The organism is Nocardioides sp. (assembly GCF_044226305.1).
GTDB lineage: Bacteria > Actinomycetota > Actinomycetes > Propionibacteriales > Nocardioidaceae > Nocardioides.
This window is the reverse complement of record NZ_JBGAHF010000005.1, coordinates 166,418-221,577: the sequence shown is the minus strand read 5'-3', so window position 1 is coordinate 221,577 and position 55,160 is coordinate 166,418. Positions and strand designations below refer to the sequence as shown.

The following is a 55,160-nucleotide window of genomic DNA, read 5'->3' as shown; positions in this document are numbered from 1 at the left end:
CCGTGGTGCAGACGCTGGGCGACACGGGCTACGAGCTCCTCTCCCGCGACGTGTTCGACGCCGTGGACCGCATCGTCGCCGGCGTCGCCGACATCGACGGCGTCTCGGTCCTGGTCGCCCCCGACTCGACGCTGGTCGCGCTCGTCACCGACGCCCGGTGCGACGCGTTCACCGTCTGCGACGAGATGGCGACCCGCGGCTGGTACGTCCAGCCGCAGATGTCGTACGGCGGCGCGCCGCCCACGATCCACCTGTCGGTGAGCGCCGCGACGCTGGCGCACGTCGACGGCTTCCTCGCCGCGCTGGCCGCGTCGGTCACCGCGGCGGCCGAGGCCGGCCCGGTGCAGGTCGACCCGGGCGTCGCCGCGTTCATCGCGGCCCTCGACCCGACGGCGCTCACCCCCGAGGACTTCGACGGGCTGCTGCTCGCGGCCGGCCTGGTCGGCGGCTCGGACGGCGGCCCGGACGGCGGCCCGGACGGCGGCGCGGACGGGCTCGCCCTCCCCGACCGGATGGCGGAGGTCAACGCGATGCTCGACCTGGCCGCGCCCGCGATGCGCGAGGCCCTCCTGCTCGCCTTCCTGGACCGGCTCTCGCGGCCGAACCGCTAGCTCAACCGCGGCCCGGGCCGCCGGTGCGGAGGCCGCCGAAGACCACGTCGCCGCCGGCCGGGACGTGGCCGACGTACCAGCCCGGGCGCCCGGCGTGCCCGAAGGACCGCGGCAGGCGCGCGTGGCGGACGTAGGCGTGGTCCGACCAGGACGGCCGGGCGACCCGGCCGAGCGGCCAGACGAGGAACGACACCTGCCGCCCCTGCACGCGCAGGCAGGCGCGCCACGGCAGCGGCGCCAGGCGCCGGTGCCCGGTCAGCAGGACACGGGCGAGGTCGAACTGCCCGACCGAGCGCCACGCCGGGCCTCGTCGGTCGGTGTCCCAGGTCAGCACGTTCATCACCGTCTGCACGCCCCACACGACGTTCTTGGTGACCGTCACCGCCCGCACCCGCTGGCCGTCGTCGCGCACCCGGACGGCGAGGCCGGGCTGGACCCGCCACGCGCTCTGACGGACCCAGGTGGCGCAGGAGGTCTGGTCGCGGGTCGGCCGCGACCCGGCCGGCACGACCACCTCCCGGCGGTTGGGCTCGCCCCGACCCGTCGACCGCTCGGCCCGTACGGCGAGCCGGTGCCCGTCGTACCGGTAGTGGAACGCCGGGCCGTCGGGCGTCAGCACCGAGCGGCTCACCGCGTCGTCCGGCACCCGGGCGGGCGCGACCAGCGCCAGCACGAGGGCCACGAGGACGCCGATGTTCACGCCCGCACTGTAGGTCCTCCCGCGGTGTCGCAGAAGGAGGTGACGGCGTCCAGGTCGTAGCTCCCGGCGTCGGTGCCCAGCCCCTGCGCGACCTGGGCCGCGGTGGCGCACCCGAGCTCGGCCGCTCCGCGCAGGTCGCGCCCGAGCGAGAGCCCGCGGAGGAACCCGGCCGAGAACGCGTCCCCGCAGCCGGTCGTGTCCACGACGTCGACGGCGTACGCCGGCACCTCGACCACCTCGTCCGCGGTGACGACCAGCGCTCCCTTGCTGCCCTGGGTCACCGCCACGCATCCGACACCCGCGCCGACCAGCGCTCGGGCGCCGTCCACGAGGGAGGTCGCGCCCGTGAAGCCGAGCACCTGCTCGTCGTTCGGCAGCAGGTAGTCGGTGTGCGGCAGCGCGTCGGCGATCCACGCCAGCAGGTCGGGGTCGCCGGGGGCGAGCACGTCGAGCGAGGTCACTGCTCCGATCGACCGGCCGTGGGCCAGCAGCTCGGCGGCTGCCGGGCCGCCGAGGAACTCGGGGCCGCCGAGGTGCAGGTGGGTGGTCCCGGCGAGCTCCTGCAGGTCGAGGTCGTCGAGGGTGAACGCGCCGTTGGCTCCGATGCAGTGCCAGGCCGGCCGCTCGCCGTTCGGCCGCACCGGGATCACCGACGCCGACGTCTGCTGCGCGGGCGAGCGCACCAGCCCCGTGACGTCGACGCCCTCCCGGGCGAGCAGGGCCAGCAGCGTGTCGCCGACCGGGTCCGCGCCGACCGCACCGAAGGAGCGGACCGCGGCGCCGAGCCGGCTCAGCACGACTGCCGTCCCGCCCGCCGTCCCGGCCGGGGAGAGGCGGATGGTCTCGACGAGCTGTCCCTCGGAGCCCTCGGGGACGGACTCGACCCCGATCACGTGGGTGTCGAGCACGTGCACGCCGACGGCGGCGACCTTCATCTGGCTCATGCGGGGTTCTCCTGGGTGGTGCCGTAGCCGCGCCGCAGCGCCTGGGCGATGACGTCGTGCTGCTGCTCCTCGGTGAGCACCCGCGGGGTGCCGAGGGTGCTGGCGCGCAGGTGGAGCGCGGCCAGCCACTCGAGGAGCAGCGCGTGCTCGACGGCCTGGTCGAGGGACCCGCCGACGGCCACCGAGCCGTGGTTGGCCATCAGCGCGGCCTGCCGGCCCTCGAGCGCGGCCAGCACCCCGGCCGCGAGCGCGGGCGTCCCGAAGGTGGCGTAGGGGGCGACCCGGACCTCGCCGCCGAGCGCGAGCTGCTGGTAGTGCAGCACCGGCAGCTCGACCAGGACGCACGCGACGGCGGTGGAGCAGGGTGGGTGCGCGTGCACGACGGCGGCGGCGTCGGACCCGGCGTACACGCCGAGGTGCAGGCCGAGCTCCGAGGTCGGCACCAGCGCGCCCTCGAGCACCTCGCCGGTCGGCGACACCACGGTGACGTCGTCCGCGGTGCACGCGCCGAGCACGACGCCGGTCCCGGTGACCGCGACCCGGTCGCCCTCGCGCGCCGAGACGTTGCCGGCGGTCCCGACGACCAGACCCTCGGCAGCGAGCCGGCAGGCGGCGGCCGCGACGTCCTCGCGCAGGCTCACCGCGGCACCCCCGCGAGCCCGGCCGGGGTGGCGTAGCGCTCGAGGTAGGCGGTCACCATCGCCACGCCCTCCTCGACGAGCCGCTGGTCGCCGCCGTCGTCGTGCTCGTAGGCGAGCTGGAAGACCCGGTCGCCGACCTCCACCGCCAGCACCGCGACGTCCAGGGGCAGGTCCGGCCGGGCCAGCCCGGCCTCGATCGCGAGGTCGCGGAGCAGGGCCGCGGTGCGGGCGTTGTGCTCGCGCCCGAAGCGGTGGACGGCGACGTTCGTGCGGCCGCGCAGGTAGATCTCGACGAACGCCGGGCGCCGCCGGTAGACCGCGACGTACGCCGCCATCGTGGTCCGCACCAGCGTCGCGACCGACAGCACCTCGACGGCGGCCAGGTCCGCGGCGACCTGCGTGTCCATCTCGTCCATGTCTCGTTGAGCCAGCGCGAGGAGGACGTCCTCCTTGTCGGCGAAGTACTGGTAGAGCGAGGCGACCGGGGCGCCGGCGGCCTCGGCGATGTCGCGGGTCGTCAGGGCCGCGACGCCGCGCTCGACCACCAGCCGCGCCGCTGCGTCGAGGAGCCCCTCGACGCGCCGGCGGCTGCGCTCCTGGCGCGGGACCCGGCGCCCGGACCCCAGCGGAGCCGGAGGAGCCGGTGTGGTCGACGTCGCAGCGGCAGCCATGGGCGGCAGTGTACGGTACGAAACCGAATATAACACAGGTTCACGTTCGACGACTCGAGGAGCCGACATGACCCTCTCCCGCCGCTCCCTGCTCGGCGGTGCCGCGGCGACCGGGCTGGCGCTCGGCGCCTCGGTCGGCACCATGCACGACGCGGTGGCCGCGGGCGCGCGCCAGGGCGGGTTGCCGCGGCAGGTCGACGTCGTCGTGGTCGGCGGCGGCATCTCGGGGCTCGTCACCGCCCGCCGGCTGGCGCACCGCGGCCACGACGTGCTGGTGCTGGAGGCCCGCGACCGGGTCGGCGGACGCGTCCTCAACCACCACCTGCGCGGGCCCGGCACGCACGGCGCCACGATCGAGTCCGGCGGCGCGTTCATCGGGCCGACCCAGACCCACATCGCGCGGCTCGCCCGCGAGCTGGGGGTGCCGACGTTCCTGGAGTACAACCAGGGCAACAGCGTCTACGTCTCCTCGACGACCGGCCGCACGGAGTACTCCGGCACCGTCCCGCCGGACCCGCTGATCCTCCCCGACGCCGCCGTCCTGCTCCAGCGCATCGACTCGATGGCCGCCGAGATCGACGTCGCCGCGCCGTGGTCGCACCCGCGCGCCGCCGAGTGGGACGCGCAGACGCTCGGCGAGTGGATCCGGGCGAACGCCGTGAACGGCGACGGCGTCGAGAACCTCATCGAGTGCTGGACCCAGCCCGGGTTCGGCGCCGACCCCGACGAGCTCTCCCTGCTCTACGTCCTCTGGTACGTCGCCTGCTCGGGCGACGAGCAGCACGTGGGGACGTTCTCGCGCAACTCCGACACCGCGAACGGCGCGCAGGAGCGTCGCTTCGTCGGCGGCTCCCAGCTGGTGCCGCTCGGGCTGGCGCGCCGGCTCGGCGACGTCGTCGCCCTCCACGCACCGGTGCGGCGCATCGAGCAGCGGGACGGGCACGTCGTCGTGCACAGCGGCCGCGGCGTGGTCCGGGCCAAGCGCGTGGTCGTCGCCGCTCCCCCGCCGCTGGTCCTCGGCATCGACTGGTTCCCGCGGCTGCCCGTGCGGCGGCTCCAGCTGCTGCGCCACCTCGACATGGGGCAGCTGATGAAGTGCGACGCCGTCTACCGCACGCCGTTCTGGCGCGAGGCCGGCCTCAACGGGTTCGGCATCAACGACTCCGGAGCGGCCCGGGCGGTCTTCGACAACTCTCCGAAGGAGGGCGAGCCGGGCGTGCTGCTCGCCTTCGTCGGCGGCGACACCTGGCGGCAGTACGGCGTGCTGCCCCTGGCCCAGCGACGGCAGGCCGTGCTCGAGGGGTTCGCCGCGATGTTCGGCGACCAGGCCCTGCACCCGATCGACTACGTCGAGCACGACTGGACCCACGAGCGCTGGACCACCGGCGGCCCGGTCGCCAACTACGCGCCGGGGACGATGGTGCGGTTCGGCTCCGCGATCCGGAAGCCGTTCGGCCGGGTGCACTGGGCCGGCACCGAGACCTCGACCTACTGGACCGGCTACATGGACGGCGCCGTGCGCGCCGGTGAGCGGGCCGCCCTCGAGGTGGGTGAGCGGCTGTGAGGCGGTGGTCGGCCGTGCTCGCGGCGCTCGTGCTCGCGGCCGCCGCACCGACGGCCTCCGCCGCGCCGTCGGGCTCCGCTGCGCCGCGTCCGACGTGGGACACGCGGGTCTTCTCGCTGGTCCCCTCGCCCGGCCACCCGGCGTACGTCCACGTCCACACCAACGGGCGTGTGTACGCCGGCACCTACGAGTCGACGGGCAGCACGGTCGCCTCGCGGGTCTTCGAGTGGACCGCGGACGGCACCCTGCTCCGGTCGTGGCGCGTGCCGGGCCAGCACCTCGACGAGGAGCACGGCGTCCAGGTGGCGAACCAGACGAGGAGAGGGCGGCTGGTCCTCCTGGAGACGTCGACCGCGTCGGTCCTGACCCTCGACGTGCGGACCGGCCACGTCCGCCGGGTCGCCCGGTTCCCGGACGGCACGGTGCCCAACTACGCGACCTGGGGACCGGACGGCGCCCTCTACGTCACCGACTACGCCGACGGGGTGGTCTGGCGGCTGCCGCACGGGTCGCGCACGCCGCAGCGGTGGTTCGAGTCGCCGGCACTGGTGGGCGCGGCCGGCTTCGGCACCGCGGGGATCCGCTACCGCCCGGGGCGCCACGACCTGCTGATCACCCAGCAGACGGTCGGCGACGGCAGCGACCTGCCGACCGACGGCGCGCTCTACCGGCTGCCGGTCGGCCGCGACGGCGCGCCCGGCGAGCTCCACGCGCTGTGGACCTCGCAGCCCGGCGACCTGCCCGACGGCTTCGGGATCGGCCGGTCCGGTCACGTCTACGTCGCCCTGGCGGGGCTCGCCAACCAGCTCGTCGAGCTCACCGCGGCGGGCGAGGAGGTGGCCCGGTTCCCGGACGTGCCGGTCACCGGCGACAACGGCTCCCCGGTCCCGTTCGACACCCCGTGCAGCGCGACGTTCCTGGGCCGGCGGGTGCTGGTGGCGAACCAGTCCGCGGTCCAGGGCGACCCCGCCCACCAGGCGGTCCTCGACGTGTACGTCGGCGAGCGGGGCCGGGCGCCGTACCTCCCGCGGGACGCGGGCTTCTGACGGTGGCTAGGGTCGCGCCATGGGCGCGCTGGCGGGACTCGTCGACCAGGGCCTGATGGCGCCCGACTGGGCCGAGCAGCTGGCGCCGGTGGACGAGCAGATCGCCGCCATGGGGCGGTTCCTGCGCGAGGAGATCGCCGCCGGCCGGGGCTACCAGCCGGCCGGGGAGCGCGTCTTCCGGGCGTTCCGGCGACCGCTGGCGGACGTCCGCGTCCTCGTCGTCGGGCAGGACCCCTACCCGAACCCGGGCCACCCGATCGGGCTGTCCTTCGCGGTCGGCGCGCACGTGCGCCCGCTGCCGCCGAGCCTGGTCAACATCTACACCGAGCTGCAGTCCGACCTCGGCATCGAGCCGCCCCCGCACGGCGACCTGACCGCATGGGCCGACCAGGGCGTGATGCTGCTCAACCGGGCCCTCACCGTCCAGCCGCACCGGTCCGCCGCCCACCGCGGCAAGGGCTGGGAGCCGATCACGCAGTGCGCGATCGAGGCGCTGGTGCGGCGCGGCGGCCCGTGCGTGGCGATCCTCTGGGGCAGCGACGCGCGCAACCTCAAGCCGGTGCTCGGCGCGATCCCGGTCGTCGAGTCGCCGCACCCGTCGCCGCTGTCGGCGTACCGGGGCTTCTTCGGCTCGCGTCCGTTCAGCCGGGTCAACGACCTGCTCGTGCAGCAGGGGGGCGAGCCGGTGGACTGGCGACTGCCGGCGGTGCCTGAGGGCGCCTGACTCCCGTCGGCGCCGCGCAGCGTTCCCGACGGGAGTCAGGCGTCCTGGGGACCTTCGTCCATGTCCCGTCGCGACCCTTCGCCCTAGCGTCGATGTGTGGGACCCCTGCATCGCATCCGCGTGGCGCTGTTCGCGCTGCTGGCCGTCACGGTCTTCGGAACCGTGGGCTACATGCTGCTCGGGTTCACCCTGCTCGAGGCGAGCTACCAGACGGTGACCACGGTGGCGACCGTCGGCTTCCGCGAGGTGCGTCCGCTCTCGCCCGTCGGGCAGGTGTTCACGATGGTGCTGATCGTCGTGGGGGTCGGCACCGTGCTCTACAACCTCGGCGTGGTGATGGAGGCCGTCACCGAGGGCCACCTGCGCCAGAACCTGGAGGAGCGCCGGATGAGCAAGGACATCGCCGCCCTGCGCGGCCACGTGATCGTCTGCGGCTACGGCCGCGTCGGCCGGTCGGCGTCCGACTTCCTGCGGTCCAGCGGGGAGGAGGTCGTCGTGGTCGACAGCGACGCCGCCCGGTTCACCGACCTCGACCCGACCGTCCCGCGGGTGGTCGGCGACGTCACCCGCGACGAGGTGCTGCTGGCGGCCGGGCTGGCGCACGCCCGCGCGGTCGTCGTGTGCCTCGAGTCCGACGCCGACACCGTCTACTGCACGCTGTCGGCCCGCGCGCTGCGTCCCGACGTCGCGATCGTCGCCCGGGCGCGCACGACCGGCTCCAAGACCAAGCTCGAGCTCGCGGGCGCGAACCGCGCCGTGAACCCGCAGCGGATCGGCGGGCGCCGGCTCGCGGCGTTCGCCCTCCAGCCGGACGTCGCCGAGTTCCTCGACGTCGTCATGCACGAGGACTCGCTCGACTGGCGGGTCCAGCAGGTGCCGGTGGTCGCCGGGTCCGACCTGGCCGACAGCACCGTGGGGTCGTGCCGCGAGCGCACCGGCGTGCTGCCCCTCGCCGTACGACCCGCGCGGGACGCGGCACTGGAGGCCAACCCGGCGCCGGACGTGGTGCTCCCCGCCGGCGCGGTGCTGATCGTGCTCGGCACCCAGGAGGAGCTCACCGCCCTGGCGCTGCTCGCCCGGGGGGCCGAGCACCCGGCAGGTGCGGAATAAAGTTGAATGTGCAATCATTACGCCTGACATGACCGACACGACCTCGCGGATGCCCGCGCTCTACATCGGGCACGGCGCCCCGCCGCTGCTCGACGACCCGGTGTGGTCGGGCCAGCTGGCGGCCTGGGCACGCGACCTGCCGCGCCCGCGGGCGATCCTCGTCGTGAGCGCGCACTGGGAGTCGGCGCCGGTGATGCTCAGCGCGAGCCAGGCACCGCTGGTCTACGACTTCGGCGGGTTCGACCCGAAGTACTACCGGATGACCTACGAGACCCCGGACGCCTCGGCGCTCGCCCGCCAGGTGGCGGCGATGATGCCGGCGTCCGCGCCGGTGCACCAGCACACCAGCCGCGGCCTCGACCACGGCGCCTGGGTGCCGCTGCGGATCATGTACCCCGAGGCCGACATCCCGGTGCTGCAGATGTCGCTGCCGACCGACGACCCCGTCGCGCTGATGCAGCTCGGCGAGCGGCTCCGGCCGCTGCGCGACGAGGGCGTGCTCGTCATCGGCTCCGGGTTCCTCACCCACGGGCTCCCGTTCCTGACCGAGTGGCGCATCGACGCGGCCGCCCCGGGCTGGTCGACGGAGTTCGACCGCTGGGCCGGCGAGGCGCTCGCCCGCGGCGACGTCGACGCGCTCGCGAACTACCGCGCCGAGGCCCCCGGCCTCCCCTACGCGCACCCCACCGTCGAGCACTACACCCCGCTCTTCGTCACCCTCGGCGCCGCCACCGACCCCGAGGAGCCCGGTCTCCAGGTCATCGACGGCTTCTGGATGGGCCTCTCGAAGCGCTCGCTCCAGGTTGCCTGAGCAGCGGCGCGAGGTCGAGTCGGGACTTCCGGACAGTTGAGTCGGGAGTTCCGGACACGGCCGTGTCCAGGACTCCCGACTCGACCGTCACAAGTCTCGACTCGACCGTCACAAGTCTCGACTCGACCGACCGCGGGGTCAGACCCAGAACGTGTCGTGGCGGAGCATGAACTCCGCGCGCTGCTCCTCGGTCATCTGCTCACCCCGGGCGAGCGTCTCGAAGTAGTCCTCGCGCGGGCCGCCGGGGGCGAACATCAGCAGCATCGACGCGCCCCCGCCGCCCCGGAAGCCGTGCAGCCCGCCCTCGGGCACGTAGAGGAAGTCGCCGCTGCGCGCGGTGACCCACGCGCGCCCGTCGTACAGGCGGACCTCGCCGGAGAGCACGTAGAACTGCTCGGAGATCGAGCGGTGGAAGTGCGGGTCGGGGCCGGTCTCGGTCTCGCCGAAGGTCCACCGGTAGAGCCCGAACCGGCCGGCGGTCTGGTCGCCGGTCGCGATGTACTCGCACGTCCCCCCGGTGCGGTAGGTGATCTCCGGCGGCTCGTCCCCGCGACGCACCCACGCGGAGACCTCACCGCCCTCGCCGTGGTAGGTGTCGGGCGGGTAGGGCCGGGGCAGCGACATGGTCCGACCGTACGACGGCCGCAGGCTCGTCTGCTGCGGGTTTCTCGGCCCGTCCGCGGTTGCCGGCCCACCTCAGGTTCACCATGGGATGCAGGCGAACCGTCACTTCCCACGGCGAGCACACCGTGGGAAGTGAGGGTTCACCTCCTGACCATGGTGAAACAACGCCGGGCCACCTCGGCCCGTCAGCGGATCCCGGTCCTCCGCATCATCCGCAGCCCGCCGAGCATCCCCTTGACGTACTTGTCGTAGTCCTGGCCGGGCCGCGCGCCCATCACCTGCTTCTTGAGCACCGCGAGGTTCTGCACGTCGGTGTACTTGAGCATCCCCTGGTCGCCGTGCCGCGCGCCGACGCCGGACTGCTTCACGCCGCCGGACGGGGTGCCCTTCGACGCGAACGCGGTCGCGAGGATGTCGTTGACGTTGACGTTGCCGGACTCGATGCGCCGCCCGACCTGGCACGCGGTGGCGAGGTCACCGCCCCAGACCGACGCGTTGAGGCCGTACTCGGTGTCGTTGGCGAGGGCGACCGCCTCGTCGACGGTGCGGTACCGGTGCAGGGCGACGACGGGGCCGAAGGTCTCGGTCACGCCGGCGACCATGTCCTTCGTGACGCCCTCGAGGATCGTCGGCTCGAAGAACGCCGGACCGAGGTCGGGTCGCGCCTTCCCGCCGGTCAGCACCGTGGCGCCCTTGGCGACCGCGTCCTCGACGTGGGACCGCACCCGCTCGAGGTGGTCCGGGGAGACCAGCGACCCCATGTCCGGCCCGAAGTCGTACGACGCGCCGACCGTCAGCGCCTCGGTCGCGGCGACGAACCGGTCGCGGAACTCGTCGTACCGCGACTCGGGCAGGTACATCCGCTCGATGTGCATGCAGATCTGGCCGGTGTTGCCGAACGCGCCGAAGATCGCGCCCTGCACGACCTCCTCCAGGTCGGCGTCCTCGAGCACGATCATCGGGTTCTTGCCGCCGAGCTCGAGGCAGCAGCCGATCAGGTTGCGCCCGGCGCGCTCGCCGATCACCCGGCCGGTCGCGGTCGAACCGGTGAACATCACGTAGTTGGCGTTGTCGATCAGGGTCGGGCCGACGTCGGGACCCTCGCCGCACACGACCTGGAACAGCCCCTGCGGGAGGCCCGCCTCCTCCAGCATCTGCACGCCGTAGAGCGGCGACAGCGCGGTCTTGTTGTCGGGCTTGAGCACGATGGCGTTGCCGGCCATCAGCGCCGAGATCGAGTCCGAGATCCCGGTCGCGAACGGGAAGTTCCAGGGCGCGATGATGCCGACCACGCCCTTGGGCTGGCGGATCTCGGTCGAGGTCGACAAGAACGGCACCGGCCCGCCGCGCTTGACCGGCTTCAGCAGGTGCGGGGCGCGCTTGAGGTAGTGGCTCATCACCATCACCGGGTCGCAGGTCTCCTCGATCGCCATCCGGCGGTTCTTGCCGCTCTCCGCCTGGATCAGGTCGGTGGTCGTCTGGGCGTTGTCGAGGAAGAGCGAGTGCGCCCGCTTGAAGACCGCGAGCCGCTCGCGCAGCGGCCGCCCCGCCCACTCCCGCTGCGCCTCCCGGGCCGTGGCGAACGCCGCCTCGACGTCCGCCGGCGTCGACTGCGGCAGCTCGACGAGCAGGTCACCGGTGTAGACCTCGGTCAGCTTCCACGAGCCGCCGCTGGTCGACGGCACCCGGGCGACGAGGCCCTGGAGGAAGGAGTCGGTCAGGGTGGCGGGCCGCTGCAGGGCTGTCATACCGAGAGAATGTAACTCGTTCTAGTTTGCTCGTACAGGTCCCGCTGGGGAGGATCCGGGGGTGAAGATCCTGTCCATCCAGTCCTCGGTCGCCTACGGCCACGTCGGCAACTCCGCCGCCGTGTTCCCGCTCCAGCGGCTCGGGCACGAGGTCTGGCCGGTGCTCACGGTGCACTTCTCCAACCACACCGGGTACGGCGCCTGGCGCGGGCCGCTGCTCGACCCCGAGGACGTCCGCGAGGTGATCGCCGGCATCGAGGACCGGGGCGTCCTCGGCGAGGCGGACGCGGTGCTGTCCGGCTACCAGGGCGACCCGGCCGTCGGGGCGGTCGTGCTCGACACGGTCGCCCGCGTCAAGGAGCTCAACCCCGGCGCGGTCTACTGCTGCGACCCAGTCATGGGCGACGTCGGGCGCGGGATGTTCGTCCGGCCGGGCATCCCGGAGATGATGCGGGACCGGGTGGTCCCGGCGGCGGACATCATCACGCCCAACCACTTCGAGCTCGACTTCCTGGCCGGCCGCGCGACGTCCACCCTGGCAGGGATCGTCGACGCGGTCGACGAGGTCCGCGAGCGCGGCCCGCGCGACGTGCTGGTCACCAGCGTCCTGCACGGCGAGGTGCCGGAGGGGCGCCTGGACGTCATCGCCGTGTCCGACGAGGGCGCCTGGGCCGTCGAGACGCCCCTGCTGCCGATCACCCCGAACGGCTGCGGCGACGTCACCGCCGCCCTCTACCTCGCGCACCTGCGCACCACCGGGTCCGCCGCGACCGCGCTCGCGCGGACCACCGCGTCGGTCTTCGCCGTGCTCGAGGCGACGATCGCGGCGGGGACCCGCGAGATCGCGCTGGTCGCCGCGCAGGACGCGATCGCCGACCCCCCGGACACCTTCGAGGTGCGCCGGCTGAGGTGACGGCCGTCCCGACGACGACGGGACCTTGGCCACCGGCGCCGTGACCGGCGGCCACCTACCGTGGCGGCATGAGTCGTCGCCGCCGTACCGCCCTGCCCGCGCTCGTCGCCGTGGTCACCGCCGCGTTGCTCGCGCTGGGCGGCTGCGGGTCGTCGGACGGCGGCAGCGACGCCGGGGACTCGACGGCCAGCTCGGCGGACGCCTCCTCGGACGGCTCCTACAACGACGCCGACGTCGCGTTCGCGACCGGGATGATCCCCCACCACGAGCAGGCGCTGCAGATGGTGGCGATGGCGCAGGGTCGCGACCTGTCCCCCGACTTCGAGACGCTCATCGGCAACATCTACGACGCGCAGCAGCCCGAGATCGACGAGATGCAGGGCTGGCTCGCGAAGTGGAGCGAGCCCAGCTCCTCCGCGACCGGCCACGACATGTCCGGGATGTCGGACATGCCCGGGATGTCCGGCTCCGCGCCGGGGATGATGAGCGACGACGACCTGGCGGAACTGACCAACACCTCGGACCGGTCGGCGTTCGAGGAGATGTGGCTGACCATGATGATCGCCCACCACGAGGGGGCCGTCGAGATGGCGCAGACCGAGCTCGACGAGGGCTCCTACCCGCCCGCGCTCGACCTCGCGCAGTCGATCGTCGACTCGCAGAGCGCCGAGATCGACCAGATGAAGCAGATGCTCCAGGGCTGACCGCCTCCCGGTGGTGCCGGCTCAGACGGCGAGCCGCTCGACCGCGGCCCACAGCCGCCGGTCGGCGAGCTCGTCCACGAACGCCCGCAGCTCGGGTGACAGCGTGCGGTCGCGGCCGACCACCTTCTCGACGTACTCGCGGTGGACCCGGTCGAACTCGGCGGCCACGCCCGGCTCCCACGGAAGGCCGAGCGCGTCGAGGACCGCGCGGAGCGACGTCGCGCCGGGGTCGCCGAAGAAGCGGCCGTACTCCACCACCGTGGCCAGGTCCGGGTGGTCACGCACGGCGCGGCGGATCCGCTTGAGCGACTGGTTCCAGCGCTCCACCGACGCCTTGGCGTCCGAGCGCTCGGGCCAGTGCTGGTCGGCGGCGTCCTGGGCGCGGCGGTCCCACGACGACGCCACCTGGTCGATGTCGCGCACGATGAAGACGAACCGGGCCTCCGGCAGCCGCTCGTGCACCCGGTCGAAGCGGACGGTGGTCATCTTGTCGCCGACGTACGTCGCCTGGTCCCACTTGGCCTCGAGCGCCACGTAGTCGACGCCCCAGCGCGCGGCCTCCTCCGGGTCCTGGTTGGTCAGCCCGTCGGAGAAGTCGAAGAACCGCTCCTTCTCGAACAGCTCGGGGCCGAGCCGGTCGATGCCGCCGCTGACGACCCGCTTGTAGCGCTCCATCCCGATGACGACCTCGGGGTGCGCGTTCATCACGTGCAGCAGCGCGGTGGTCCCCGAGCGCGCCAGGCCGGCGAGGAAGAGCAGTCGCTGCGGGGACGTCATGAGCCCGGAGCCTAGTGGGGCTGCACGAGCGACACAGAGCCGGTGACAGGAGTCGAACCCGCGACATCCTCTTTACAAGAGAGGCGCTCTACCAACTGAGCTACACCGGCAGCGCGCACATGCTACGGCGCGACGGTGCGCACCTCCCACATGGCCGACAATGGCCGCATGACCCGGTCCCGGCGCGCGCTGGCTGCTCGCCGCCGGGCTGGTGCTCGTCGTCGCGGGGGTCGCGGCACTGGGCTGGATCGGGTGGCAGTACGTCGGCACCAACTGGGTCTCGGCGCGCAAGCACGCCGCGATCGTGGACCGGCTCGAGCGCGGGTGGTCCGACGGTGAGGCCGAGGTGCACGTCGACGAGGGCACCGCGGGGGCGATCGTCCGGATCCCGCGGTTCGGCGACGACTACGCCGTGCCGGTGCTCGAGGGGACCTCCGACGACGCCCTCGCCGCCGGGTTCGGCCACCTCGAGGGCACCGCAGGGCCGGGCGAGGTCGGCAACTACGCGCTGGCCGGCCACCGCGTCACGCACGGCGAGCCGCTGCGCGACATGCCCGACCTCGAGGTCGGCGACCGGGTCGTCGTCGAGACCGCCACGACGACGTACACCTACGAGCTGGTGACCGCCGGCGACGCGCTGACCGTGCCGGCGTCGTCCGGCTGGGTGCTCGACCCGCTGCCGACCAACCCCGACGCCGGCGGGGTCGAGCCGCCGCAGGGGGCGGGTCAGCGGCTGCTGACGCTGACGACCTGCTCCGAGCTGTTCCACACCGACGACCGGCTGGTCGCCTTCGCGGAGCTGGTCAGCTCATCCCCCCGTCGTGGGCGATGACGGCGCCGGTCACCATCCGCGCCGCCGGCGAGGCCAGCCACACGATCGTCTCGCCGATCTCGGCCGGCTTGATGGCGCCGCCCGGCAGCATCATCATCAGCCGGTCCGCGACCCGGCTGTCGAGGTCGTCGGTGAGCTTGTGGAAGACCTGCTCCACGATCGGGGTGTCCACGGTGCCCGGGCAGACCGCGTTCACCCGGATGCCCTCCGGCGACAGCTCGAGGGCCAGCGCCTTGGTCAGCTGGGTGAGGCCGCCCTTCGCGGCGGCGTACGCCGTGGCGTAGGGCTGCGCGACGTTCCCGGCGACGGACGAGACGTTGATGATCGCGCCCTTCGCCGCGCGGACGTGCGGGAGCGCGGCCTGGATGAGGAAGAACGGGCCCTTGAGGTCGACCGCGTGCACGCGGTCCCACTCCTCCTCGGTGACTGTCTCGATCCGGCCGAACTGCACGATGCCGGCCACGTTGGCGAGCACGTCGATGCGGCCGTGGACTGCACACGCGTCGACTGCCTGCTGCACCGCGGCGAGGTCGCCGACGTTGCAGGGCACGTAGGTCACGCCGTCGGGGACGGTCGGGTTGATGTCGAGCCCGAAGACCGTGTCGCCGAGGTCGCGGAACAGCGCCGCGGTCGCGTGCCCGATGCCGGACGCGGCTCCCGTGACGACGATGACGCGGCTGCCTGGCTCGTTCATGGACTGCCTCTCAGAGGGTGATCGTGAGGTGGTGGTCGAGGAGGCCGGGGCGGCCGATCCCGAAGCGGCGCTCGAGGAACCGCCAGCCGCCCGAGGGGCCTCCGTAGCCGCCGGCGACGAAGGTGTCGACGTACGTCCCGGTGACGATCGGCTGGAGCGGGACCTCGGGGAGCGCCTGGAAGACGAGGTACGTCGACGTCACCTCGACCGAGCCGTCGGTGCGCGCCTCGCCGAAGGACGTGTTGGCGACGACGTGCTGGGTGCCCGGCGTGCCGTCCTCGTGCAGCTTCACCAGCCGGCGGTAGAGCACCTCGACCTCGGCGGCGCCGGTCGCGAGCACGGTCCCGTCCTCGGTCTTCAGCACCGCGTCGCTCATCAGCGCTCCGACGCCCGCGAAGTCGCCGGCGTCGATGAGCCGGCAGTAGGTCGCGAGGAGCCCGCGGATCCGGTCGCCATCGGTGAGCTGCACGTCGGGGACGGTACTGGAACGCGTTCTATTCGGGATAGTCCCTGACCTTTTCGCCCCCGGCACGGTCTGTCGAGGGCCAGAACGTCAGGGACTATCCCAGTACTTGAACCACGCTTGAGGTTCCGCCAGGCTGACCCCATGGAGGACGGCCCAAAGAGGAGTGACCCGTGACGGCGCTGACCATCGGGCACCTGGCCGAGCGCGCCGGGGTGGCGACGTCCGCGATCCGGTTCTACGAGGCGCGGGGACTCGTCAGCTCGGTCCGCACCACGGGCAACCAGCGCCGCTACGACCCCTCGACCCTGCGCCGGCTCGCCTTCATCCGCACGGCGCAGCGGGTGGGGCTGAGCCTCGACGAGATCGCCGACGCCCTGGCCACCCTCCCCGGGGGCCGGACGCCGACGGCCGCGGACTGGCGACGCCTGAGCCGGACCTGGCGGCCCCGGCTCGACGAGCAGATCGAGCGGATCGAGCGGCTGCGCGACAAGCTCGACGGGTGCATCGGGTGCGGCTGCCTCAGCCTGAAGTCGTGCTCGCTCAACAACCCCGAGGACGAGGCCGCCGACCGCGGCGCCGGTCCGGTCTTCCTCGAGCCGGAGTCCACGAGCACGGCGGAGTAGCCCGAGGCGTCTAGCCTGACCGCATGGCGCTCCGCATCGTCGCCAACCGGCCCGACCCGGCGCTCCTCGCGCTGCCCTGGGCGATCCCGCTCGAGGAGTGGACCGAGCACGTCGTACCGCTGCCCCGCGGCATCTCGCGGCACGTGGTCCGGATCGTGCGGCTCGGCGACAACACGTACGCCGTCAAGGAGACCGTCGAGGAGATCGCGTTCCGCGAGTACCGGCTGCTGCGCGACCTGCAGCGCCTCGGGCTCCCGGCCGTCGTCCCGCAGGGCGTGGTGACCGGCCGCGTCGACGCCGAGGGGGCGGAGCTGCCGGCGGCGTTGCTGACCCAGCACCTGCAGTTCTCGCTGCCCTACCGCAGCCTCTTCAGCCACGGGCTCACCGCCGACAACCTGCCCTCGCTGATCGACGCGATGGTGGTGCTGCTGGTCCGGCTGCACCTCGCGGACTTCTACTGGGGCGACGTGTCGCTGTCGAACGTGCTGTTCCGCCGCAACGCCGGCGGCTTCGCGGCGTACCTCGTCGACGCCGAGACCGGCGAGCTCAAGCCGACCCTGTCGGACGCGCTGCGCGAGTACGACCTCACGGTCGCGACGGAGAACGTCTTCGCCGAGCTGCTCGACCTCCAGGCCAGCGAGTCCCTCGACCACGAGGTGCAGGCGCACGAGATCGTCGAGATGCTGGTCGAGCGCTACCACGCGCTGTGGGACGAGCTCACCTCCTCCGAGGAGTTCTCGAGCGGCGAGCTGTGGCGCATCGAGCGCCGGGTCGAGCGGCTCAACGAGCTCGGCTTCGACGTCGACGAGCTCGACATCGTCACCGACTGGGACGGCGACCGGATCCGGATCCAGCCGAAGGTGGTCGAGGAGGGGCACCACCGGCGCGAGTTGCAGGCCCTGACCGGGCTCAACGTCGAGGACGCCCAGGCCCAACGGATGCTGAACGACATCGCGTCGTACACCGCGAGCCTCGGGCTCGGCCGCGAGGACCGTGCCCTGGTGGCGAACCGCTGGCTGACCGAGATCTACGAGCCGGTGATGGCGATGGTCCCCGCGGAGGCCCGCGGCAAGCTCGAGCCCGCGGAGATCTTCCACGAGCTGCTCGTGCACCGCTGGTACCTCTCCGAGCGCGCCGGCCACGAGGTCGGCATCGTCGAGACCGCGCAGGACTACATCGACAACGTGCTGCTCCAGAAGCCCGAGGAGGCCGTCGCCGCCGAGGAGTGACCCTGCCCCGGCGACCACCTCGTACGACGTCCGCGCGACCACCCCCCGGGCGTCATACGAACCGGCTCCCCCGGCGACCAGTCCGTATGACGTCCCCCGTGCCCTGTGCCCGACGCGGTGCCCGGTGCGCCCGACCCTAGGGCCGGCAGACCCGGCAGGGGGTGAGGTGGCCGTTGTTCTCGCCGACGGGGCGCAGGTCGTCGCGGTGGGCGATCAGCGAGCAGTCCCGGCGGTGGATGGTGGCGCCGTCCCCGGCGGTGACCGGCAGGGCGGAGACGTCGACGCCGTCGTCGCGGGTGGTCGCCGCCCGCGAGGTCACGTCGGCGAGCACGAGGAGCGTGTCGGCGAGCCGCCGCTGCGACTCCTTCGCGTCGGCCGCGAGCCGCGCCAGCCAGGCCCCGAAGTAGAGGAACCCTCCGGTGAAGGTCAGCCCCAGGCCGAGCAGCCCGCCCGAGACCAGGTAGGAGAGCTGGTCGTACTGGTACGGCGTGTTGGCGGCGCCGTACCAGCCCAGGACGATCACCACGAGGCCGAGCGGGAGCAGGATGGCGCCCGCCCAGAACAGCACCAGCTGCAGCAGCTGGTAGTGGTTGTCCTTGAGCGGCGCCGCCCCCGAGCCGGTGCCGCGGCTGCCGGCCCGCGGCAGCCCCACGGAGAGCCGGTCGGCCGGGACGGTGCTGAGGGGCTGGTCGATGGTCGTCATCACGATGTCTTTCGGAGGTCGGGCAGGCCGCTGTCGAGGCCGTGCGAGCACGATCCGGTGCCGCCGAGCGCGATCACGCCGATCCGGCGGAGCCAGGAGCCGCCGACGGCGGCGAGGAGGATCCCGCCGGCGAGGATCGCGCCGGGGATGGAGTAGAGCGGCGGCAGGCCGGCGCCCGTGAGCGTGCTCGGCGGCAGTGCGCTGTCGGCCGCGGGCGCACCACCCGCGGAGGCCGGGGCGGACCCGCCCGGCGTACCCGCCGGGCCCGCACCGGCCGAGCCGGCGCCCCCGCCCCCGCCGGAGCCGCCCGCGCCACCGGACGCGCCGCCGGGGTCGTTGTCCGGGACGTCGGTCGGGATGTCGATGCCCTGCACGGTCTCCACCTCGGTGGTGGCCGTGCCGAGCGTGAGGACGATCCGCGGCGACAGCCCGGCGACGGCCTGGAGGTTGCTCTTCAGCTCCTTCGGGTCGTCGGGGAGCGCGCCGATCAGGGTGTCGAGCGGCAGCGCGTCGAGCTTGCTGCGCAGCACCTTGGTGTCGATCTCGACCTGGAGCGCGGAGACCGTGCTCGCGGCCTTGCCCTGCCCGTGGCTCAGGTCCGGCTTCGGGAGGGTGATCGTCAGGCCGAGCTGCTTCAGCGCGGCAGCGGCCTGGTCCGGTACGGCGGGAGCGTCGCCCTGCTGCGGACCGGCGTGGTAGCCGGACGAGCCGAAGGAGAACTCCTGGCCGGCGACGGTGATCCCGCCGAGGGCCGATCGTCCCGTCGCCCTGCTGGTCGCGCCGTCGCTGGTGCTGGTGCTGGTGCTGGTGACGCCCTCGAGGGTCACCAGCCCGCCGAGCAGGGTCACGTCGCCGAGCGCGGCGCGCGAGACCGTTGTGACCCGGTCCTCGGACGCCACGTCCTGGCTCGACGAGGTGTAGCCCTCGACGTCGACGAGCGCGGCGACCTGCGGCGGCAGGCCCGGGGCGCCGCCGCCCGGGGCGGGGTCGGAGCCGTCCTCGGCCACGCCCGACTGCGTGCCCGACGGCGTGCCCGACGGGGTGCCGGTGATCGCGTCTCCGAACTGGCCGAGCAGGTCGGCGCCCGAGCTCGCGGACCCCCCGGAGAGCCCCGGGAGGGCGGGCAGGCCCGGCACCCCGGGCGGCCCCGGCAGCCCGGGTACGCCGCCCCCGCCCCCGCCGTCGCCGCCCCCACCGCCGGTGCCGTCCCCGACCTCGCCGTCCGGCGAGAAGCCGGCCTGCGCGTAGGTCCGCTCCGCGCTGGCGCCGGTGCGCATCACCGTGCCGGGGAACGGCTCGTCGGCCTGCTTCTCCTCCCCGGAGGGCTGGCCGGAGTTCACCTGCACCGGGTAGCCGTTCTCGAACAGCTGCGACGGGAGTCCGAGCTGCTCGCCGAAGGTCTTCGCGCCCTCACCGACGGGGTCGCCCGGCCAGAGCCAGCTGGCGCGGCCCAGCGAGCTGCCGGAGTCGGCCTCGACCTTGGTGTAAGCCAGCTCGACCTCGAGCTGCGGCTCGGACGGGATCGGGATCGTCGGCTCGTAGATCTCGATCCTCACGGGCGCCGCGACGGCCGCGGCGCTGTAGCCGCTGAAGCCCGGGCCGGAGCCGGCCTTGCCGGCGCGATGGTCAGCGGCCGACTGTGCGCTCGCCGGGATCGCGCCCATGCAGAAGGGCAACGACAGACCGACGAGCGCGGCGGCCGAGATCGGGACGAGGTACCGCTTCATGCTGCGCCTCCGAGGATGACGTCGGACATCGTGGCCAGGACCTCCGCCGGCTCGCCGGTGGCCACCACCCGGCCGCCGGTCATCACCGCCGCGTAGTCGGAGACGCGGAGGGCGGTGCGGGCGAACTGCTCGATGCAGAGGATCGAGACCCCGCTGGCCGCGATCTGCGCGACCGTGTCGTAGAGCTCCTCGACGATGAGGGGCGCGAGCCCCATCGAGAGCTCGTCGAGGAGCAGCAGCGCCGGGTCCGACGCCAGCGCCCGCGACATCGCGAGCATCTGCTGCTCACCGCCGGACATGGTGCCGGCGAGCTGGTGCCGGCGCTCGTGCAGCCGGGGGAAGTAGGAGTACGCCGTCTCGAGGACCGCGTCGGCGGCGACCCCGGCGTACGACATCAGCGTGAGGTTCTCCTCCACCGTGAGGTTCGGGAACACCGACCGTCCCTCCGGGACCGTGCACAGCCCGAGCCGGGCCAGGTCCTCCGGCGCCGCGTCCTGCACGTGGACGCCGCCGAGGTGGATGTCGCCGGAGGTCGCGCGCTTCTGCCCGCTGATGACCTTGACCAGGGTGCTCTTGCCGGCGCCGTTCGGCCCGAGCAGCGCCATCACGGCGCCTTTCGGGACCCGCAGGTCGACGCCGCGCAGCACCTCGATCCGGCCGTACGCCGCGTGCAGGTCGGCCACCTCGAGGATCGGGACGCCGCTCATTCGGGGCCCCTGCGGAAGCGTGGTCTGGAGGAGCGAAGCGGAGGAAGCCCGCGCTTTCGTGGGGTGTTCATGTCCGCACCGCCGGGATCGTGAGGGTGGCCTCGACCGGGGGCAGGTCGGTCCGCGTGTGGTCGGCGGCGTCGGCACCGTCGTCGGAGTAGCCGAGGTAGGCCTGCTGCACCAGCGGGTTCGCACGGATCTCGGCCGGCGGGCCGGAGGCGATCACCGCGCCGAAGTCGAGCACGTGGAGGTCGTCGCACACGCTCATCACCAGGTCCATGTCGTGCTCGACCATGAGGATCCCCCGCCCCTCCGCGGCCAGCTCGGTCAGCAGCCGGCCGAACGCCTCCGTCTCGGACTCGTCGAGGCCCGAGGACGGCTCGTCGAGCAGCAGCAGGGTCGGGTCGCCGGCCAGGCAGCGGGCCAGCTCGAGCAGCCGCGCGGTCCCGGTGGGGATCGAGTCGGCGCGCTCGTCGGCGTACGCCGCGATGCCGACCCGCTCGAGCAGCCCGTCGACGTCGGCGGTCGCCGGCCGCACCAGCCCACGCAGGCCGCGGTGGATGTCGCGGGCCACGCGGACGTTGTCGCGCACGCTCAGCGAGCCGAACGCCTCGAGCCGCTGGAAGGTGCGGCCCATCCCGCGCCGGGCCCGCCGGTTCACGGGCAGCCGGGTGACCGACCGGCCCTGGAACCGCACCGCCCCGCGGGTCGGCTTCTGCAGCCCGCTGATCACGTTGAAGCAGGTCGTCTTGCCGGCCCCGTTGGGACCGATCAGCCCGGTGATCCGGCCCGCCTCGGCCACGAACCCGGCGTGGTCGACCGCGGTCACACCACCGAACTGGACGACGACGTCATCGACCTCGAGCAGCGGCATGCGCCCCCACCTCCTCCTGCTGGACCTCCTGCTGGGTCTCCGGCCGGACCTCCTGCGAGACCTCCGGGACGGCGGGCAGCACCCCCACCTCGAGCCGGCTCAGCGGCACGGCGTTCTCCTCACCCGGGTCGGTCCGGTCGCCGGGCAGCGGCAGCACCGGTACGACGGCCCGCACCCGGTCCCCGAAGCGACGCTCGAGCAGCCGGCCGAGCCGGAACAGCTGGTTGGCCAGCCCGTTCGGGTCGCGGCCGAGGGCGACGGCGCCGAAGCCGAGCACGACGAAGACCAGCCCGGCGAGCTCGGGCCGGCTGCTCTGCAGCACCGGCAGCAGCATCAGCCCCAGGCCGCCGAGCGCGGCGCCGGTCACCGACGTGACGCCGCAGACGACCGCGAGCAGCAGCAGCGGCAGGCTGTTGAAGAGCTGGAAGTCGGCCGCGCCGATCGTCCCTCGCAGCCCGGCGAACAGGCCGCCGGCGAGCCCGGCCATCCCGGCCGAGAGCGCGAACAGCGCGACCCGGAACCAGCGCATGTCGAGGCCGAGGGTGCCGCACGCGGCCGGGCTGTCGCGCATGGCGACGAGGATCCGGCCGAGCACGCCGCGGCGCAGGACCAGCAGCACCAGCGCCATGGCGACGAAGAAGACGGTCATCACCACGACGTAGCCGCCGGTGGAGTCGAAGGAGCGGCCGAGCACGGAGAGGCGCTGCGCCTGCAGGGTGCCGTTGTAGCCGAACGCGAAGTCGGCCTGGAACACCATCTTGTCCATCAGCACGCCGAACGCGAGCGTCGACAGCGCCAGGTAGAGGCCGGTCAGCCGCAGCACCGGCAGCGCGACCAGCGCCCCCACCCCGGCGGCGACGAGCGCCGAGAGCAGCAGCCCGTAGAGGTTCGGCTCGTCGAGCTTGGCGTACGCCAGCGCACCCACCCCGGCGAAGGTGAACTGCGCGAGCGAGACGTGGCCGCCGTACCCGGTGAGCAGGACGAGGGAGAGCATCACCATCGCGTACGTCGCCGCGGTGCCGACCAGCAGCAGGTTGGCGTCGGACATGGTGATGCTGAGCACCGCGACGAGGGCGACCAGCGCGACGCCGCAGCCGACCGACCGGGGCAGCGAGGGCAGCGGCGCGGACACGATGCCCTTGACCTGGCCGATCCGCAGCTGCGCCTGGGGCATCGCCACGATGACGACGAAGAGGAACAGGGCGGGCACGACCGCGCGCAGGCCCGCGAGGTTGCCCTCGCTCGGCAGGTAGGCCACCGCGAAGGACTGGAGCACGCCCAGGCCCATGGCACCCACGAAGGTCAGCGGCAGGCTCTTGAGCCCGCCGAGCATCGCGGCGGCGTACGCGTTGATGACCAGCAGGGTGAGGTCGAAGTAGGACAGCCCGATCACCGGGGTGAGCAGGATGCCGGCGAGCGCGGCCAGCGAGATCCCGATCGCCCACGAGAGCGAGGCGACCCGGTCCGGCTTGCCGCCGAAGAGCTGGAGCAGCACCGGGTTGTCGACCGAGGCGCGCATCGCCGTGCCGATCCGGGTGCGGTTGAGTAGCAGGTAGAGCGCCGCGGCGACGACCGCCGAGAGCACGATCGTGATGATCTGGTGCGCGGTGACGTAGGTGCTGCCGATCTGGACGCCGGAGTCCGGCAGGAACGGCGGCAGCGTGCGCGGCGCCGGCGGCCACACGTACTGCGCGACGCCGATCAGGCCGACGAACAGGCCGACGGTCACGACCAGCGACACGCTCACCGGACCCTCGCCCAGCCCGCGCGTGACGAACCGCTGCACGAACCACCCGATGCCAGGTGCCACCACCCCGAGCACGAGCACCAGCGCGAGCCAGGTGGGCATGCCCTGCCGCTGGCTGAAGTCCCAGAAGGTGAAGGCGAGCACCATGCCGAACGCACCGTGGGCGATGTTGAACACCCGGGTCGTCGTGTAGGTCAGCACCAGCCCGCTGGCCGCGATCGCGTACGCCGCGCCCGTGAAGAGGCCGAGGATGGTGAAGGACAGGATCGTGGACATGGCGCTCCGCTAGTTGCCGTTGAGGAGGGGTCCGCACTGGAAGCCGGCCCCGGAGACCTGGCGCCACGTGCCGTCGTTCAGCTGGAGGACCGACCCGCAGTTCGCGGTCGTCTTCGCACCGACCTGCTGCGGGACGTGGAGGCCGTTGCCGGTCCAGTTCCTGACCTTGCTCATCGCGTCGACCAGGGACGCGCGGGTCAGCCGGCCGCCCAGCGCGACCGCCTGCTCGACGAAGAGTCGCGCCGCCGACCAGGCGTAGAGGCCGTAGTAGTTCGGGACGGCGCCGGGCTTCACCTGCTGGAGCCAGGCGCGGTAGAGCTGCATCTCCTTGACGCTGGTGTCGTCGAAGAGCCGGGTGGTGGACCAGGCGTAGACACCGTTGCCGTTGTCACCGGCCTGCTCCACGAAGTTCTGGTCGTAGATGGTCGCGTCCTGCACGAACGCGTCCGGCTCGAAGCCCTGCTGGTGCATGGCGTCGAGCAGCTTGACGGTGTCCTGGTAGGGGCCGGTGTAGGTGACCAGCCGGATGCCCTTGTCCTTCATCTGCTGGACGTAGGGCGCGTAGTTGAACTCCGAGACGTCGATGCCCTGGTAGTAGTCGACGTTCCAGCCGGCCCGGTCGTAGGCGTTGCGGAACTTCTCCGCGTTCACCGCGGCGGCGCCGGCGTTGATGAAGAGCACGGCGGCGTGCTGGGTGGCGTCCTTGAACTTCGAGAGGAAGAAGCGCGGCATCGAGCCGTTCACGAGGCCGGGGTCGACGGCCTGGGCGGCGAAGCAGGTCGAGCAGTCGCGACGCTCCGGCGTGGTCGTCGTGGAGCGGATGTCGGGCAGGCCACAGGACTCGGCGGCCTGGGCGCCGCCGGAGTCGAAGGCGCCCATCGAGCCGACCGCGGCGAACGCGTCGTCGCAGGCCTTGGTGTAGGCCTGCTGGTCGGCGCCCGCGTCGGCGCGGCTGTCGAGGAGCTCGACCTCGAGCTTGCGGCCGCAGATGGTGTTGGTGGAGTTGAAGTACGCCGCGTAGGCCCGGGTCGCCTGCTGCGCGGACTCGAAGATGCCGGGCACCGGGCCGGAGACGTCGGCGACGTTGGCGAGCGTGATCGTCTTGTCGGTGATGCCGGTCTGGTTCTCGAACCCGGTGCAGCTGCCCGCCTTCGCCCCACCGGTGGCCGAGTTGGCCCCGGTGCCCTGGGTGGCGCCGCCGGCCGCGGTCGTGCCGCCACCGGCCGCCGTGGAACCGCCGCCGGTCGACGTCGACCCGGCGCCGCCGCCCCCGGCTCCCGCGACCGAGCCGTCGGGCGCCGTACCCCCGCCCGTCCCGCCCGCGCCGGTACCCGCGACGCCCCCGCCCGCGGCGTCGCCGCCGGCGCGGGCGACCTCGTCGGGGTCGAGCTGCGAGCCGCACGCGGCCAGGGCGGCGCACAGCGCCACCGTGACGAGGAGCGTGGCGGACCTACGCATCGGATCCCTCCCGGGCCGCTGGCCTCGAGACCGGCCAGACTCGGAGGGACAACGAGCCCGCCCGGCCGGGGTGACGCGGGCCACACGGCGGTCTGGACACCCGGGTGGCGGTCACGAGGTCCCGCTGCAGGTGTACTTCGTCCCGCCGACCGGCACCCACCGGCCGTGCTGGAGCTGGATGAACCGCCAGCACTCGCCGGTGTGCCGCGGACCGACGTGCTGCGGGGAGTGCAGGCCGTTCGCGGTCCAGTCGTCCACCTTCGCGAGGTCGGCCAGCAGCGTCTGCCGCGACAGCTTCCCGCCCAGGGCCGCGGCGCGCTCGACGAACAGCCGGGCCGCCGACCAGGAGAACAGCCCGAAGAAGCTGGGCTCGGCGCCGGGCTTCACCTGCTGGAGCCAGCTCGTGTAGAGCTGCAGCTCCTTGTTGCTCCCGGCCTCCTCGAACGGCGTGAAGTTGATGAAGACGGTGGTGCCCTCGACCGCATCGCCGCCGCTCTGCACGAAGTCGCGGTTGTACGCCGTCGGGTCGAGCATGAAGACCTCGGGGTGGAAGCCCTGCTGCTGCATGGCCTGCGCCAGCCGGACGAACTGGGCGGTGGCGCCGATCATCTGGACGTACTCGACGCCCTTGTCCTTCATCTGCTGCACGTAGGGCGAGTAGTTGAACTCGGAGATGTCGATGCCCTGGACGTAGTCGAAGTGCATCCCCCGCCGCTGCATCGCGGCGACCTGGGCCTTGCCGTTCTCGGCGGCGGCGCCGGCGTTGATGTAGAGCATCGCGGCGTGGGCGGCGGCGTCCGGGTGGTTCTTCTTCACGAAGTCCGGGACGGCGTTCTGGAACTCGTCCGCCTGGGTCGACTGGGCGCCGTAGCAGGTGGTGCACGCCTGCCGGTCGGCGGTGACCGAGGCCGACCGGAGGTCGGGCAGCCCGCAGCCCTGGGCGGTGCCGGCACCGCCGGAGTCGAACGCCGACATCGACCCGACCATCGCGAAGGTGTCGTCGCACGCGCTGGTGTAGGCCTGCTGGTCGGCGGCCGCGTCGGTGCGGCTGTCGTAGGTCTTGAGCTCGAGCTTGCGGCCGCAGATGTCGCTGGTGGAGTTGAAGTAGGCGACGTAGGCGCGGACGGCGTCCTGGCTGGCCTCGAACAGCCCGGGCACCGGCCCGGAGACGTCGGAGGCGTTGCCGATCACGATCGTCTTGTCGGTGATGCCGGTCTGGTTCTTGAAGCCGCTGCAGCTGCCGGCCTTGGTGGCGCCGGTCGCGGCGTTCGCGCCGGTGCCCTCGGTGCCCGACCCGCTGCTCCCGCCGGCAGCCGTGCTGGTCCCGGCGCTGCCGCCGCCGGTCGTGGTCGTCGAGCCGGCGCCATCGGCGCCGCTGCCGGGCACCGACCCGTCCGGCCCGGTCGCCGACGTACCACCGGCCGCGGCGTCGCCGCCGGCCACCGCCGCGCCGCCGTTGACCTGCGCGACGGTGTCGGGGTCGAGCTGGGAGCCGCAGGCCGCCAGGGACAGCGCGAGCAGGGCGCCCGCAGACGCCAGGACTGCGCGGGGGAACGGCACCACAGGGCCCTCCACGGGGAGCTAGAACACGTATCAGTTCTGCTCAACGACCCGGTCCGGCGGAGGTGACGCAGGACACGCGCATGAGCAGACCAGCGGGTGGGTACGACACGCGCCGCTGTCCGCCCGGGTCGGCGTCGTTTCCGTTCAATTGCTGGGAGAAGCCCGTGTGGGAGCGTGCCCACCGGGGCCGGACCGCGCAATTGAACGGAACCGGCCGCAACCCCGGCGCACCGCGACGACGAGCAGCGGCCGGCGGAGCATCAGTCCGGGTAGTGCAGGGGCACCCAGTTGCCGGTGTCGAAGCTGCCGTCGGACTGCAGCGTCACCCACTGGATGCCCGCGGGCCGGCCGTCGCGGTAGGTCACCAGGCTGACGTCGGCCGCCCGGCGTGGCTTGCTGCCGAGCGCGATCGCGTACGCCGCCCCGCCGGTCGTCCCGGTCGTGTAGGTGTAGCCCACCGCGCCGTCCGCCCCCTCGACCCGCTCGGGTCCGGCCCGGACGTGCGTGTGGCCGCCGAGCACCAGGTCGGCGCAGCCGCGGTCGAGCGCGGCGGCACCCAGGTTCGCGTCGTGGACGAGGATCGTGGTGACCCGCTCGTCGGACGCGCAGGCGGCGTCGGCGATCCGGTCTGCGACGTCCGCGAAGCTCAGCCCGGTCTCGTCGCGCCAGTTCCCGAGGCCGCTGGACCGCGGGTCGTCGACGCCGAGCAGCGTCGTGCCCGCCGGGCCGTCGACGACCTCGCCGTCGAGCATCGTCCAGCCGCGCGCGGCGAGGTAGTCGCGCACGACGTCGCCGTGGTCGTGGTTGCCGCTGACGCCCCAGCGGTCCAGGTCGCCGAAGGCCGCGTCCAGCGAGTCGAGCGAGAACGTCTCCCAGCTCTTGCCGGTCGAGGTGTCGTCACCGCCGTCGAAGACGGCCTTCGCCCCCGCAGTGTCCGCGACCGCCTGGGCGACCGGGTCCATGCCGATGTTGTCGTGCCGGTCCGAGACGAACGCGACCACGGTCTCCCCGTCGCGGGGGTCGCGCAGCGGCAGGTCCGCGGCCGCGTCCGCCGCGGCGGCGTAGAAGGTCTTGCTGGTGTCGTAGGTGCTGACCGCGCTCTCGATCAGCCGGTGCGTGGACTCGGTCGTGACGTCGCCGCGGACCTCGATACCGTCGAGCCCGGCCGGGAGCGGCACCTCCGGACCGAGGAACGTGGCGAGCGGCTCCCACTGCTCCCCGGCCTGCACGGGGTCGTCGGGATCGGTCCACGGCTGCCAGAGCGCCACCGCGAGCAGGCTGAGGACGGCCACGCCGGCCACCGCCTCGCGGACGCCGACCCGGGCGGCGAGCTCCCGCCGACGGGCCGCGCCCAGCAGCAGCCAGACGCCGACCGGCACCAGCGCGACGACGGCGCCGCGGAGCACGGCGTCGAGGGCCATCGCCTGCACCGCGTCGGTGACCTTCTCGACCTGGCCCTCGGGCTGGCTGGCGAGCAGCGCGTAGCGCTGGACCAGGTCGTCGATCGAGGTGGCGTCGGTCTTGCCGAGCCGGATGTCGACGCCGACGACGCTCCCGCTGTCGACGCGGACGTCGGGGAGCACGGGTCCGGTGTGCAGGACCGCCCGCCCGCTGAGGTCGGGGCTGACCACGGCGTCGTGCCCGGCGACCACGACGTCGCTGCTGCTGGTCAGGAAGAACAGCAGGGAGGCCAGCAGGGCGCACCCGAACCAGGCCCCGGTGAGCACCAGGACCCGCGACGTACGCCGAGAGATCAGTGCCGCGACTCCGCGATGGCGTAGAGCGCCACCGACGCGGCGACCCCGGCGTTGAGGGACTCGAGCGAGGACACCATCGGGATGGACACCAGCTGGTCGCAGGTCTCCCGCACCAGCCGCGACAGCCCGTTGCCCTCGGAGCCGACCACGACGACGAGCGGGCCGTCCCCGAGCTCGAGGTCGGGGAGGCTGACGTCGCCGTCGGCGGCCAGGCCGATGACCATGCAGCCCGCGTCCTGGTAGGCCTTGAGCTGGCGGACCAGGTTGACGGCCTGCGCGACCGGCAGCCGCGCGGCCGCGCCCGCGCTGGTCTTCCAGGCCGAGGCGGTCATGCCGGCCGAGCGCCGCTCGGGGACGAGCACGCCGTGCGCGCCGAACCCGGCCGCGCTGCGCACGACCGCTCCGAGGTTGCGCGGGTCGGTCACGGAGTCGAGGGCGACGACGAGCGGGGGCTCGCCGGCGTCGGCGGCCGCGGTGAGGAGGTCGTCCGGGTGGGCGTACTCGTAGGGCGGGACCCGGGCGGCGAGGCCCTGGTGCACGGCCCCTCCGGTCATCCGGTCGAGCTCGCCCTTGGTGACCTGCTGGATGTTGAGGCCGCGGTCCGCGGCGGCGGCGAACGCCTCGCGGAGCCGGTTGTCGCGCTCGACCCCGTCGGCGACATAGAGGCCGGTGACCGGGACGCCGGCGCGCAGCGCCTCGACGACCGAGTTGCGCCCCGCGACCCACTCGGCCTCGTTGCCGGTCCTGCGCTTGGTACGGCGGGCGGCAGCCTGCTTCTCCGCGCGCTTCGCGTCCTTGTGGGCCTGGTGGTAGGGCCGGTCCTTCGCCTTCGGCGTCGGGCCCTTCCCCTCCAGGCCGCGGCGCACCCGGCCGCCCGACCCGGCGGTCGGGTTGCCCTTGCTGCTCTTGCGGATCGCGCCCTTGCGCTGGCTGTTGCCTGGCATGACTAGGAAAGGCTCCCTGCGTCTAGTGACCACTTCGGGCCGTCGGGGGTGTCCTCGACCTCGATGCCGGCCGCCTTGCTCGAGGAGGGCGGTGACGAGGACGTCGACCGCCTCGGTGAGCCGGTGGTCCTGGCCGCCGACCGTCGTCCACGCCGGGTCGGCGGGGTCGAGGCCGAGCACGTCGAGCATCGCGCGGACCTGGGCGGCCTGCGGCGTCGGGTCGTCGGCGCGGTTGCCGTCGCGGACGGTGTCGAAGAGCACCGCGAGCGCGGCGGGCGTGCCGAGGTCGTCGTCCATCGCCGCCGCGAAGGCGTCAGGCAGCTCGCCGGCCGCGGCCTCGCCGGCCCGCTCCAGGAACGCCTCGACCCGGCGGAAGCCGGCCGCCGCCTCGTCGAGCGCCTCGAAGCTGAACTCGACGTGGCTGCGGTAGTGCGCGGCGAGGAGGTAGTAGCGCAGCTCGATGCCGCGGTAGCGCTCCAGCACGGCCGGGATCGTCAGCGAGTTGCCGAGCGACTTGCTCATCTTCTCGCCGGCGGTGGTGATCCAGGCGTTGTGCATCCAGTACGACGCGAACGGCCGGCCGGCCGCGCGGGACTGGGCCTGCTCGTTCTCGTGGTGGGGGAAGCGCAGGTCGACGCCGCCGCCGTGGATGTCGAAGGCCGGGCCGAGGTACTTGCCGGCCATCGCCGAGCACTCGATGTGCCAGCCCGGACGGCCAGGGCCCCACGGGCTCGGCCAGGCGGCGGTCTCGGGCTCCGACTCCTTCTTCCAGCCCTTCCACAGCGCGAAGTCGCGCGGGTCGTGCTTGCCGCGCGGGTCGGCGTCCTCGGCGGCGGCCATGTCCTCGATGCGCTGGCGGGTCAGCTCGCCGTACTGCGGCCAGGACCGCACGTCGAAGTAGACGTCGCCCGAGCCGTCCTCCGCGGCGTACGCGTGCCCCTTGGCGACCAGCTCCTGGATCAGCACGATCATCTCGGGCACGTGCCCGGTGGCGGCCGGCTCGTAGGTCGGCGGCGCGACGTTGAGCGCGTCGTAGGCCCAGGTGAGCTGGCGCTGCATCCGGTAGGCGAGCTCGTACCAGGCGATGCCCTGCTCGGCGGACTTCATCAGGATCTTGTCGTCGATGTCGGTGACGTTGCGGATGAACGTCACGTCGTAGCCGCGGTGGCGCAGCCAGCGCTGGAGCACGTCGAAGTTGACCGCGGAGCGGACGTGCCCCACATGCGGCTCGGACTGCACCGTCAGACCGCAGACGTAGAGACCCGCCTTCCCCTCCTCGAGGGGGACGAAGTCACGGACTTCGCGGGTCGCAGTGTCGTACAGCCTGAAGGTCACCCGCTGATTCTAGAGTTCGGGAGTGCCACGCCTGACATCCGCGATCCTCGCCTCCCTGCTGCTGGTGCCGCTCGTCACGGTCGAGGCGTCCGCGACGGGGTCCGCCGCCGTCGCCGCGCGTCGCATCGACCACCTCGCGTGGGACGCGCCGGCCGAGCTGCGCGCCGGGACCTCGCAGGGGCTCCGGGTCACCGGTGGCCGGCTCACCCTCGACGACGCCGACACCGGCAGGTGGACCTCTCCGTGGGCGGCCCCCGGGTTCGCGCTCACCCAGCTGATCGCGTCGTGGTCGGCGCGGACGCCCGGCCACAGCTCGGTCCGGGTCGAGGTGCGCGGCCGGCACGGCTCGACCACCTCGAGCTGGGACACGCTCGCCGTCTGGGCGGCCGGCGACCGCTACCTCCACCGCACCACGTCCTCGGGCCAGGCCGACGACCTCGGCTCGGTGAACGTCGACACCTGGCAGGTGCCGGGCGGCGTGACGTCGTACCAGCTGCGGGTGACCCTGGTGCGGGCCGCCGGCCAGGCGGCCTCGCCCTCGGTGGACGCGGTGGGCGCCGTCGCCTCGCGGCTGCCCGACGTCGACGACGTCGCGACCTCGCGGCCGGGGGTCGCACGCGGCGTCGTGCTCGACGTGCCGCGGTACTCCCAGATGATCCACTCCGGCGAGCTCCCGCAGTACGGCGGCGGCGGTGAGGCGTGGTGCTCGCCGACCTCGACCTCCATGGTGCTGGGCTACTACGACGCGCTGCCGCGGCCGGCGGCGTACGCCTGGGTCGGCACCGGGCACACCGACCCGTGGGTCGACCACGCCGCCCGGATGACCTACGACTACGAGTACGACGGCACGGGCAACTGGCCGTTCAACACCGCGTACGCCGCCGCGCTGGCCGGGCACGCCTTCGTGACCCGGCTGCGGTCGCTGCGCGAGGCCGAGCCGTACGTGAAGGCCGGGATCCCGCTCGTGGCCTCGATCGCGTTCGGGCCCGGCGAGCTGACCGGCGCCCCGATCTCGTCCAGCAACGGGCACCTCGTCGTGATCGCCGGGTTCACCCGCTCCGGTGACGTCGTCGTCAACGACCCCGCCGCGCCGAACGACCGCACCGTCCGGCGTACCTACGACCGGGGCCAGTTCGAGGACGCCTGGGTCCCCGCCTCCGGCGGCACTGTCTACGTGATCCACGACGACGCCCACCCGCTGCCGTAGCCGGTGGTCGCGCGCCGGAGAGTTTCATCGGCCGGCCGATGAAACTCACGCCTGGACGATGAAACTTCGTCGTCCAGGCGTGTGTTTCATGGCCGGACCCCTTGCCCTACACCCCGTAGCCCCCGTCGACGTCCAGCTTCTGGCCGGTGACGAACCCGGCCCGGTCGGAGGCGAGGAAGCAGACCGCCTCGGCGACGTCGTGGGCGGTGCCGAACCGCCGCATCGGGATGTTGCGCCGGGTCACCGCCAGCGCCTCCTCGGACAGCTCGCCGGAGTCGATCAGCCGCGCCGCCATCCCGTCGACGAGCATCCCGGGTCCCACGGCGTTCACGCGTACGCCGTACCGCCCCTCCTCGGCGGCGAGCGCCCGGACCATCGCGTCGACCGCCGCCTTGGGCACCGACGACAGGCCGTCCCGCACGGGGAACCGGCTGGTGGCGGCGGTGCTGACCGCGACCACCGACCCGCCCGCGGCGCGCAGGTGCGGCAGCGCGGGCTGCACGACGGCGAAGAACCCGGCCGCGTCCGCCGCCAGCTGCGCGGCCATCGCGGCGGGGGCCACCGTCGAGAGGTGCACCATCGGAACGTCCGGGCCGGCGGCGTGCACCAGCGTGTGGATCCCGCCGTGCGCGGCCGCCGCCTCGACGACGCGGGCCGCGTCCTCGGCGGCGGTGGGCGCGGCCAGGTCGAGGGCGTACGACGCCGCGTGGCCGCCCCGCTCGCGGACGACCTCCACCGCACCGTCGGCGGCGTCCGGGCGGGAGCGGTAGGTCACCACGACGTCGGACCCGCGCTCGGCGAGGAGCCGCGTGACGGCCAGCCCGATGCCGCCGCTGCCGCCGACCACCAGGGCCACACCCGTGCGCTCGGTGAAGTCACCCATCGCCGTCTCCCTCAGCTGTCCGCCGGGCACCTCTCCGCCGGGCACCTCACCCGGTGGCCGTGAACCGGACCGAGTGCCAGCCTGTCGCGCCGTCGGGCACCACGTCCTGGGACTCGCCGGTCTGCACCAGCCCGTCCTCGTCGGTGGCCCGCACCCGCACCGTGTGGTCGCCCGGCTCGACGTCGATGGTCGCCGCCCACTGCACCCAGGTGTCGGCGCTCGGCACCCGGGCCAGCTCGGCGGGCTGCCAGTCGCCCTCGTCCACCGACACCTCGACGCCGGCGATGCCGGTGTGCTGCGCCCAGGCGACCCCGGCGACCCGCCCGCCGGACGCCGCGACGTCGCCGCCGTCGCGGGGGACGTCGATGCGCGAGGACATCTTGACCGGGCCGAGCTCGGACCAGCCGCGCTCGGTCCAGTACGCCGAGATCTCGCTGAACCGCGTCACCTCGAGGTCCACCACCCACTTGCACGCCGAGACGTAGCCGTAGAGCCCCGGCACGATCGTCCGCACCGGGAAGCCGTGCTCGATCGGCAAGGGCTCCCCGTTCATCGCGATCGCCAGCATCGCGTCCCGGTCGTCGGTCAGGACGGCGAGCGGCGTGCCGCACGTCCAGCCGTCGGCGGAGGTCTGCAGGACCGCGTCGGCGCCGCCCTGCACGCCGGCCCGCCGCAGCAGCTCCGCGATCCGGACCCCGCCCCACCACGCGTTGCCGATCAGGTCGCCGCCGACCTCGTTCGAGACGCAGCAGATCGTCACCCACGCCTCGGTGTCCTGCTGGTCGACGAGGTCCTGGTAGCTCAGCTCGACCTCGCGGTCGACCAGGCCGTGGATCCGCAGCCGCCAGCCGTCGGGCTCGACGGCAGGGACCACGATCGCCGTGTCGATCCGGTAGAACTCGTCGTTCGGCGTCTCCCACGGCGGCATCCCCGGTACGCCGACCGAGGAGCCGGCCGGCGGCTCGGGCTTCGTGATGCCCGGGAGCCGCAGCAGCCGGCGGGCCTGCTCGACCTGGCGCCGGCTGGCGCCGACCGCCCGGCCGGCCGCCCCCACCGCCACGGCGACCACGGCGACCGCGCCGACGCGCAGCAGGAAGCCCCGGCGGGTGCTGCCGGGGGCCGGCTCCGAGGCGGCCACCGGTGCCGGGCTGCGGAGCGGACCGGTCATGAGCGCCAGGGCGCCGATCCAGGTCAGCAGCCCGACCGCGAGGGCGACGTACTCGACGGGCGACTCGCCGCGCTGGGTGGCGACGGCGACGACGCCGACGAGCGCGAGCACGCCGTACACGACCAGGGGACCGGCCCAGCCGCGGCGTGCGAGCACTCCGGCCCAGGCGAAGAGCGCGGTCAGGATGACGAGGACGCCGATGACGAGGGCGGTCTTGTCGTGGTGCCGGAAGAGCTGGATCGCCTGCTCGGCGGCCGGCCCGGGGGTCTCGCGGATCACCAGGTCCGCGACGGCGACGACCGCGGAGCCGTGCGCCGTCGCCAGGCTCGCGACGCAGTAGCTCGTCGCCAGCCCGGCGTAGCCGGCGACGACGCCGGCCAGCGCCCAGGGGCCGCGGGAGGTGGTCACCCGACCGATTGTGGCCGTCAGACCCCGGGGCCGGAGCGCTCGGGCATGATCATTCCGTGACATCTGCGCCCCGGATCGGCATCGGCACCGACGTCCACCGGCTCGTCGAGGGGGTCCCGATGCACCTCGCGGGGCTGTCCTGGCCCGACGAGCCGGCCGGGCTCGAGGGACACTCGGACGCCGACGTGGCCGCCCACGCCGCCTGCGACGCGCTGCTGTCGGCGGCCGGCCTCGGCGACCTCGGCTCTAACTTCGGCACCTCCGACCCGGCCTGGGCCGGCGCCTCCGGCGCGGCGCTGCTCGCCGAGACCGCAGCCCGCGTGCGGGCGGCCGGCTACGAGATCGGCAACGTCGCCGTACAAGTCGTCGGCAACCGTCCGCGGCTCGGTGCCCGGCGGGCCGAGGCCGAGGCCGCGCTCGGCGCCGCCGTCGGCGCCCCGGTGTCGGTCTCCGCCACCACGACCGACGGGCTGGGGCTCACCGGCCGCGGCGAGGGCGTGGCCGCGATCGCCACCGCGCTGCTGCTCGCCCCCTGAGGGGTCAGGTCCTGCCTGGGCCGGGCTGAGCTGGTCGGTTCCGTTCAATTGCTCGGTCCGGCCCGGTTTCCCGCGAGTAGACCGGTACCGGACCGAGCAATTGAACGGGAAAGATCAGACCGCGGCGTGCTTGCGGTGGCCGACCAGGACCACCCCCTCGTCCACGCGCACGTCGTACGCGGGGATCGAGACGTGCTCGTCGTCGAGGCACCTGCCGCTGCGCAGGTCGAACGCGTGCTTGTGCGCCGGCGAGGCCACGAACGGCACGCCGTCGCGGACCCCGACGATCCCCCGGGCGATCACCGAGGCCTTGGCGAACGGGTCGTGGTTGCCGAGCGCGTAGACCTGGTCGTCCTGGGTCCGGAAGATCGCGATCGCCTGCCCGTGCACGAGCGCCGTCGCGCCCCGCTCGACCTCGAGCTCGGCCACCCGGCAGACAGGCTGCCACTCCATGCGTGCCCCTTCCTGGTACGCCGAACGTAGGGGTGCACTGTCAAGCCGCTGTTTCGCCGTGTAACAACCATGAAAAACTCCCCAGGTGCCCGCAGCCGTCGTGATCCTCGCCGCCGGTGCCGGGCAGCGCGTTGGCGCCGGCGCCAACAAGGTCCTCCTCGCGCTCGGCGACAAGCCCGTCCTGGCCTGGTCGGTCCGGGACGCGCTCGCCCTGGAGGACGTACGACGGGTGCTCGTGGTCGTCCGCCCCGGCGAGGACGACCGGGTGGCCGAGGCCCTCGCGCCGCACCTGGGCGGTGGTGAGGTCGGTGTCGTCGACGGCGGCCCCACCCGGCACGCGTCGGAGTGGCACGCCCTCCAGGCGCTGCGCCCGGAGATCGAGGCCGGCACGGTCGACGTGGTCGCCATCCACGACGGCGCGCGGCCGCTGGCCGGGCCGGCGCTCTTCGAGGCGACCATCGCCGCCGCCCGCGAGCACGGCGGCGCGCTGCCCTGCGTCCGGCTCCCCGGGCTGCTCGACCTGGCCGGGCGGACCCTGCCGCCGGAGCTGGACGGCGTCCAGACGCCGCAGGCGTTCCGCGCCCCCGAGCTGCTGGCGGCGTACGCCCGCGCCGAGCAGGACGGCTTCGACGGCACCGACACCGCGGGCTGCTGGGCGCGCTACACCGACCTGCCGGTCGCGGCGGTGCCGAGCAGCCCGCGCAACCTCAAGATCACCTTCCCCGAGGACCTCGAGCTGGCGCTGCGGCTGGCGTAGCCCGCTCAGGTCGCTCGGACCGCTCAGGTCGCGGTGAGCGCCTCGAGGACCCGCAGGTCCTCCTCGCTGCCGACCCGGCGGGCGTACGGCGGCGCCTCGACCAGCTCGACCGGGTACCGCCGGCGCAGCTCGGCCACCAGCGCGACAAGGTCGCTCGACGGCGGGCCGTCGAGGGCGGCGACCACCGCCGGCGGCAGCACCACCGGGGAGGCGACGGCGACCAGGCCGGTGCGGTCGAGCGTCTCGCCCACGAACCCGTCCGCCACGACCTTGACCGTGTCGGTCACCGGGCGGACGCCGACGACCACGCAGGCGTGCGCCGTCGCGTGGTCGACGCAGCCGGCGATGAAGTCGGGCGGCGTCATCGGGCACAGGGGGTCGTGGAGCACCAGCGGCAGCTCGGCCTCGACGAGCTCGGCCCACGGCGTACCCGTGTCGACCGGGGTGACCCCGGCCTCGCCCAGCGCCCAGGCGGCGGCCGCGACCAGCGACTCGCCGTGCACGAGCGCGTAGGGCAGCGCCCCGCGGTCCTCGTCGACGACGAGCCCGAGGGCGGCGGCCCGCTCCGGGACGTCGTACGGGTCGGTCGTCATGGCGACCACAACGTATGACGTCCCCCGGGAGCCGACCAAGCGGGTCCCGGCAGAGGCGACGACAGATGTGCCGACAAGTGCGACGACAAATGCGACGAGGCCCCCGGATCGACCGGGGGCCTCGTCAGCCGGATCAGGAGGCGAGCACCTCGTCGAGGAGGGCCTCGGCCTTGTCCTCGTTGGTGTGCTCGGCCAGGGCCAGCTCGGAGACGAGGATCTGGCGCGCCTTGGCCAGCATCCGCTTCTCGCCGGCCGACAGCCCGCGGTCACGCTCACGCCGCCACAGATCGCGCACGACCTCGGCGACCTTCATGACGTCGCCGCTGTGCAGCTTCTCCAGGTTGGCCTTGTAGCGGCGCGACCAGTTGGTCGGCTCCTCGACGTGCGCGGCACGGAGGACGTCGAACACCCGGTCGAGACCGGCCTTGTCGACGACGTCGCGGACTCCGACCAGATCGAGGTTGCACGCAGGCACCCGGACCACGAGGTCCTGTTGGGCGACGATGCGGAGTACGAGGTACTCCCGGTCCTCCCCCTTGATGGTCCGCATCTCGATGTCCTCGATGATCGCGGCCCCGTGATTCGGGTAAACAACCGTCTCGCCGACAGTGAAAGTCATATGTCAGGTACCCCTTCCTAGGTGAACATTCTAACACGTTGCTGAGCGTGGCCCGGTCGCGTTTGTGCAGGTCAGGGGCACAATCCGGGCTTGACAGATCCGGGGTGGGTGTGGTGGCGACGCTCCGGTGGGGCCGAACCCTCCCCTTCCGCGGCGGTCTGGCAGATACTGCGGATGTGTCCCCGACCCTCCGTCGCCGCAAGAGCGTCGCCACCGTGCCGGACGCCGCGCCGGAGTCGTCCGCGCCCGCCTCAGGACCGGGCGCGGGGTCGGCAGCCGCCGTCGCCGAGCCCCCGGCGGCCGAGGCGACTGCCGAGACCACCACCGAGACCACCACCGAGCCGCCCCGGCCCTCGCCCGAGCGTCGCCGCACCCTCGGCCACACCACGCCGGTCCTGCTCCTGCGCGCCGCGCACCCCCGCCAGGCGGTCCTCACGGCCGGCGGGCTCGCCCTCGCCGCCGCCCTGAGCGGGCGCCCCGGTCGCGAGGTGCTCCTGGTCCTGGGGACGGTGCTGGTCGGCCAGGCGGTGCTCGGCTGGCACAACGACCTCGTCGACCGCCGGCGCGACGCGACCCGGCTGCCGAGCGGCAAGCCGATCGCCGACGGCTACCTCGACCCCGGCACCGCCTGGTTCGCGCTCATCTGCGGCGTGCTGCTCGTCGTCCCGCTCTCGATCCAGAACGGCGTGACGGCCGGGGCGGCGTACCTCGCGTCGGTCGCCGTGGGCCTGGCCGGCAACTACGTGTTGCGCCGCGGCCTGCTCTCCTGGGTGCCGTGGGCCGTCGCCTACGGCCTCTACCCCGTCTTCCTCTCGTACGGCGGCTGGGGCGGTGACGCGACCGGCGGCCCGCCCGCGTGGTCGATGGTCGCGCTCGCCGCCCTGCTCGGCGTCGGCGTGCACGTCCTGTGCGCCCTGCCCGGCCTGGTCGCCGACCACGAGGACGGGTTCCGGCACCTGCCGCTGCGCCTGGCCCTGCGGGTCGGCGCGACCCGTCTGCTGGTGCTCGCCCTGGCCTGGGTGGTCGTCGACGTCGCGGTGATGCTGGTCGTCGGCGACAGCGTCGGCCTGCGCCGCTGACGGGCCCCTGACCCGGCGCCTGAGCCGGGTCGGCGACCGCTAGGCTGTCGTCCGCACCGCCGTCGACCCGTGAAGGTCCCCACCATGCAGCTTCGCCTGTCCGCCCGCGTGCTCGCCGCGACCGGGGTGGTCGCGCTCGCCACCACGCTGTCCTCCTGCGGCTTCGGCTACGCCACCGACCGGCCCTACACCCCCGCGGCGGGCGTCAACGACCGCGACGCGATGGTCGACGTCCTCGGCGCCGTCGTCGTCTCCGGCCAGGACGGCTCGGGCACCTTCATCGCCTCGTTCGCCAACAACGACCAGACCGAGCCCGCGACGGTCTCCTCGATCGAGGGCTCCGGCGACGACAGCGACATCAAGGCGGAGGACTTCCAGCCCGTCGAGGTCCCCGCGGGTGGGCTGGTCAACCTCGCCACCGACGGCGGCGTCGTGCTCACCGGCGACCAGATCGCCTCCGGCGCCTTCGTGAACCTCACCATCGGCTTCGACAACGGCGAGAGCGTCGACATCGACGTGCCGGTGCTGCCCCCGTGCCACGAGTACGAGGGCCTCGACGAGTCCGGCGACGGCTCCTCGGCCGAGGAGAACTGCACGGTCGAGTCCGCCGAGCCCGCCGAAAACTGAGCCGACACGGATCGGAGTCGCTGCGATGACCCACACGCTGGTCCTGCTCCGCCACGGCGAGAGCGAGTGGAACGCCAAGAACCTCTTCACCGGCTGGGTCGACGTCCCCCTCAACGACAAGGGTCGCGCCGAGGCCCTGCACGGCGGCGAGCTGATCCGCGAGTCGGGCCTGCTGCCCGACGTGCTCCACACCTCGCTGCTGCGCCGGGCGATCAACACCGCCGCGATGGCGCTCGACGTCGCCGACCGGCACTGGATCCCGGTGCGCCGCTCGTGGCGGCTCAACGAACGGCACTACGGCGACCTCCAGGGCAAGAACAAGAAGGAGACGCTCGAGCAGTACGGCGAGGAGCAGTTCATGCTCTGGCGCCGCTCCTTCGACACCCCGCCGCCGCCGATCTCCGACGACAGCGAGTGGTCGCAGGCCGGGCTCCCGCAGTACGCCGACCTCGGCGACGAGCTCCCGCGCACCGAGTGCCTCAAGGACGTGATCGCGCGGTTCCTGCCCTACTGGGAGTCCTCGATCGTCCCCGACCTGCGCGCCGGCCGCACCACCCTGGTCGCCGCCCACGGCAACAGCCTGCGCGCCCTGGTCAAGCACCTCGACCAGATCAGCGACGAGGACATCGCCGGGCTCAACATCCCCACCGGCATGCCGCTGGTCTACGAGCTCGACGACCAGATGCGCCCGACCGTCCCCGGCGGCCGCTACCTCGACCCCGAGGCCGCCGCGGCCGCTGCCGCCGCCGTCGCCAACCAGGGCCGCTGACACCCGCGCCACCGGGATAGTCCCTGACCTTCCGGCCCTCGGACCGCCCGCCCAGGGGCGAGAACGTCAGGGACTACCGCCCCGGAGCGGCTCAGACCTCCACGGCGTACGGCGTCTCGCCGGTGACCACGAACACGATCCGGTTCGCGACCGAGACGGCGTGGTCGGCGATCCGCTCGTAGTAGCGGCCGAGCAGGGCGACGTCGATGGCCGCCTCGACCCCGTGCTCCCAGTCGGCCGAGAGCATCTCAGCGAAGGTGGCCCGGCGCAGCCCGTCCATCTCCTCGTCGGCGAGGGCGAGCTCGCGGGCGCCGTCCACGTCGCGGTCGGTGATGACCGACGCGGTGCGGCGGCACATCTCCTCGGCGACCTCGGCCATCCGGGCCACCGTGGGGCGCATCGGCTCGGGGACGGCGAGGTTCGGGACCCGGAGCCGCGCGATCTTGGCGACGTGCACGGAGAGGTCGCCCATCCGCTCGAGGTCGCTGACCATCCGCAGGGCGGCGACCACGGTGCGCAGGTCGCTCGCGACCGGCTGCTGCAGCGAGAGGAGCATGAACGCGGAGTCCTCGATCTGCTCCCGCTCGTGGTCGATCGCGGCGTCGCTGCTGATCACCTTCTCGGCGAGCGAGGAGTCGCCGGTCAGCAGGGCCGCCGTCGCCAGCCGCACCGCCTCCTCGACGTCGCCGCACATGCCGGCGAGGTCCTGGAAGATGGCGTCGAGCTGCTCGTGGAAGGCCTGTCGCATGGGACAGAGCCTAGGCGGAGCAGATGGCACACCCCGTACTGAGCGTGAACGGGGGGTGAACATCCCGAAGCCCGGCGGCTCCTGGCGAACCCCGGGTGAAATCACTCGTACCATTCAAGCGTGGATCCGACGACGCAGGCGTTCGTCGCCGCGCTCATCGGAGCCGTTGTCGCCGGCGGCGCCGTGCTCGCGTGGCACGTCAGCGACCGCCAGCAGCACCCCTCGCCGCCCATCGAGGAGCCGGCGGTGCCCGACGGCGTGGCGACCGTGCTCTCCGTGCTGCGCAGCAGCGCGGTCCTCGTCGACGACTCCGACGTCGTGCTCAAGGCCTCCGCGCCGGCGTACGCCATGGGCCTGGTGCGGGGCACCGCGCTGGCCTCCACCGAGCTCGCCGACCTGGTCCACCAGGTGCGCCGCGACGGCCAGATCCGCGAGACCGAACTGCTCATGGACCGCCCCGCGTCGTCCCCGCGGCACGTCACCGCCCGGGTCGCCCCGCTGGGCGCCCGGCTGGTGCTGGCGCTGGTCGAGGACCGGACCCGCGAGCGGCGGGTCGAGGCGGTACGCCGGGACTTCGTCGCCAACGTCAGCCACGAGCTCAAGACGCCGGTCGGTGCCATCCGCCTGCTGGCCGAGGCGGTCCACGACGCCGCGGGCGACCCGGAGGCGGTCAAGCGGTTCTCCCACCGGATGCTCACCGAGAGCGACCGGCTCTCCCGGCTGGTGCAGCAGGTCATCGAGCTCTCCCGGCTCCAGGGCGACGAGCCGCTGGACCACCCGATCGCCGTCGACATCGACGAGGTCATCAAGATCGCCGTCGACACCAGCGCGATCGACGCCGACGCCAAGCGGATCTCAGTGGTGACCGGCGGGGTGCCGCACCTCGAGGTGTTCGGCAACGAGGAGCAGGTGATGGCCGCGGTCGCCAACCTGGTCGCCAACGCGGTGTCCTACTCCGAGCCGGACGCGACCGTCCTGGTCTCGACCAAGGTCGAGGACGACATGGTCGAGATCTCGGTCGTCGACCAGGGCATCGGCATCCCGGCGGGCGAGATCGACCGCATCTTCGAGCGGTTCTACCGGGTCGACCCGGCCCGGCACCGCTCCACCGGTGGCACCGGGCTCGGCCTGTCCATCGTCAAGCACGTGGCGGCAACCCACGGCGGCGACGTCCGCGTGTGGTCCGTCGAGGGGCAGGGGTCGACCTTCACACTGACCTTGCCCCGCTACGTCTCGGCCCGATCAGCAGAGGCACGGAACCAGGAGGCAGGCCGGTGACCCGGGTACTCGTCGTCGAGGACGAAGAGAGCTACAGCGACGCTCTCGCCTACATGCTGCGCAAGGAGGGCTTCGAGGTCGCGATCGCCGCGGACGGCAACGCCGCGCTCACCGAGTTCGACCGCAACGGCGCCGACATCGTGCTGCTCGACCTGATGCTCCCGGGCATCCCCGGCACCGAGGTGTGCCGCCAGATCCGGCAGACCTCGAGCGTCCCGGTGATCATGGTGAGCGCCAAGGACGACGAGGTCGACAAGGTCGTCGGCCTCGAGCTCGGCGCCGACGACTACGTCACCAAACCCTACTCGCCGCGCGAGCTGGTCGCCCGCATCCGCGCCGTCCTGCGGCGCGGCCAGGAGCCGGAGCTCGCCCCGGCCGCGCTCGAGGCCGGGCCGGTGCGGATGGACGTCGAGCGGCACGTCGTGACCGTCGACGGCCAGCAGCAGAAGCTGCCGCTCAAGGAGTTCGAGCTCCTCGAGATGTTCCTGCGCAACCCCGGCCGGGTGCTCACCCGCGGCCAGCTCATCGACCGGGTGTGGGGCTCCGACTACGTCGGCGACACCAAGACCCTCGACGTCCACGTCAAGCGGCTGCGCGCCAAGATCGAGCCCGACCCGGGCGAGCCGAAGTACCTCGTCACCGTCCGCGGGCTCGGCTACAAGCTGGATCTCTGAGGCGACGCGTGGCGCACGGCGGACCGCGGGACCTCGGCTCGTCGTTCGGCACGGCCGCGGGCGCGTACGCCGAGCACCGGCCCGACTACGCACGGGAGGCGGTCCGCTGGGCGCTCGCGGCCGCACCCGGTCCGCGCGTGCTCGACCTCGGTGCCGGGACGGGCAAGCTGACCGCGACGCTGCTCGCCCTCGGCGTTGATGTCGCCGAGGTCGTCGCGGTCGAGCCGGACCCGGCGATGCTGGCCGAGCTGCGCCGGGCGCTGCCGACCGTCCGCGCCCTGGCGGGCAGCGCGGAGGCGGTGCCGCTGCCGGACGGGTCCGTGGATGCCGTGGTCGCCGGCAATGCCCTGCACTGGTTCGACATGGACGCCGCCGGCCCGGAGATCGCACGCGTCCTCGCTCCCGGCGGCACCCTCGCCGGGCTCTGGAACGTCCTCGACGACCGCGTCGGCTGGGTCGCCGGGCTCGAGCAGGTCGCCGGACCGGCGGCCGTCGGACCCCGCGACACCCTCAGCAGCTGGCGAGCCGCGACGGCCGGGGCCCACCTCCCGGGCGCCGGGCAGGTCGCCCGGTTCGAGTCACCGGAACGCGCCGAGCTCCCCCACGGGCAGCGCCGTACCGCGGACTCCCTCGTCGCCACCCTGGCGACGCGTGCGGGGATGCTCGTCATGCCGGAGGCGGAGCGAACCGCCGTGCTGGACCGGGTGCGCGCCTACCTCGGCGGGCGGCCCGAGACCGCCCGGGGCGAGTTCACGCTGCCGATGCTGACCTGCGTGCTCCGCGTCCGCCGCCTCGCGCCGTAGCGACCGCGAGTCTCAGCAGGTCGGCTGCTCGGCGCTCCAGCCCAGCGGGATGCAGGCCGTGGTGCGGCTGGGCGTGCCGTGCTTGCCGATCCTCCACCGGTCGACCCGGGCGTTGTAGCCGGGCACGGCGAGGCTGACCTCGAGGGTCCGGCCGGGCTTGAGCTTCTTCACCGCCGCGGGACCGAGCAGCTTCATCAGGTCGACGGGCTTCTTCATGCTGCCCGGCGTGGTCCGCGGCGCGAAGCACCCGGCACCGGAGCAGGAGACCGTCACCACCCCGCGGTAGTCGATCGTCTCGCCGTTCTCGACGGCCGCCTCCGGCAGCACCTGCGTGGGCACCTTGTCGACCGTGAGGCGGCTCAGCGTCGGCGTACCCCGCCGGTCGGCCTGCCAGCCCGCGCGCACCTTGGTCGGCACGGTGGTGGCCAGCTGGTTGAGGCCCCAGGGCGGGTTGGCGTTGACGATGCGCCCGTCGGCGCACTTCACGTGCACGTCGGGCCACGCGGAGCCGGCGCCCTCGGCGGAGAGCGTGTAGTCGCCGGCCGGGATCTCGGTCCAGACGACGCCGCCGTCCGAGGACGTCTCGGTCTGGGTCCGGTCGGGGATGACGCTCTCGTTGAAGTAGGTCCGCTGGCCGGCCTCGGGGGTGATGTGCGCCTGGACGCCGGCGACGCCGTGGGCGCCCCAGTCGATGAACTGCTGGTAGGTCACGCCCCGGACCTGCTTGGTGCTCACCGTGCTGACCACGGCGCACTGCGCGGGGTAGCCCGCCTCGTCGGTGTCGATGTCGAGCACCAGCGCGAGCAGGTCGCGCACCCCGAGGGTGGGGGTCTGGAAGTTGACGTTGACGAGGTCCTGGCCGTCGGTGCTGAAGGTCTGCAGGTAGATCGTCCCGTAGCCGTCCTTGGTGATGTACGGCGTCACCTCGGCGTGGTCGGGCACCTCCAGGGCGTAGGTCCCGTCGTCGGCGACGGTGGTCGTGAGGCCCTCGTCCTCGAGGACGTGGATGGTCGCGCCCGCGAGCATCGTGTGGACGGTGTTGAACTGGTAGGCCGTGCCGCTCATCGTGACGGTCCCCTCGTCCGCGACCGCGGAGGTCGAGGCGCCGGTGAGGGGGACCAGGGCCAGCCCGAGGGCGGCCGCGGCGAGCGAGGCGAGGGCGAGACGGGGCATGCCGACCTTCCGTTTGTGGACGAACAGCGTCCCGAGGCCGCGCCCGGACCCTACCGGAGCCGGACGACCTCCGCGTCGGAACCGGGCGGAAGGGGTTCGCCGTCGATCGCCTCGAGCACCCGGCGGGTGTGCGCGACCGCGGCCGGCGGCGGGGCGCCGTGCGCGTCGAGCAGGTGGATGGTCGCCTCGACGAGGAGCGTGGACACGAAGTCCGGCACCGTCAGCACGTGCCCCTGCGTCGCGATCCGGCCCTCCGGGTCGGCGGCGCGCGCCGCGTGCCCGGCGGCGCCCGCGGTCGCGGTCCACTGGGCGAGGAGACCCCGCGGGCCGTCGTACGCGTCGGCGACGGCGACCACGAACCGGGCGTGCGCCGCGTCGTCGCCGCCCCCGGACGGCAGGAACGGACGCCAGTAGGTGACGTCGTCGACGTCCGGCTCGCCGCTCGCCGGCGTCGCGAGCGCGACCAGCGCGCGCTGGGCGTCGAGGAGCTGGTGGAAGAGCAGCTGCCGCACGTTCCAGGCGGGGGCGCGGGTGGGCTGCTCGAGCCCGGCCGGCGCCAGGCCGGTCACGTGCGCCGTGAACGCGTCGTAGGTGTCGGCGAGCAGGTCTGCGAGCTGCTCCGGCGTCCGATCCGTCACCGTGCGATCCTGACATGGCGGTGGATCGCGCCTCGACGTCCGATTTCCGCGTGTCCGAGGTCGGTGCCGGTCCCTACTCTTGGCAGGTGACGAGTACGACGGCTGCGGACCGCGCCCCCGCGACGAGCCCGCCCACCTGGATGCCGGTGACGGCCGTCGCGGTGACGCTGGTGTTCTGGGCGTCCGCGTTCGTGGCGATCCGGCACCTCGGCGAGGACTTCTCCCCGGGCGCGCTGACCCTCGGGCGGCTGCTCGTCGGCTCGGTCTGCCTCGGCGTCGCCGCGCTCAGCCGCGGGCTGCCCCGGCCGACCGGCCGCGAGTGGGTGTCGATCGTGCTGATCGGCGTGCTCTGGTTCGGCGTCTACAACGTCGCGCTCAACGCCGGTGAGCGGCGCGTCGACGCCGGCACCGCCGCGATGCTGATCCAGGTCTCGCCGGTGCTGATCGCCCTGCTGGCCGCGGTGTTCCTGCACGAGCGGTTCACGCTCTACCTCGGGCTCGGCCTCGCGCTCGCGTTCAGCGGCGTCGGGCTGATCAGCCTCTCGACGTCCGGGTCCGCCGACGGCGGCAACGACGTGCTCGGCGTCGTCCTGTGCCTGGTCTCGGCGGTCGTCTACTCGATCAGCCTGATCCTCCAGAAGCCGCTGGTCGCCCGGCTCCCCGCGATCCACGTCGTCTGGCTGGCGTGCACCGTCGGCGCGATCTCCTGCCTGCCGTTCGCGGGCCGGCTGGCCGACGAGACCGCCGCCGCGTCGGTGTCCTCGATCGTGTGGATCGTCTACCTCGGTGTCTTCCCGACCGCGATCGCCTTCACCACCTACGCCTACGCGCTGCGACACATGAGTGCCAGCAACCTCGGCGTGACGACGTACCTCGTCCCGCCGATCACGATCGTCATGGGCGTGGTGTTCCTGGGCGAGGCGCCGCCCCCGATGGCGTACGTCGGTGGCGCACTCGCCCTCGTCGGCGTGGCCGTCGCCCGGCGCAAGCCCCGCCCCCGCCCGGTCGTCGACGTCCCGGCGCCGGCGTGACGGTCGAGTCGAGGGTTCTGACCACTCGAGTCGAGGGTTCTGACCACGACGTGGCACGAACCCTCGACTCAACGGGTCACCACCCACGACTCAACTGTCGTCGGCCTCGAGCCAGCCGCGGAACGCCTCGAGGTTGTGGGTGGGCTCGCCGCGCAGGGTGCGCCACTCCCACTCCTTGCGGATCGAGGAGGCGAAGCCGAGCTCGAGGATGGTGTTGAACGACTCGTCGGCGTAGGTGAGCACCGAGCCGAGCAGCCGGTCGAGCTCGTCGGGGGTGACGGCGGCGAGCGGCAGCCGGCCGTCGAGGTAGATGTCGCCGAGCCGGTCGAGGGCGAACGCGACGCCGTACATCCGCAGGTTGCGCTCGAGCAGCCAGCGGTAGACGCGCTCGTGGTTCTCGTCGGGCTTGCGGCACACGAACGCGTGCACGCCGAGGACGTGCGCCCCGACGTCGAGCCGGACGGCGGTCTGCAGCTTCTTCTCGCCGGGCAGCGCGAAGGAGAAGACCCCGTCGGCGACCTCGTCGTACTCGACGCCGGTCTCGGTCAGGTGGTCGCGGATCACCTGCGCCGGGTCGTGCGCGGGGTCGCTCACACCGTCTCCCGCAGCTCGGCGCGGGCCCGGCCGTAGACCTCGAGCACCCGCTCGGCGGTGCGGTCCCAGGAGAACCGCCGCGCCTGCTCGAGCGCGCCGGTCTCCAGCCGCACCCGCAGGTCGTCGTCCTCGACGACCCGGCGCAGCGCCGCGGCCCAGCTGTGCGGGTCGTGGCCGTCGACGAGCAGCCCGCTGCTGCCGTCGCGTACGACGGTGGTGAGGCCGCCCACCGCGGCGGCGACGACCGGGGTGCCGGTGGCCTGGGCCTCGACCGCGACCAGCCCGAAGGACTCGTTGTAGGAGGGCACGGCGACCAGGGTGGCAGCGGCGTACCAGCGCGCGAGCTCGTCCTGGGCGACCGGCGGCACGAACCGGACCACGTCGTCGAGGCCGAGCTCGGTCGCGAGCTGGGCGAGCGACTCGGGGTGCTCCAGGCCGCTGCCGGAGGGGCCGCCCACGACCGGGACGACCAGCCGGGACCGCATCGACGGGCTCTGCTCGAGCAGCTCGGCGACCGCACGCAGCAGCACGTCGGGGGCCTTGAGGGGCTGGATCCGGCCCGCGAAGAGCAGCACGGCCGCGTCGGCCGGCAGGCCGAGCCCGGCCCGGACCTCGCGGGTGTCGTGCGGCCGGAAGACCGACAGGTCCACGCCGGGGTGCACGACCTCGAGGCGGCCCGGGTCCGCGTCGTACAGGTTGATCAGCTGCTTGGCCTCGAGGTCGGTGTTCGCGACCAGCATGTCGGCGGCCTCGACGACCTGCTCCTCACCGATGATCCGGGCCGCGGGCTCCGGGGTGTCGCCCTCGGCGAGCGCCTCGTTCTTGACCTTCGCCATCGTGTGCATGGTGTGGACGAGCGGGACGCCCCAGCGGTCGCGGGCGAGCGCGCCGACCTGCCCGGAGAGCCAGTAGTGGGAGTGCACCACGTCGTAGTGGCCCTCGGGCTGCGCGGCCTCGGCGCGCAGCACCTCGCGCGCGAACGCGCACATCTGGCCGGGGAGCTCGGCCTTGGTCAGGCCCTCGAACGGACCGGCGTGCACGTGCCGCACGGTGACGCCGTCGCCGGCGGGGACGACCTGATCGAGCGTGGACCGGGTCGCGCGGGTGAAGACGTCGACCTCGATGCCCTGCGCCGCGAGCCGGCGGGACAGCTCGATCACGTAGACGTTCATGCCGCCGGCGTCGCCGGTGCCCGGCTGGTCGAGAGGGGACGTGTGCAGGCTGATCATCGCCGCACGACGGATCGGGTCCACATCCACCTCGGAGCTCGGTTGCAACGCTGGTCAACCACGGTGAACAACCGCGGCGCCGGGTTGATTCCCGGATCGGCCGCCGCCAGGACCGCCCGGTGGCCGATCAGGCGGCGTGCGCGCCCGGGGCCCGGGGGCCGCGCTGGGCGCGCTGACCGCGCTCGGGGCGCCGGGAGCCACCGGCCTCCCCCTCGGCGCGGCGGGTCCGGACCACCGCGGGGGCGCCGACGGCCACGGCGACGAGACCGGCCGCGACCAGCAGCACGGCGTGGTCGACGTTGTCGCGCAGCACGCCGAGCACCGACGCGACCAGCGCCAGGAAGCACACGGCGACGACCGCGCGCAGCCAGGTCGCGGTGCGGCTGACGAGCGCCGCGCCCGCGGCGAGGACGGCCACGGTGAGGAGCACCGCTCCGACCCAGAACAGGACGCCGACCCACGCGGCGACGATCCAGCAGAGTCCGCCGACCACGGCGGCGATCGCCACGGCAAGGCGCATCTACGTCTCCTTCGACGGGGGTGTGAGACGACAGGTCAGTGTGCCACTGCTTGCGGCCGCCGACCAGAATGGCGCCATGGACCACACCCGCACCGCCGTCGTGACCGGGGCGAGCAGCGGCATCGGCGCCGCGACCGCCCGCCACCTGGCCCGGGAGGGCTTCCACGTCTTCTGCGCGGCCCGGCGCACCGACCGGATCGAGGCGCTCGCCGCGGAGATCGGGGGTACGGCGGTCGCCTGCGACGTCACCGACGAGGCCTCGGTCGCGGCGCTGGCGAGCGCGGTCGGCGACCGGCTCGACGTCCTCGTCAACAACGCCGGCGGCGCGTTCGGGGCCGGGCCGGTCGCGGAGGCCGACAGCGACGAGTGGCGCCGGATGTTCGAGGTCAACGTGGTCGGCCTGATGCAGGTCACCCGGGCGCTGCTGCCCGCACTGGTGGCGAGCGGGGACGGCGTGGTCCTCAACGTCGGCTCCACCGCCGGCCGGATCGCCTACGAGGGCGGCGCCGGCTACACCGCGGCCAAGCACGGCACCCGGGTCGTCAACGAGACCCTGCGCCTGGAGCTCTACGACCAGCCGGTCCGGGTGATGGAGATCGCCCCCGGGATGGTGCGGACCGAGGAGTTCGGGCTGGTCCGGTTCGGCGGGGACGAGGAGAAGGCCGCGGCCGTGTACGCCGGGGTCGCCGAGCCGCTGGTCGCCGACGACATCGCCGACGCGATCACCTGGATGGTCACCCGACCCTCGCACGTGAGCGTCGACGAGCTGGTGATCCGGCCGAAGGCCCAGGCTGCCCAGCACAAGGTCCACCGCCAGACCTGAGCGAAGCGAAGGTCTGACGCGGTGGAGGTCGAGCGAGCCCCGCGACCGACGCAGGAGGTCGCGACGGGCGTGTCGAGACCCAGCGGGCGGAGCTGGACGATCCCACCACCAGATCCAGCCTGGACATACCGCGGGCATCTGACAGACTCACCGCCATGCAGACCATCGGACTCGTCGGCGGGATGAGCTGGGAGAGCAGCGCGGTCTACTACGAGGCGCTCAACCAGGGCGTCGAGGAGCGCCTCGGCGGGCTCTCGTCGGCGCGGACCGCGATGGTCTCGGTCGACTTCGCCGAGGTCACCGCGCTGCAGGAGCAGGAGCGCTGGGACGACGTCGCCGAGGTGCTCGCCCGGGCCGCGCGCGGCGCCGAGCTGGCCGGTGCCGACTTCCTGGTGCTGTGCACGACGACGTTCCACCGGGTCGCCGACCAGGTGGCCGAGGCGGTCGACATCCCGCTGCTGCACCTGGCCGACGTCGTCGCCGACGCCTGCACGGCGCAGGGCGTCACGGAGGTCGGGTTCCTCGGGACGACGTTCGCGATGTCGCGCTCGTTCTTCACCGACCGGATCGCCTCGCACGGCCTGACGGTGCACGTCCCGGACGAGCGGCACCACGCGACGCTGAACCGGGTCATCTACGACGAGCTCGTGCACGGCAAGGTGCTCGACTCCTCGCGGCGTACGGTCGTCGAGCTCATCGACGAGCTCTGGGACGCCGGCGCGGGCGGCGTGATCCTCGGCTGCACCGAGCTCGAGATGCTGGTGCGCCAGGCCGACGCCAACATCCCGGTCTTCCCCTGCACCACCCTGCACGTCGCCGCCGCGCTCGACCGCGCCCTGGGCTGAGGCCGGTTCTCCCCGCTCGCCCGCCCGTCCGCCCGCCGGGATAGTCCCTGACGTTCTCGCCCCGGAACGGCGCCCGAAGGGCGCAAAGGTCAGGGACTATCCCGCCAGCACCAGCTCCACGAGCCGGGCCAGGTCGGGGGTGAGGTGCTGCTCGGGGACCCGGGCGCAGTCGCCGCAGAGGTCGAGGTCGTAGACGTAGCGGTCCGGCTGCGGGTCACCGCCGGGCAGCGCAGCCAGGTCGACGCGGTCGACGAGGGCCGCGACCTCCGGGGCCCGCGGGTCGGCGCCGTCGAGGTCGAGCTCGCCGGAGGTCCGCAGGCCGGCGAACCCGCCGGTGCGCTGCACGCTCACCCGCCGCGACCCCGACCCGGTCGCCGCGCCACCGGCACCCGCCGTCCCCGACGAGCCGGTGACGCCGACCGTCGCCCACGCCCGGCGTACGGCGTCCGCGTGCTCGCCCGCGGCGTCGACCGTCGCCGCGGCGAACCCCGCGAAGTCGGTGTCGGCGGTGACCGCGCCGCCGGTGAGCGCGGCGTACCAGACCCGCCCGGCGCCCTCCCACGACGTGCCACCGAGCGCGACCGCGGCGAGCTGGAAGGCGCGGTTCGGGATGCCGGAGTTGATGTGCACCCCGCCGTTGTCGTCGCCGGTCTCCACGTAGTCGTCGAGGTGGCCGACCTGCGGGTCCTTGCCGAGCCGCGGGTCGTCGTACGCCGTGCCGGGCGCGGCCATGTCGCGCAGCGCGCGTGCCCGCACCGACGGCGCGAAGATCCCCTCGCCGATCAGCCAGTCGGCCTCCGCGGGTGACTGGCCGAGCAGCCGCTGCTTGAGGCAGGACGCGAACACGTCGGAGACGGACTCGTTGAGCGCCCCGGGCTGGTCCTGGTAGCGCAGCCCGGCGGTGTGCTCGGTGACCGCGTGGGTGAGCTCGTGGCCGAGCACGTCGACCGGCCGGGTGAACCGCTCGAACACCGTCCCATCCCCGTCGCCGAAGACCAGCTGGAGACCGTTCCAGAAGGCGTTGTCGTAGTCCTGGCCGTAGTGGACGCTGAGGGTGACCGGCGCGCCGCGGCCGTCGTACGACGAGCGGCCGTAGACCTCCGCGTACAGCGCGAGCGCGGCGGCGATCCCGTCGGCCGCCTCGTCGACGGCGGCGTCCCCGGTCGCGGGCTGGCCGGCGGCCCGCACCGCGCGCCCGGGCAGGGCGGTGTCGTGGCCGGCGTCGTGCACGGTCCAGGCCGCGCCGCCGGGGGCGACGACCGACCGGCCCTCGAGCAGCAGCGCAGAGCGCCGGCCTCGGTGCATCCGGTCGACCACGATGCTTCCCGGGGCGATCCGCTCGAGCAGGTACGGGGGCACGAACCGGCAGACGTCGTCCATGCCCCCACCCTTCCCCGGGACCGCGAGCGTCAAAGCAGGTTCGTGCTCACCAGGGGTCGGGTCACCAGAGGCTCAGCCGCGCGGCCGGCTGGTTGACCACGATCGCGTCGCTGTACGTCGTCGCGTCGTTGTCGAACTGCACGTAGACCGACCAGGTGAGCGGGAGCCCGGGGATCGAGTCCATCGTCCACGGGACCGTGCAGCCGCCCGCCAGCGGGAACACCGTCGCGCCGGCCATCGACGCGTGGTTCGACACCGCGACCGTCGTGGCCCCGGCCGGCGCCCGGATGGTCAGCTGGACGGCCGGGTTCGTCGTCTCGGCAGCACCGCCGTTGATCAGCACGCCGACCTCGCCGCTGCAGCCCGTGGAGCCACCGACCGCCTCGGACCGGGCCGCGCCCTTGCCGGCCGCGTTGGACGCGACGACCAGGCAGCGCAGGGCGTGGTCCTGGTCGGCGGCCACCTGCACGTAGGTGGTGCCGGTGCCGATCGTCGCCCCGTCCCGCTGCCAGACCACGGTGTACGACGTGGGCGACCCGGTCCACGTGCCGACCGCGCAGGTCAGGGTCTGCCCGGTGCCCGTCGTGCCGCTGATCGACGGCGGCGTCGTCACGGTCGGCGACCCGCCCGGCACCGCGGGGACGGTCTTGCCGCCGGAGGTGGCGGCCGCCGTGCCCGCGCCGTTCGAGGCGGTCACGGTGCAGCTCATCGACGCGCCCTGGTCGGCCGAGAGGACGACGTACTTGTCGGAGTCGGTGTCCGCGACGGGGGTGCCGTTGCGGTTCCAGACGTAGTGGTAGCTGATGCCGCCGCCGGTCCAGGTGCCCGGGGCGCAGGTCAGCGCCGTCGCGACGGCGCCGGTGCCGCTCACCGTGGGGGTCGCCGTGTTGACCGGCGGCGAGCCGTCGGAGACCACCACGGGCGCGGAGCTGGCGGCACCGTCCCCGGACCCGTTGGTGGCCACCACCGTGCAGACCAGGCTGGCGCCGGCGTCACCGGCCACGACGACGTACGTCGACGCCGTGGCGCCGCTGATCGCCGCGCCGTTGCGGCGCCAGACGTACTGGAACGACGTCGGCGCGCCGGTCCAGGTGCCGTTGCTGCAGGTGAGGGTCTGACCGACCGCGGGGGTGCCACTGATCACCGGCGGCGCGGTGTTGGCGGGGGCGTGACCGGAGGGCCCGGAGACCGTCACCGCCGCGGACGGCGCCGAGGCGGTCCCGCCCGCCGAGGTCGCGGTCACCACGCAGGTCAGCGAGAGACCGACGTCGCTGCTGAGCACGGTGTAGGTGGGCCCCGACCCGGCGTCGGTGACGCCGCGGCGCCACGCGTAGGAGTAGCTGATCCCGCTGCCGGACCAGGTCCCGGGGTTGCAGGTGAGGGTCTCGCCGGGGCTGGCGGTGCCGCTGATGGTCGGCGGGGAGACGTTGGTGGGCGCGGTCCCCGAGCCGCCGACGGTCACCGCGGCCGAGGTCGCCGAGGCGCTGCCACCCGAGCTGGCCGCGGTGACCGTGCAGGTCAGCGCGGTCCCGCTGTCGGCGGCGACCACCGTGTGGGTCGCTGTCGTCTCGCCCGCGATCGGCGCACCGGCGCGGCGCCACTGGTAGGTGTAGACGATCGGGTCGCTGGGGCCGCCGCCGGACCAGAACCCGGTGCTGCAGGTCAGGACCTGGCCGACGGCCGGGGTGCCGGAGATCACCGGTGGGACCTGGTTCGTCGGTCCGTCGCCGCCGCCACCGCCGCCGACCGTGACCGACGCCGACGTCGCCTGGGCGCTGCCCTTGGCGTTGGTCGCCCGGACGGTGCAGCTGAGGCGAGCGCCCGAGTCGTCGCTGCTGACGGTGTAGATCGACGTGCCGGCACCCGAGATCGCGGCGCCGTCCCGGTTCCAGGTGTAGGCGTAGTTGATCGGCTTGGCGCCGGTCCACGAGCCGGACGAGCAGCTGAGCGTGTTGCCGACGACCGCGGTCCCCGAGATGGAGGGCGAGGCGACGTTGGCCGGGGCGCCACCGCCGCCCCCGCCGCCGTCGTCGTCGCCGCCGGCCCCGGCGCGCACGCCGCGGCTCCAGTAGCTGTAGCCACCGGTGCTCCACCGCTGCACGCGGGTGTTGTCGGTGTCGAGGACGAAGTAGTTGCCCGAGAGCCCGCCGCCGTCCTGGTCGTGCTGGGCCAGCGCACCGGGCGAGTTGAGCCGGCCGACCGCGCGGCTGGCGTGCGGCGGGTGGCCGAGGGTGCGGTAGAGCGAGTAGCGGTAGTTGGTGTTGACCAGGTAGAGCGCGTTGTTCGCCATGTCGGTCACGGTCAGCTGGCCGTGCCGGTCGACGACGACGCCACCGGGCTCGGGGCGCGCACCGCCGCGCGGACGCTTGAGCGTGTAGCGGCTGGCCGGGCTCGACGAGCCGCGCAGCGAGGAGGCCTTGAAGGAGAGCACCTGGCCCCGGTCCGGCAGCGCCACGTAGACGAACGCCGGGCGGCCGGCCTGCGCGACGCCGTACGCGACCCCGCGCGGGCGGCCGGGCAGGCCGACGGTCGTCAGCAGGTCCCCGTTGCGGGCGTAGACCGACAGGCTGTTGGCGCACCGGTTGGCGACGTAGATGCGGTTGTCGGCGACCGCGATGCCGCCGTACCGGGTCGCGGGCGTGCTGCTGTCGCAGGTGCGCAGCGGGTCGTGGTCGAAGTGCATGCGGACGTGCCCGCTCGGGCTGAGCAGCGAGACGCCGGTCTCGTAGTCGACCCAGATGTCGCCGTTCGCGGCGACGTCGAGGCCGTCGACGGCCTCGTCCTGGTCCAGCGGCACCGAGCCGTGGAGCTTGCCGCCGGAGTTGATGCGCTGGAGCTTGCCGCCGGTGGAGAACCCGACGTACGTCGTGCCGTTCTTCGCCAGCCCGATCGCGGTCGGCTTGTCGCCGGCGACGGCGTCGGCCGCCTCCGCGCGCGCCACGGACGCGGTCCCGAGCCCCGCGAGGATCATGGCTAGGGCGACCAGACGGCCCAGGGGGGCGCGCACACCTTCACCCTATCCGCGCTCCCGGCCGCTCCGATCCCGCTGTCCGCGGGGGGTCTGGACCGGCTCCGGGCCCCCCTCTCCCGCCGCCGCGGGCCTCGGGGTTGCGTCATCCGAGGTGGCTGCCGGAGCGACCGACCCGCATGACGTCCCGCGGGCCGCCTCGGGGTTGCGTCATATGAGGTGGCTGCCCGAGCGACCGACCCGCATGACGTCCCGGGCCGCCCCGGGTTGCGTCATACGAGGTGGCTGCCGGAACGACCCGCTCGGATGACGTCCCGGGTGCTGCTCAGCCGACCGGGGCGCGGTCCGGCGGGAACCCACCGGTCGCGATCGGTCCCCAGCGGTCGACGGTGATCCGGATCAGCGACTTGCCCTGGCGGCGCATGGCGTCGCGGTACTCGTCCCAGTCGGGGTGCTCGCCGGAGATGCACCGGAAGTACTCCACCAGCCCGTCCTCGGCCTCGGTCGAGGGCATGTCGAGCACCTCGGCGGTCCCGTCGACCTGCACCCAGGCGTCGCCGAAGTCGTCCGAGAGCACCAGCACCGACGCGGCGGGGGTGCGGCGCAGGTTCACGGCCTTGGCCCGGTCGGGGTACGTCGAGATGACGATCCGCCCCTCGGCGTCGACCCCGCCGGTGACCGGCGAGAGCTGGGGGCGGCCGTCCGCACGCGTGGTGACCAGCACCAGGTGGTGACGGGTCCGGGCGAACTCGAGCAGCTGCTCGCGGTCCACCCGCTCGTTCGTCGCGATCGTCGGCATGCCGTCCAGCCTAGGTCGGTCGGCCGACCGACCCC

General features: G+C 73.5%; 55 protein-coding genes, 1 tRNA gene and 1 pseudogene (1 of these 57 cut by a window edge). 23 read left to right on the top strand and 34 right to left on the bottom strand.

Features of this window, described 5'->3' with window-relative positions; all coding sequences use genetic code 11:
* Window positions 1-611, top strand: the final stretch of a protein-coding gene (locus ACILQ5_RS07745) for a pyridoxal phosphate-dependent decarboxylase family protein (protein WP_395657401.1). Its footprint begins 865 nt before the window's first position; only the last 611 of its 1,476 coding nucleotides appear in the window; the start codon falls outside the window, past its left edge; its stop codon occupies window positions 609-611.
* A 1-nt stretch (window position 612) separates the two neighbouring features.
* Here the strand turns inward: ACILQ5_RS07745 and ACILQ5_RS07740 are convergent, their stop codons facing one another.
* From ACILQ5_RS07740 to ACILQ5_RS07725, 4 genes are read right to left on the bottom strand one after another with little or no spacing between them, the layout of a single operon-like run.
* Window positions 613-1,311, bottom strand: a complete 699-nt coding sequence (locus ACILQ5_RS07740) for a hypothetical protein (RefSeq protein WP_395657400.1) — start codon at window positions 1,309-1,311, stop codon at window positions 613-615.
* Window positions 1,308-2,255, bottom strand: coding sequence for a carbohydrate kinase family protein (locus ACILQ5_RS07735; protein WP_395657399.1), 948 nt, complete (start codon window positions 2,253-2,255; stop codon window positions 1,308-1,310). The genes ACILQ5_RS07740 and ACILQ5_RS07735 overlap by 4 nt, the downstream gene beginning before the upstream one ends.
* Window positions 2,252-2,896 carry a class II aldolase/adducin family protein gene (locus ACILQ5_RS07730; protein WP_395657398.1) on the bottom strand — a complete coding sequence of 215 codons (645 nt, stop codon included), beginning with the start codon at window positions 2,894-2,896 and terminating at the stop codon, window positions 2,252-2,254. Before ACILQ5_RS07730 ends, ACILQ5_RS07735 begins: the two co-directional genes overlap by 4 nt.
* Complete coding sequence (locus tag ACILQ5_RS07725) at window positions 2,893-3,567, bottom strand: TetR/AcrR family transcriptional regulator (protein ID WP_395657397.1); 675 nt, start codon at window positions 3,565-3,567, stop codon at window positions 2,893-2,895. Before ACILQ5_RS07725 ends, ACILQ5_RS07730 begins: the two co-directional genes overlap by 4 nt.
* A gap of 67 nt (window positions 3,568-3,634) precedes the next feature.
* On the opposite strand from ACILQ5_RS07725, the gene ACILQ5_RS07720 reads away from it, so the two are divergent.
* From ACILQ5_RS07720 to ACILQ5_RS07700, 5 genes are all read left to right on the top strand, one after another.
* A complete protein-coding gene (locus tag ACILQ5_RS07720; protein ID WP_395657396.1) occupies window positions 3,635-5,131 on the top strand; it encodes a flavin monoamine oxidase family protein in 1,497 nt (498 codons plus the stop codon).
* Window positions 5,128-6,177 carry an SMP-30/gluconolactonase/LRE family protein gene (locus ACILQ5_RS07715; RefSeq protein ID WP_395657395.1) on the top strand — a complete coding sequence of 350 codons (1,050 nt, stop codon included), beginning with the start codon at window positions 5,128-5,130 and terminating at the stop codon, window positions 6,175-6,177. Before ACILQ5_RS07720 ends, ACILQ5_RS07715 begins: the two co-directional genes overlap by 4 nt.
* Before the next feature lie 19 nt (window positions 6,178-6,196).
* A complete protein-coding gene (locus tag ACILQ5_RS07710) occupies window positions 6,197-6,901 on the top strand; it encodes a uracil-DNA glycosylase (protein ID WP_395657394.1) in 705 nt (234 codons plus the stop codon).
* 96 nt (window positions 6,902-6,997) lie between these two features.
* Window positions 6,998-8,011, top strand: a complete 1,014-nt coding sequence (locus ACILQ5_RS07705) for a potassium channel family protein (RefSeq protein ID WP_395657393.1) — start codon at window positions 6,998-7,000, stop codon at window positions 8,009-8,011.
* A gap of 28 nt (window positions 8,012-8,039) precedes the next feature.
* Window positions 8,040-8,822, top strand: a complete 783-nt coding sequence (locus ACILQ5_RS07700) for a dioxygenase (RefSeq protein ID WP_395657392.1) — start codon at window positions 8,040-8,042, stop codon at window positions 8,820-8,822.
* Between the two features lie 138 nt (window positions 8,823-8,960).
* Here the strand turns inward: ACILQ5_RS07700 and ACILQ5_RS07695 are convergent, their stop codons facing one another.
* Complete coding sequence (locus tag ACILQ5_RS07695; RefSeq protein ID WP_395657391.1) at window positions 8,961-9,446, bottom strand: cupin domain-containing protein; 486 nt, start codon at window positions 9,444-9,446, stop codon at window positions 8,961-8,963.
* 185 nt (window positions 9,447-9,631) lie between these two features.
* Window positions 9,632-11,194 (bottom strand): succinic semialdehyde dehydrogenase, encoded by a 1,563-nt coding sequence (locus ACILQ5_RS07690; RefSeq protein WP_395657390.1) that lies wholly within the window; start codon window positions 11,192-11,194, stop codon window positions 9,632-9,634.
* Between the two features lie 61 nt (window positions 11,195-11,255).
* Here ACILQ5_RS07690 and pdxY point away from each other — a divergent pair, with 61 nt between their 5' ends.
* A complete protein-coding gene (gene pdxY, locus ACILQ5_RS07685; RefSeq protein WP_395657389.1) occupies window positions 11,256-12,107 on the top strand; it encodes a pyridoxal kinase PdxY in 852 nt (283 codons plus the stop codon).
* 68 nt (window positions 12,108-12,175) lie between these two features.
* The gene (locus ACILQ5_RS07680) at window positions 12,176-12,811 is read left to right on the top strand and encodes a DUF305 domain-containing protein (RefSeq protein WP_395657388.1); all 636 of its coding nucleotides are present in this window, start codon (window positions 12,176-12,178) and stop codon (window positions 12,809-12,811) included.
* A gap of 21 nt (window positions 12,812-12,832) precedes the next feature.
* Here the strand turns inward: ACILQ5_RS07680 and ACILQ5_RS07675 are convergent, their stop codons facing one another.
* Both ACILQ5_RS07675 and ACILQ5_RS07670 read right to left on the bottom strand, forming a co-directional pair.
* The gene (locus tag ACILQ5_RS07675) at window positions 12,833-13,588 is read right to left on the bottom strand and encodes a sulfotransferase family protein (RefSeq protein WP_395657387.1); all 756 of its coding nucleotides are present in this window, start codon (window positions 13,586-13,588) and stop codon (window positions 12,833-12,835) included.
* Between the two features lie 37 nt (window positions 13,589-13,625).
* Window positions 13,626-13,698 (bottom strand) — tRNA-Thr (locus tag ACILQ5_RS07670).
* 101 nt (window positions 13,699-13,799) lie between these two features.
* On the opposite strand from ACILQ5_RS07670, the gene ACILQ5_RS07665 reads away from it, so the two are divergent.
* Window positions 13,800-14,420, top strand: a complete 621-nt coding sequence (locus tag ACILQ5_RS07665) for a class E sortase (RefSeq protein ID WP_395657386.1) — start codon at window positions 13,800-13,802, stop codon at window positions 14,418-14,420.
* Here ACILQ5_RS07665 and ACILQ5_RS07660 read toward each other — a convergent pair.
* The gene (locus ACILQ5_RS07660; RefSeq protein ID WP_395657385.1) at window positions 14,392-15,114 is read right to left on the bottom strand and encodes an SDR family NAD(P)-dependent oxidoreductase; all 723 of its coding nucleotides are present in this window, start codon (window positions 15,112-15,114) and stop codon (window positions 14,392-14,394) included. The genes ACILQ5_RS07665 and ACILQ5_RS07660 overlap by 29 nt on opposite strands.
* Window positions 15,115-15,124: 10 nt before the next feature.
* Entirely contained in the window at window positions 15,125-15,583 is a 459-nt protein-coding gene (locus tag ACILQ5_RS07655) for a nuclear transport factor 2 family protein (RefSeq protein WP_395657384.1), read from the bottom strand.
* A 167-nt stretch (window positions 15,584-15,750) separates the two neighbouring features.
* On the opposite strand from ACILQ5_RS07655, the gene soxR reads away from it, so the two are divergent.
* Together soxR and ACILQ5_RS07645 are read left to right on the top strand one after the other, a co-directional pair.
* Window positions 15,751-16,203 (top strand): redox-sensitive transcriptional activator SoxR, encoded by a 453-nt coding sequence (soxR, locus tag ACILQ5_RS07650; RefSeq protein ID WP_395657383.1) that lies wholly within the window; start codon window positions 15,751-15,753, stop codon window positions 16,201-16,203.
* Between the two features lie 23 nt (window positions 16,204-16,226).
* Window positions 16,227-17,432, top strand: coding sequence for a DUF4032 domain-containing protein (locus tag ACILQ5_RS07645; protein ID WP_395657382.1), 1,206 nt, complete (start codon window positions 16,227-16,229; stop codon window positions 17,430-17,432).
* A gap of 136 nt (window positions 17,433-17,568) precedes the next feature.
* Here the strand turns inward: ACILQ5_RS07645 and ACILQ5_RS07640 are convergent, their stop codons facing one another.
* The 10 genes and pseudogenes from ACILQ5_RS07640 to cysS all read right to left on the bottom strand — a co-directional run bounded on the left by ACILQ5_RS07640 (window position 17,569) and on the right by cysS (window position 30,523).
* The gene (locus ACILQ5_RS07640) at window positions 17,569-18,135 is read right to left on the bottom strand and encodes a hypothetical protein (protein WP_395657381.1); all 567 of its coding nucleotides are present in this window, start codon (window positions 18,133-18,135) and stop codon (window positions 17,569-17,571) included.
* Entirely contained in the window at window positions 18,135-19,862 is a 1,728-nt protein-coding gene (locus ACILQ5_RS07635; protein WP_395657380.1) for a choice-of-anchor P family protein, read from the bottom strand. The genes ACILQ5_RS07640 and ACILQ5_RS07635 overlap by 1 nt, the downstream gene beginning before the upstream one ends.
* The gene (locus ACILQ5_RS07630; RefSeq protein WP_395657379.1) at window positions 19,859-20,569 is read right to left on the bottom strand and encodes an ABC transporter ATP-binding protein; all 711 of its coding nucleotides are present in this window, start codon (window positions 20,567-20,569) and stop codon (window positions 19,859-19,861) included. Before ACILQ5_RS07630 ends, ACILQ5_RS07635 begins: the two co-directional genes overlap by 4 nt.
* Window positions 20,570-20,636: 67 nt before the next feature.
* A complete protein-coding gene (locus ACILQ5_RS07625; protein WP_395657378.1) occupies window positions 20,637-21,443 on the bottom strand; it encodes an ABC transporter ATP-binding protein in 807 nt (268 codons plus the stop codon).
* On the bottom strand, window positions 21,421-23,466 hold the full coding sequence (locus ACILQ5_RS07620; RefSeq protein ID WP_395657377.1) for an ABC transporter permease: 2,046 nt from the start codon (window positions 23,464-23,466) through the stop codon (window positions 21,421-21,423). Before ACILQ5_RS07620 ends, ACILQ5_RS07625 begins: the two co-directional genes overlap by 23 nt.
* 9 nt (window positions 23,467-23,475) lie before the next feature.
* A complete protein-coding gene (locus ACILQ5_RS07615; protein WP_395657376.1) occupies window positions 23,476-24,924 on the bottom strand; it encodes an ABC transporter substrate-binding protein in 1,449 nt (482 codons plus the stop codon).
* 111 nt (window positions 24,925-25,035) lie between these two features.
* Complete coding sequence (locus ACILQ5_RS07610; protein WP_395657375.1) at window positions 25,036-26,484, bottom strand: ABC transporter substrate-binding protein; 1,449 nt, start codon at window positions 26,482-26,484, stop codon at window positions 25,036-25,038.
* Window positions 26,485-26,747: 263 nt separating this feature from the next.
* Entirely contained in the window at window positions 26,748-28,214 is a 1,467-nt protein-coding gene (locus ACILQ5_RS07605) for a metallophosphoesterase (RefSeq protein WP_395657374.1), read from the bottom strand.
* Between the two features lie 26 nt (window positions 28,215-28,240).
* Complete coding sequence (rlmB, locus tag ACILQ5_RS07600; RefSeq protein ID WP_395657373.1) at window positions 28,241-29,188, bottom strand: 23S rRNA (guanosine(2251)-2'-O)-methyltransferase RlmB; 948 nt, start codon at window positions 29,186-29,188, stop codon at window positions 28,241-28,243.
* Window positions 29,189-29,190: 2 nt separating this feature from the next.
* Window positions 29,191-30,523 (bottom strand): annotated as a pseudogene (cysS, locus tag ACILQ5_RS07595) (cysteine--tRNA ligase).
* Window positions 30,524-30,545: 22 nt separating this feature from the next.
* Between cysS and ACILQ5_RS07590 the strand changes: the two are divergent.
* Window positions 30,546-31,730: a C39 family peptidase gene (locus tag ACILQ5_RS07590; protein WP_395657372.1), complete on the top strand. Its 1,185-nt coding sequence runs from the start codon at window positions 30,546-30,548 to the stop codon at window positions 31,728-31,730.
* A gap of 106 nt (window positions 31,731-31,836) precedes the next feature.
* Here ACILQ5_RS07590 and ACILQ5_RS07585 read toward each other — a convergent pair whose 3' ends face one another.
* Entirely contained in the window at window positions 31,837-32,613 is a 777-nt protein-coding gene (locus ACILQ5_RS07585; protein ID WP_395657371.1) for an SDR family NAD(P)-dependent oxidoreductase, read from the bottom strand.
* Window positions 32,614-32,659: 46 nt separating this feature from the next.
* A complete protein-coding gene (locus ACILQ5_RS07580) occupies window positions 32,660-34,189 on the bottom strand; it encodes a molybdopterin-dependent oxidoreductase (protein ID WP_395657370.1) in 1,530 nt (509 codons plus the stop codon).
* Between the two features lie 56 nt (window positions 34,190-34,245).
* Between ACILQ5_RS07580 and ispF the strand changes: the two genes are divergently transcribed.
* Complete coding sequence (gene ispF / locus ACILQ5_RS07575; RefSeq protein ID WP_395657369.1) at window positions 34,246-34,725, top strand: 2-C-methyl-D-erythritol 2,4-cyclodiphosphate synthase; 480 nt, start codon at window positions 34,246-34,248, stop codon at window positions 34,723-34,725.
* A gap of 114 nt (window positions 34,726-34,839) precedes the next feature.
* Here ispF and nirD read toward each other — a convergent pair whose 3' ends face one another.
* On the bottom strand, window positions 34,840-35,178 hold the full coding sequence (nirD, locus tag ACILQ5_RS07570; protein ID WP_395657368.1) for a nitrite reductase small subunit NirD: 339 nt from the start codon (window positions 35,176-35,178) through the stop codon (window positions 34,840-34,842).
* Window positions 35,179-35,263: 85 nt separating this feature from the next.
* On the opposite strand from nirD, the gene ACILQ5_RS07565 reads away from it, so the two are divergent.
* Window positions 35,264-35,935: a 2-C-methyl-D-erythritol 4-phosphate cytidylyltransferase gene (locus ACILQ5_RS07565; protein WP_395657367.1), complete on the top strand. Its 672-nt coding sequence runs from the start codon at window positions 35,264-35,266 to the stop codon at window positions 35,933-35,935.
* 23 nt (window positions 35,936-35,958) lie between these two features.
* Here ACILQ5_RS07565 and ACILQ5_RS07560 read toward each other — a convergent pair whose 3' ends face one another.
* Together ACILQ5_RS07560 and ACILQ5_RS07555 are read right to left on the bottom strand one after the other, a co-directional pair.
* The gene (locus tag ACILQ5_RS07560) at window positions 35,959-36,528 is read right to left on the bottom strand and encodes a 2-C-methyl-D-erythritol 4-phosphate cytidylyltransferase (RefSeq protein WP_395657366.1); all 570 of its coding nucleotides are present in this window, start codon (window positions 36,526-36,528) and stop codon (window positions 35,959-35,961) included.
* Window positions 36,529-36,661: 133 nt separating this feature from the next.
* Window positions 36,662-37,147: a CarD family transcriptional regulator gene (locus tag ACILQ5_RS07555; RefSeq protein ID WP_395657365.1), complete on the bottom strand. Its 486-nt coding sequence runs from the start codon at window positions 37,145-37,147 to the stop codon at window positions 36,662-36,664.
* A gap of 176 nt (window positions 37,148-37,323) precedes the next feature.
* On the opposite strand from ACILQ5_RS07555, the gene ACILQ5_RS07550 reads away from it, so the two are divergent.
* The 3 genes from ACILQ5_RS07550 to ACILQ5_RS07540 all read left to right on the top strand — a co-directional run bounded on the left by ACILQ5_RS07550 (window position 37,324) and on the right by ACILQ5_RS07540 (window position 39,622).
* Window positions 37,324-38,226 (top strand): UbiA family prenyltransferase, encoded by a 903-nt coding sequence (locus ACILQ5_RS07550; protein WP_395657364.1) that lies wholly within the window; start codon window positions 37,324-37,326, stop codon window positions 38,224-38,226.
* A gap of 84 nt (window positions 38,227-38,310) precedes the next feature.
* On the top strand, window positions 38,311-38,853 hold the full coding sequence (locus ACILQ5_RS07545) for a hypothetical protein (RefSeq protein WP_395657363.1): 543 nt from the start codon (window positions 38,311-38,313) through the stop codon (window positions 38,851-38,853).
* Between the two features lie 25 nt (window positions 38,854-38,878).
* Window positions 38,879-39,622 carry a phosphoglyceromutase gene (locus tag ACILQ5_RS07540; protein ID WP_395657362.1) on the top strand — a complete coding sequence of 248 codons (744 nt, stop codon included), beginning with the start codon at window positions 38,879-38,881 and terminating at the stop codon, window positions 39,620-39,622.
* Between the two features lie 91 nt (window positions 39,623-39,713).
* Here the strand turns inward: ACILQ5_RS07540 and phoU are convergent, their stop codons facing one another.
* Window positions 39,714-40,370, bottom strand: coding sequence for a phosphate signaling complex protein PhoU (phoU, locus tag ACILQ5_RS07535; protein ID WP_395657361.1), 657 nt, complete (start codon window positions 40,368-40,370; stop codon window positions 39,714-39,716).
* Between the two features lie 120 nt (window positions 40,371-40,490).
* Between phoU and ACILQ5_RS07530 the strand changes: the two genes are divergently transcribed.
* Genes ACILQ5_RS07530 through ACILQ5_RS07520 form a run of 3 tightly spaced genes read left to right on the top strand, consistent with a single transcriptional unit; the run spans window position 40,491 to window position 43,125 of the window.
* Window positions 40,491-41,648 carry a sensor histidine kinase gene (locus tag ACILQ5_RS07530; protein WP_395657360.1) on the top strand — a complete coding sequence of 386 codons (1,158 nt, stop codon included), beginning with the start codon at window positions 40,491-40,493 and terminating at the stop codon, window positions 41,646-41,648.
* Window positions 41,645-42,322, top strand: a complete 678-nt coding sequence (locus tag ACILQ5_RS07525) for a response regulator (RefSeq protein WP_395657359.1) — start codon at window positions 41,645-41,647, stop codon at window positions 42,320-42,322. Before ACILQ5_RS07530 ends, ACILQ5_RS07525 begins: the two co-directional genes overlap by 4 nt.
* Window positions 42,323-42,330: 8 nt before the next feature.
* On the top strand, window positions 42,331-43,125 hold the full coding sequence (locus ACILQ5_RS07520; protein WP_395657358.1) for a class I SAM-dependent methyltransferase: 795 nt from the start codon (window positions 42,331-42,333) through the stop codon (window positions 43,123-43,125).
* Window positions 43,126-43,137: 12 nt separating this feature from the next.
* Here ACILQ5_RS07520 and ACILQ5_RS07515 read toward each other — a convergent pair whose 3' ends face one another.
* Together ACILQ5_RS07515 and ACILQ5_RS07510 are read right to left on the bottom strand one after the other, a co-directional pair.
* Window positions 43,138-44,298: a hypothetical protein gene (locus ACILQ5_RS07515; RefSeq protein ID WP_395657357.1), complete on the bottom strand. Its 1,161-nt coding sequence runs from the start codon at window positions 44,296-44,298 to the stop codon at window positions 43,138-43,140.
* 50 nt (window positions 44,299-44,348) lie between these two features.
* Window positions 44,349-44,936, bottom strand: a complete 588-nt coding sequence (locus ACILQ5_RS07510; RefSeq protein WP_395657356.1) for a maleylpyruvate isomerase N-terminal domain-containing protein — start codon at window positions 44,934-44,936, stop codon at window positions 44,349-44,351.
* Window positions 44,937-45,022: 86 nt separating this feature from the next.
* On the opposite strand from ACILQ5_RS07510, the gene ACILQ5_RS07505 reads away from it, so the two are divergent.
* Window positions 45,023-45,967 carry a DMT family transporter gene (locus ACILQ5_RS07505; protein ID WP_395657355.1) on the top strand — a complete coding sequence of 315 codons (945 nt, stop codon included), beginning with the start codon at window positions 45,023-45,025 and terminating at the stop codon, window positions 45,965-45,967.
* A 90-nt stretch (window positions 45,968-46,057) separates the two neighbouring features.
* Here the strand turns inward: ACILQ5_RS07505 and ACILQ5_RS07500 are convergent, their stop codons facing one another.
* From ACILQ5_RS07500 to ACILQ5_RS07490, 3 genes are all read right to left on the bottom strand, one after another.
* Complete coding sequence (locus ACILQ5_RS07500; RefSeq protein WP_395657354.1) at window positions 46,058-46,561, bottom strand: YbjN domain-containing protein; 504 nt, start codon at window positions 46,559-46,561, stop codon at window positions 46,058-46,060.
* Entirely contained in the window at window positions 46,558-47,790 is a 1,233-nt protein-coding gene (gene mshA / locus ACILQ5_RS07495; RefSeq protein ID WP_395657353.1) for a D-inositol-3-phosphate glycosyltransferase, read from the bottom strand. Before mshA ends, ACILQ5_RS07500 begins: the two co-directional genes overlap by 4 nt.
* Before the next feature lie 127 nt (window positions 47,791-47,917).
* Complete coding sequence (locus tag ACILQ5_RS07490) at window positions 47,918-48,310, bottom strand: hypothetical protein (RefSeq protein ID WP_395657352.1); 393 nt, start codon at window positions 48,308-48,310, stop codon at window positions 47,918-47,920.
* A 76-nt stretch (window positions 48,311-48,386) separates the two neighbouring features.
* Here ACILQ5_RS07490 and ACILQ5_RS07485 point away from each other — a divergent pair, with 76 nt between their 5' ends.
* Complete coding sequence (locus tag ACILQ5_RS07485; protein WP_395657351.1) at window positions 48,387-49,133, top strand: SDR family NAD(P)-dependent oxidoreductase; 747 nt, start codon at window positions 48,387-48,389, stop codon at window positions 49,131-49,133.
* Between the two features lie 155 nt (window positions 49,134-49,288).
* On the top strand, window positions 49,289-49,978 hold the full coding sequence (locus tag ACILQ5_RS07480; RefSeq protein WP_395657350.1) for an aspartate/glutamate racemase family protein: 690 nt from the start codon (window positions 49,289-49,291) through the stop codon (window positions 49,976-49,978).
* A 96-nt stretch (window positions 49,979-50,074) separates the two neighbouring features.
* Here the strand turns inward: ACILQ5_RS07480 and ACILQ5_RS07475 are convergent, their stop codons facing one another.
* From ACILQ5_RS07475 to ACILQ5_RS07465, 3 genes are all read right to left on the bottom strand, one after another.
* Window positions 50,075-51,358, bottom strand: a complete 1,284-nt coding sequence (locus ACILQ5_RS07475; protein ID WP_395657349.1) for a protealysin inhibitor emfourin — start codon at window positions 51,356-51,358, stop codon at window positions 50,075-50,077.
* A 61-nt stretch (window positions 51,359-51,419) separates the two neighbouring features.
* Window positions 51,420-54,365, bottom strand: a complete 2,946-nt coding sequence (locus ACILQ5_RS07470) for a hypothetical protein (RefSeq protein WP_395657348.1) — start codon at window positions 54,363-54,365, stop codon at window positions 51,420-51,422.
* Between the two features lie 286 nt (window positions 54,366-54,651).
* Window positions 54,652-55,125, bottom strand: a complete 474-nt coding sequence (locus tag ACILQ5_RS07465; RefSeq protein ID WP_395657347.1) for a PPOX class F420-dependent oxidoreductase — start codon at window positions 55,123-55,125, stop codon at window positions 54,652-54,654.
* Between the last annotated feature and the right edge of the window lie 35 nt (window positions 55,126-55,160).

What these genes read in the sequence shown, in the direction of transcription:
- ACILQ5_RS07690 (WP_395657390.1), bottom strand. Translation starts at nt 11,194, where the DNA reads ATGACAGCCCTGCAGCGGCCCGCCACCCTGACCGACTCCTTCCTCCAG.
- ACILQ5_RS07725 (WP_395657397.1), bottom strand. Translation starts at nt 3,567, where the DNA reads ATGGCTGCCGCTGCGACGTCGACCACACCGGCTCCTCCGGCTCCGCTG.
- ACILQ5_RS07480 (WP_395657350.1), top strand. Translation starts at nt 49,289, where the DNA reads ATGCAGACCATCGGACTCGTCGGCGGGATGAGCTGGGAGAGCAGCGCG.
- nirD (WP_395657368.1), bottom strand. Translation starts at nt 35,178, where the DNA reads ATGGAGTGGCAGCCTGTCTGCCGGGTGGCCGAGCTCGAGGTCGAGCGG.
- ACILQ5_RS07615 (WP_395657376.1), bottom strand. Translation starts at nt 24,924, where the DNA reads ATGCGTAGGTCCGCCACGCTCCTCGTCACGGTGGCGCTGTGCGCCGCC.
- ACILQ5_RS07635 (WP_395657380.1), bottom strand. Translation starts at nt 19,862, where the DNA reads ATGAAGCGGTACCTCGTCCCGATCTCGGCCGCCGCGCTCGTCGGTCTG.
- ACILQ5_RS07475 (WP_395657349.1), bottom strand. Translation starts at nt 51,358, where the DNA reads ATGGACGACGTCTGCCGGTTCGTGCCCCCGTACCTGCTCGAGCGGATC.
- ACILQ5_RS07555 (WP_395657365.1), bottom strand. Translation starts at nt 37,147, where the DNA reads ATGACTTTCACTGTCGGCGAGACGGTTGTTTACCCGAATCACGGGGCC.
- ACILQ5_RS07675 (WP_395657387.1), bottom strand. Translation starts at nt 13,588, where the DNA reads ATGACGTCCCCGCAGCGACTGCTCTTCCTCGCCGGCCTGGCGCGCTCG.
- ACILQ5_RS07465 (WP_395657347.1), bottom strand. Translation starts at nt 55,125, where the DNA reads ATGCCGACGATCGCGACGAACGAGCGGGTGGACCGCGAGCAGCTGCTC.
- phoU (WP_395657361.1), bottom strand. Translation starts at nt 40,370, where the DNA reads ATGCGACAGGCCTTCCACGAGCAGCTCGACGCCATCTTCCAGGACCTC.
- ACILQ5_RS07625 (WP_395657378.1), bottom strand. Translation starts at nt 21,443, where the DNA reads ATGCCGCTGCTCGAGGTCGATGACGTCGTCGTCCAGTTCGGTGGTGTG.
- ACILQ5_RS07560 (WP_395657366.1), bottom strand. Translation starts at nt 36,528, where the DNA reads ATGACGACCGACCCGTACGACGTCCCGGAGCGGGCCGCCGCCCTCGGG.
- ACILQ5_RS07585 (WP_395657371.1), bottom strand. Translation starts at nt 32,613, where the DNA reads ATGGGTGACTTCACCGAGCGCACGGGTGTGGCCCTGGTGGTCGGCGGC.
- ACILQ5_RS07645 (WP_395657382.1), top strand. Translation starts at nt 16,227, where the DNA reads ATGGCGCTCCGCATCGTCGCCAACCGGCCCGACCCGGCGCTCCTCGCG.
- ACILQ5_RS07700 (WP_395657392.1), top strand. Translation starts at nt 8,040, where the DNA reads ATGACCGACACGACCTCGCGGATGCCCGCGCTCTACATCGGGCACGGC.
- ACILQ5_RS07680 (WP_395657388.1), top strand. Translation starts at nt 12,176, where the DNA reads ATGAGTCGTCGCCGCCGTACCGCCCTGCCCGCGCTCGTCGCCGTGGTC.
- ACILQ5_RS07540 (WP_395657362.1), top strand. Translation starts at nt 38,879, where the DNA reads ATGACCCACACGCTGGTCCTGCTCCGCCACGGCGAGAGCGAGTGGAAC.
- ACILQ5_RS07735 (WP_395657399.1), bottom strand. Translation starts at nt 2,255, where the DNA reads ATGAGCCAGATGAAGGTCGCCGCCGTCGGCGTGCACGTGCTCGACACC.
- ACILQ5_RS07660 (WP_395657385.1), bottom strand. Translation starts at nt 15,114, where the DNA reads ATGAACGAGCCAGGCAGCCGCGTCATCGTCGTCACGGGAGCCGCGTCC.
- ACILQ5_RS07490 (WP_395657352.1), bottom strand. Translation starts at nt 48,310, where the DNA reads ATGCGCCTTGCCGTGGCGATCGCCGCCGTGGTCGGCGGACTCTGCTGG.
- ACILQ5_RS07695 (WP_395657391.1), bottom strand. Translation starts at nt 9,446, where the DNA reads ATGTCGCTGCCCCGGCCCTACCCGCCCGACACCTACCACGGCGAGGGC.
- rlmB (WP_395657373.1), bottom strand. Translation starts at nt 29,188, where the DNA reads ATGCCAGGCAACAGCCAGCGCAAGGGCGCGATCCGCAAGAGCAGCAAG.
- mshA (WP_395657353.1), bottom strand. Translation starts at nt 47,790, where the DNA reads ATGATCAGCCTGCACACGTCCCCTCTCGACCAGCCGGGCACCGGCGAC.
- ACILQ5_RS07515 (WP_395657357.1), bottom strand. Translation starts at nt 44,298, where the DNA reads ATGCCCCGTCTCGCCCTCGCCTCGCTCGCCGCGGCCGCCCTCGGGCTG.
- ACILQ5_RS07640 (WP_395657381.1), bottom strand. Translation starts at nt 18,135, where the DNA reads ATGACGACCATCGACCAGCCCCTCAGCACCGTCCCGGCCGACCGGCTC.
- ACILQ5_RS07620 (WP_395657377.1), bottom strand. Translation starts at nt 23,466, where the DNA reads ATGTCCACGATCCTGTCCTTCACCATCCTCGGCCTCTTCACGGGCGCG.
- ACILQ5_RS07545 (WP_395657363.1), top strand. Translation starts at nt 38,311, where the DNA reads ATGCAGCTTCGCCTGTCCGCCCGCGTGCTCGCCGCGACCGGGGTGGTC.
- ACILQ5_RS07485 (WP_395657351.1), top strand. Translation starts at nt 48,387, where the DNA reads ATGGACCACACCCGCACCGCCGTCGTGACCGGGGCGAGCAGCGGCATC.
- ACILQ5_RS07710 (WP_395657394.1), top strand. Translation starts at nt 6,197, where the DNA reads ATGGGCGCGCTGGCGGGACTCGTCGACCAGGGCCTGATGGCGCCCGAC.
- ACILQ5_RS07720 (WP_395657396.1), top strand. Translation starts at nt 3,635, where the DNA reads ATGACCCTCTCCCGCCGCTCCCTGCTCGGCGGTGCCGCGGCGACCGGG.
- ACILQ5_RS07630 (WP_395657379.1), bottom strand. Translation starts at nt 20,569, where the DNA reads ATGAGCGGCGTCCCGATCCTCGAGGTGGCCGACCTGCACGCGGCGTAC.